A 57,671-nucleotide genomic window follows, 5' to 3' on the forward strand; every position below is an offset into this window, starting at 1 on the left:
CCCCGCACCCCGCACCCCGCACCCCGCACCCCGCACCCCGCACCAAGATCCGAGCAACTTCCCGGATGTTGCTGCCTCGGGCTCGCAGGAGACAGCAACATCTGTGATGTTGCGGGGATCTTCCTCATTGATCTCGCCACACGCCAAGATCGCGCTCGATCCTGGATGTAGTGGCATCCCCCAACGCCGAGGCCACTACATCCTGGTTCGAGCGCGATCTTGCGGTGCAAACAGCGCAGCACGGACCGCGGCGCGGGGCGGCGGCAGGGCGGCGCGGGGCGGCGGCAGGGCGGCGCGGGGCGCGGGGCGACGCGGGGTGCCTGCGGGGGTCAGCGGATGACGCGGCCGCGGAGGATCGTGCGGGACGGGGCGCGGACGACGCGCAGGTCACTACGGGGGTCTTCGGGGTAGACGGTCAGGTCGGCGAGGCCGCCTTCGACCAGGCCGGCGAAGCCGAGCCAGGCGCGGGCGCCCCAGGAGGCGGCGGCGAGTACGTCGACGGGTGCCATGCCGGCCCGTTCGTGCAGCAGCAGCATCTCCTCGGCGGCCAGCCCGTGATCGATGCCGCCACCGGCGTCGGTGCCCACGTAGATCGGCACCCCAGCCTCGTGCGCGGCACGCACCACCTCGGGGAAGCCGTCGCGCAGCGCGAGCATGTGGTCGGCGTACCCGGGGAACTTGCCCCGCGCCTGCTCGGCGATGCCCCCGAAGGTGGCAATGTTGATCATTGTGGGGACCAGGGCGGTGCCCTGGCGGGCCATCTCGTCGATCAGGTCGAGGCCGAGCCCGGTGCCGTGCTCCACCGAGTCCACCCCGGCCCGCACCATGATCTCGACGGCCGACTCGGAGAAGGTGTGCACCGCGGCGCGTACCCCGGCGTCGTGCGCCGCCCGCACGGCGGCGGTGAGGGTGTCCTCGTCCCAGGCCGGTGCCAGGTCACCGACGCCCCGGTCGATCCAGTCACCGACCAGCTTGACCCAGCCGTTGCCGGCCCGCGCCTGCGCGGCCACCGTGGCGGCCACCTCGGTCGCGTCGACCTCCACGCCGATGTCGCGCAGGTAGCGCTTCGGCGGGGCGACATGCTGGCCCGCGCGGGCCAGTCGCGGCAGGTCCGGCTCGTCGTCGAGTTCGGGGTACGGGTACGGCGACCCGGCGTCCCGGATCGCCAGCACCCCGGCGTCCCGGTCGACGTGGGCCAACGCGCGGGCCTGGTCGAGCGAGGTGATCGGGGCGCCACCTCGGGCGATACCGATGTGGCAGTGCGCGTCGACCAGCCCCGGCAGCACGAAACCACCGTCGACGACGGTCTCCGCACCGGGCACCGGGGTGAAGGTGACCCGGTCGCCGACCAGCCAGAGATCCCGTACCTCGTCGTCGGGGAGCAGCACGCCGCGCACATGAAGAGCCATGCGCACAGTCCTACCCGATCACTCCCCGTCGGGGGCGAGCAGGTCGTCCTCGACCCGCACTGAGGTCAGCGGGGGCGGTTGTCGCCACCCTTGCCGAGCTTGTTGAAGTCGATCTTCGGGAGCTTGAAGCCGGGCGGCAGGCCCTGGCCGCCAGCGAGGTCGTTCGGGTCCATCCCCGGCGGGAGCTGCGGCATGCCACCCGGGAAGCCGGCGGGCATCCCGGTGCCGGCGCCCGTACGCGGACGACCGCCGCCCTTGGTGCCCTTGCGCTTGTTCTTCGGCGACTTGGTCGCCTTGCGGCGGCCACCGCCGGGCAGGCCCATCATGCCGCCCATCTGCTTCATCATCTTCTGCGCGTCGGCGAAGCGGTTGAGCAGCTGGTTGACGTCCATCACGGTGACCCCGGAGCCGTTGGCGATGCGCGCCCGGCGGGAACCGTTGATGATCTTCGGGTTGGTCCGCTCTCCCGGGGTCATCGACCGGATGATCGCGGTGACCCGATCGAAGTGGCTGTCGTCCAGCTCGGCGAGCTGGTCCTTCATCTGCCCCATGCCGGGCATCATGGCCAGCACGTTGGCGATCGGGCCCATCCGCCGCACCGCGATGAGCTGGTCGAGGAAGTCGTCCAGGGTGAACTGCTCACCGCCCATCAGCTTGGCGGTCATCTTCTCCTTCTGATCGGAGTCGAAGGCCTGCTCGGCCTGCTCGATCAGAGTGAGGACGTCGCCCATGCCGAGGATCCGGCTGGCCATCCGGTCGGGGTGGAAGACGTCGAAGTCCTCCAGCTTCTCACCGGTGGAGGCGAACAGGATCGGCTGCCCGGTGACCTCACGGACCGACAGCGCGGCACCACCACGGGCGTCGCCGTCGAGCTTGGAGAGCACCACACCGGTGATGCCGACGCCGTCGCGGAACGCCTCGGCGGTGCGGACGGCGTCCTGACCGACCATCGCGTCGATGACGAAGATGACCTCGTCCGGCGAGACGGCGTCGCGGATGTCGGCGGCCTGCTGCATCATCTCGGCGTCGATGCCGAGCCGGCCGGCGGTGTCGACGATGACGATGTCGCGTGCGGCGCGCTTCGCGTGCTCGATCGACGCGCGGGCCACCTGCACCGGGTCACCGGTGCCGTTGCCGGGCTCCGGGGCGTACACCTCGACACCGGCCCGGCCACCGAGCACCTGGAGCTGCCCGACGGCGTTGGGGCGCTGGAGGTCGGCGGCGACGAGCAGCGGCTGGTGCCCCTGACCCTTGAGCCAGCGGGCCAGCTTGCCGGCGAGCGTCGTCTTACCGGAACCCTGGAGGCCGGCCAGCATGATCACCGTCGGCGGCTGCTTGGCGAACTGGAGCCGCCGCCCCTCGCCGCCGAGCACCTTGATCAGCTCTTCGTTGACGATCTTGACGATCTGCTGGGCCGGGTTCAGCGCCTGAGAGACCTCGGAGCTGCGGGCCCGCTCCTTGACGGCCGCGATGAAGCCCTTGACCACCGGCAGCGCGACGTCCGCCTCCAGCAGCGCGAGGCGGATCTCGCGCGCGGTGGCGTCGATGTCGGCGTCGGTGAGCCGCCCCTTGCCGCGGAGCTTGGTGAAGATCCCGGACAGGCGGTCACTCAAGGTGTCAAACACGCGAACATCCCGTTTGTCAGTGTTCCGGCGGGCACAACGCGGCCGGCACTGCGGAGTCCGGCCACCGCTAGGGTAACCGCCCCGCCGTAGGTCCGCTGTCGCCCGGCCCGGGCCTCACCCCGACACCAACCCCGACTGGTACGCGAACACGACGAGCTGGGCCCGATCCCGGGCTCCCAGCTTGCCCATCGCCCGGCTGACGTGGGTCCGCGCGGTCGCCGGGCTGACCACCAACTGCGCGGCGATCTCCTCGTTGTTCAGGCCCTCACCGACCAGGCCGACGACCTGACGCTCCCGATCGGTCAACGCCTCCAGTCGGGGGTGCGGACGAAGCACCCGGGACGGCCGGGTGGCGAACTCCCGCACCACCCGACGGGTCACCGACGGCGACAGCAGCGCCTCCCCCTCGGCGACGAGCCGGATCGCGCGCAGCAGGTCAGCCGGTCTGGTGTCCTTGGTGAGGAACCCGCTCGCACCGTGCCGCAGCGCGTCGAAGACGTACTCGTCCAGCTCGAAGGTGGTGAGCACCACCACCCGCGTGCCGGTCAGATCGGGGTCGGCGACGATACGACGGGTCGCCTCGATGCCGTCGATGCCGGGCATCCGGATGTCCATCAGCACCACGTCCGGCCGTTCCCGACGGGCCAACTCGACCGCCCGCAGCCCGTCGGACGCCTCGCCGGCCAGCGCCAGGTCGTCCTCGCTCTCCACCAGCGCGCGCAGCCCGAGCCGGACCAGGTCCTGGTCGTCGGCGATCAGCACCCGGATCACGTCGTCGGCTCCACGGGCAGCACGGCGTACACCCGGAACCCGCCCCCGGCGCGCGGCCCGGTGGTCAACCGCCCGCCCAGCGCCGCGACCCGCTCCCGCATCCCGGCCAGACCGTGGCCGCCCTCGTCGTCGGCCGGAGCCGTCCCGGCGCGGTCGGCGCCCACCCCCCGGTCGGTGACCTCGACGGTCACCTCGTCGACGCGGTAGTCCACTGTCACCTCCGCACTCCCCACCCCCGCGTGACGCAGCACGTTGGTCAACGCCTCCTGCACCACCCGGTACGCGGCCAGGTCGACAGCGGCCGGCACCTCCCGGGGGTCCCCGACCACGCGCACCTCGACGGCGAGCCCCGCCCCGGCGAGCCGGTCGCGCAGCGCGGGGAGGCGGGCCAGGCCGGGTACCGGTTCGCGCTCGGCGCCCCGTCGCACCGCGCCCAGGGTGACCCGCAGTTCGTCCAGCGCCTCACGGCTGGTCCGGCTGATCGCGGTCAGGGCCACCTCCGCCTGCTCCGGCCGCTTTGGCAGCAGGTGCAGGGCGATCTCCGCCTGCATGCTGATCGCGGCCAGCCCGTGCCCCACCACGTCGTGCACCTCCTGCGCGATGCGCAGCCGCTCCTCGTCGGCCTGCCGTCTGGCCTGCTCGGTACGGCTGCGGGCCTCTTCGGCACGGGTACGCGCGGTCGCCTCACGGCTCACCCGCACCACCACCCCCACCGCGAACGGTACGACCACCCAGGCCGCCGCGGGCAGCACTCCCGTCCAACCCGGCGCGGGCCCCCGCCCGAAGAAGACGTGCGCCAACAACAGAACGAACGCGCCGCCGGTGGCGAGCGCCGCCGGTCGCACCGGCAGCCACACGGCCACGGTGTAGACCGCGACCAGGAACGTGACCAGAATCGGTCCGTACGGGTAACCGATCAGCAGGTACGTCGAGGTGGCCACGGTGACCACGGCGAGGGTGGCGACCGGAGCACGCCGCCGGACCAGCAGGGCGAGCGCTGCGACGGCGATCAGCACCCGACTGGCGGCGTCCACCGGCCTCGACCCCGGTTGGTTGTCCGCGGCCAGACCGGTGGCGAGCAACCCGAACCCGAGCAGCACCAGGGCGAGCGCGGCATCCGCCGCCACCTCCGGCCACCGCCACTGCCCGCGTCGTCGCATGGCCGTCATTCTGCCCGCGCAGGTGCCGCTCGACGTGCGTCCACGAGCGGCACCGCCACTACGCCCCCGGACGTACCCGCCGCCGCAGCCCGCCCCGCTGCCCCGCCCCGCTGTCCCGCCCCGCACCTCTCCCTGCGGTCCGGACCGGCCGGTTACGGCCCGCGCCCGTCCCCGCACCTCTCCCTGCGGTCCGGACCGGCCGGTTACGTCCCCGCCCCGTCCCCGCACCTCTCCCTGCGGTCTGGACCGGTCGGTTACGGCCCGCGCCCCGTCCCCGCCCCGCCCTTCGCTGCCCGCCCGGCCGCTCGCGGCACCCGCTTGCCCGGCGGCACTCGCCGGCGGGGCTTGCGTCCGGCGCTTGCGTCCGGCGCTTGCCGACGGGGCGTGCGGACGGCGGCAAGCAGAGCTGACAGACGGCGGCGGACGTGATCGGCGGCGGACACCGCGGAGAGCGTTATACCTCAGAGGTATAAATATGCCTCTGAGGTATAACGCTGAAAGGGGCACGAGGGCCGGCGGGCCCGCTTCACGGCCGGCCCCAGGTGGCAGGGCCGCGAGGTCGCCGAAGGGAACCGGTAGCCGCAAAGGCAGCACGGCCCACGCCTCTGGTGGTCCCCATCAGTTTCGGTCCACTCGCCGGTGCCGCAGCCGACCGGGCCGCGCCATAGCCCAGCTGACAGGCCTTGACCCCAAACCGCAGCCTTGGCCCGAACGACAGCCCTGGCCAGGACGGCGCCCTCCGCCCGAACGGCAGCGCTGTCCAGGACGGCAACGCTGCCAGGACGGCAACCGCAGGTCAGACGGCGGCGAGGACCGCGGCCTCCAGGCGGGCCCGGGTGGCGTCGTCCGGCCAACCGCCGACCAGATAGAAGGCGTCGACCACGTCGGCGCCGAGGGTGGAGATGCGGGCCGCGCGAACTAGGGCGCCGGCCTCGTCGAGCGCGCAGGCGACCCGGTAGAGCAACCCGGCGGCGTCGGCGGCGCGCAGTTCCAGCAGTACGGCGTCGGTGGCCGCCTCGCGGTGCCAGACCACTCGCGGAGCCGCGCCACCGCCACGGCTGGCGAGCGCACGGCCGCGCAGCCGTTGGGTCACCGACACGTCGCCGGCGACCGCCCGGCGCAGGTCGGCGCGGAGGGGGACCGGGTCCGGCGGAAGGCCGTAGCGGGGCTGCACCCGGCACTCGACCAGGGCCCGGCCGTCCACGGCGGAGGCGTCCGCGGAGATGACCTCCAGCCGGTGCAGCGCCAGGCAGCCGGCCACCGTGGCGAGCAGACCCCGCCGGTCGGCCGCCGCGACCGACACCCGGTCGCCGGTCAGGTGGACGACCGGCAGTGGCCCGGCCAGCAGCTCCGGGTTCGGGGCGGGTGGCTCGGGAAGTACGCCGGTGTCCAGCGCGGTGCGAACCCGGGCGACCAGCTCGGCGACGAGTCGGCCCTTCCAGTCGGACCAGGCCGCCGGCCCGGTCGCCGCCGCGTCGGCGCGGACCAATGCGTGCAGCACGTCGAGGGTGCCGGTATCGCCGACCGCCTCGGCCACCGAGGCGATGGTGACCGGGTCGCTCAGGTCCCGGCGGGTGGCCACGTCGGGCAGCAGCAGGTGCAGCCGGACCAGCTTGCCGATCAGCTCGACCTCCGCGGCGGGCAGACCGACCCTGGTGGCCACCGCCTGGGCAACCGGCACACCGACGGTGCTGTGGTCACCGGGGAGGCCCTTGCCGATGTCGTGCAGGAGAGCGCCGAGGAGCAGCAGGTCGGGGCGCTCCACCTCGCGGGCGTGCCGGCTGGCCTCGTGCGCGGTCTGCACGAGGTGCCGGTCGAGGGTGAAGCGGTGCACCGGGTTGTGCTGGGGCAGGCTGCGCAGCCGGGTCCACTCGGGCAGCCAGCCGTCGACCAGCCCGTACCGGTCGCAGGTCTCCCAGGCGGGCACCAGGCCGGCACCAGCCCCGAGCAGGGTGATCAGCGCGGCCCGGGCCTCGGCCGGCCAGGGAGCCGGCAGGGGCGGGCAGTACGCCGCCAGCCACTCGCAGGTGGCCCGCGCGATGGGGATCCGGGTCGTGGCCGACGCGGCGGCCACCCGCAGCGAGAGGCTCGGGTCGGGGCGTGCCCCGATCGCCGTGCGGGCGAGCACCAACTCGCCGTCATGTTCGACCACGTCGCGGGCGACCGGGCGGCGGGCCGGGCGGCCGTTGCCGCCCCGGGAGCGGCCGGAGCGCAGCCGGTCGGCGGCCCGGAAGGCGTCGTCCAGGGCGTGGCTGACCGTGCGGGCGTCACCGGCGACCCGACGCAGCAGCGCGTCGCCGTCTTCCACGACGGTTCCAGGCCGCCGCGCGCCATCAGAGGCGCCGGGCTGGAGATGTCGCAGGCCGAGCAGGGTGGCCACTCCGTCGCGCTCCTGGGCGACCAGCCGGTCGACCCGTCGACCGACCTGCTGGTGCAGCGCGTCGCGGGTGTCCAACAGGCGCAGGTGGGCGGCGCGTACGGCGGGACGCAGCGCGTCGGTGATGCCGGCGGCGGAGATCGCCCGCAGCAGCCCCACGTCACGCAGACCACCGGCGGCCTCCTTGAGGTCGCCCTCCAGCAGGAACGCCAGCTCACCGTGGGCCTGCCAACGGGCTTCGGTGACCTCCCGCAGGCCGGGCAGGTGCCGGACCGCGGTGCGCCGCCAATGATCGGCGGCGGTGCGGATCAGCGCGTCGGCCAGCGCCTGGTCCCCCACGATCAACCGGGCGTCGAGCAGCCCGAGGGCGACCTTGACGTCGTCCTGGGCCACCGAGAGCGCCTCGGCGACGGTGCGTACGGAATGGTCGAGCCGCAGGCCCGCGTCCCAGATCGGGTACCAGACCGAGGCGGCCAACTCGTCCGTGCCGGGCACCCCGGCGTGCAGCAGCACCAGGTCGAGGTCGCCGTACGGGGCACACTGCCGCCGACCCAGGCCCCCGACGGCCAGCAGTGCCACCCCGTCCCGCGCCGGCAGCAACCCCCGCAAAAACGAGTCGTACGCGGCGGCCCGCCCCCGCCGGGCCGCTTCCCCGATCCCCCCGGGAACGCCGACGACCTCGTTGATCAAGAGGTTCGCGTCGCCGTCATCGGCGGGTCCTGACGCGTTCTTCTTGATCAACGAGGTCATGTCAGTCGTGGCCGCGTCAGAGTGCGTCGAGGCCGCGTTCGCCGGTACGTACCCGGACGACCTCTTCGACACCGGTGACCCAGACCTTGCCGTCACCGATCTTGCCCGTGCGGGCCGCTCCGACGATGGCGTCCACCACCTTGTCGACGTCGATCTCGTCGGTGAGCACCTCGACCCGGATCTTGGGCAGGAACTCGACCGTGTACTCGGCACCCCGGTAGACCTCGGTGTGCCCCTTCTGCCGCCCGTACCCCTGAACCTCGCTGACGGTCAGCCCGGCCACCCCGAGGGCGTGCAGGGCTTCCTTCACCGCGTCCAGTTGGTACGGCTTGATGACTGCGGTCACCAGCTTCATGTCCAACCCCTCCATCCCAGGAACGTTAACCGGCGACCTTTTCGCTGACCGGCTCGGCGGGCTCCGCCTCCGGCTTGGCACCACTCGTCGCGCCGCCACCGGGGGTGCCGATGCCGGCCATCGCGAACGCGCTGCCCGTGCCGCCGCCGGCCGGGGACAGGTCGTAGCTGCTCTCGGCGTGCTCGGCGATGTCGATGCCCTCGACCTCCGCCTCGGCCTTCACCCGGAAGCCGATCGTCTTCTCGATGACGAAGGCGAGCACCCAGGCGATGCCGAACGACCAGACGGTGACGATCAGGCCGGCGAGGGCCTGCCGCCCGAGCTGGGTCGCGCCGCCGCCGTAGAAGAGGCCGTCGGAGGCCCCCACCACGTCGGTGATCGCGGCGTTGACCGAGTTGGTGGCGAAGAGACCGAGCCAGAGCGAGCCGATCCAACCACCGACGAAGTGCACGCCGACCACGTCGAGCGAGTCGTCGTAGCCGAGCTTGTACTTGAGGCTGACGGCGAGCGCGCACACGACACCGGCGACGATGCCGAGCAGGACGGACGCCCACGGTGCGATGAAGCCGCAGGCCGGGGTGATGGCGACCAGACCGGCGACGGCGCCGGACGAGGCACCGACCATGGTCGGCTTACGGTCCTTGACCCACTCGACAGCGATCCAGCCGAGCACCGCCGCCGCCGTGGCGAGCTGGGTGTTGATGAAGGCGAGGCCGGCGACCGAGTCGACGGTCAGCTCCGAGCCGGCGTTGAACCCGAACCAGCCGAACCACAGCAGACCAGCACCGAGCGCGACAAGCGGGATGTTGTGCGGCTTCATGCCCTCCCGCGGCCAACCGAGCCGCTTACCGAGGACCAGGACCACGGCCAGGGCCGCCGCACCGGCGTTGATGTGCACCGCGGTGCCACCGGCGAAGTCCAGTGCGTGGATGTCGCCGCCGATGATGCCGCCGCCCCACACCCAGTGGGCGACCGGGAAGTAGACCAGGGTGGCCCAGCCGAAGGCGAACAGCAGCCAGCCGGCGAACTTGGCCCGGTCGGCGATGGCACCGCTGATCAGCGCGACGGTGATCACCGCGAAGACCATCTGGAAGGCCATGAACACGTAGAGCGGAACCCCGATGCCGCTGGGGTTCTCCGCCGTGGCGCCCCACAGGTCGGTTTCGGCGAGGAAGGTCTTGGTGCCGAGGTACGCGCCCGGGTCGCCCCAGAAGCCGTTCACGTCGGCCCCGAAGGCGACGCTGAATCCGTAGAACCACCACAGAATAGAGATGAGCCCGATAGCCGAGAAGCTCATCATCATCATGTTGAGTACGCCCTTGGCCCGGTTGAGGCCGCCGTAGAACAGCGCCAGTCCGGGGGTCATGAGCAGCACGAGCGCGGTCGAAACCAGCAACCACGTGGTATTGGCGCCGTCGATCGTCGGTGCTTCAGGCACGCTGGCCTCCTAAAGGTGAAGTCCTCCTTCGCGGCTTTCCGGGGCAGCGTCGCCCGTAGGCCGGTTGCGCGGAAGCTTCGCGGCCGGCTGTTTCACTTTGGGTCCCGTGCGGGTTTCCGTTTCGTGACGGGTTGTTTCGGACGTGTCACGAACTCCGCACAGTCATCAGCATGGACGACTGTGGATCGACCGGACGGCGATCGTCGATGGCTGACCGGTCAGCGGCATCGACCGGTGCGCGTGACCGGCCCGGCCGAGCATCGCCCGCCCGGCGTTCAGCGGAGGGCGTTCTCCAGAGCGTGCCGCTCGTAGTCGAGCAGCCGCAGATCGCGCATCGGCCGACGCAGGTGGCCCTTGTGCACGATCCGGACGAACGCCGGCTCACCCGCGGCGGCCATCCGCCGGATCCCCTCGACGTGGTCCACGATCCGTTTACGGATGGTCCGGATCAGCCGGTGCCGGTCCCGGGGGATCAGCCCGTACGCGTCGGCGAAGAGCCGGAGGCGGCGCGGGCGGTCCGGGTGCTTCCAGCCCAGCGTGATCGAGTCCCGGTCCGCGAAGATCGGCACCCAGGTCCAGGCCGCGTACGCCACGTCGTAGATCCGCGCTCCGGGCGAGGCGAGGTCGAAGTCGATCAGCCCGAGGGTGCCGTCCGGACGCCAGATCACGTTGTGCGGCGCGGCGTCGTGGTGGCAGATCACCTCGGTGTCCGGTGGTGGGGGCCCGAACGAGCGCCAGACCGCCGCCTGCGGAGGGGTGAAGCCGTACTGCGCGTCGTGGAACATCCGCAGCATGGTGGCGACGGTGACCAGGGCCTCGTCGGTCACCCAGTGCGGGGCGAGCGGATATTCTCCGCACTCCCCCTCCAGGTACGACAGCACCTCACGGTTGCGCTCGTCCATCCCGAGCGCCCGGGGGGCGCCGGTGAACCCCACGTACTCCAGGTGGCGCAGCAGCGCGTGTACGGACGGGGTCCACGGCCCGGCGTTGCGCCGGACCGTGTCACCCACGCGGACAACGGTGCTCACGTTGCCGCCGTGCAGCGGGATCTCCTGCGAAGTCACGTACGGTCTCCCGAGGCGCTGCGAAGGATGGCCGGGGTCACGCCAACCCGCGTACGCGCGATCGTCAGTGGTCACCCGAGACTACGCGTCCCGGCCGGTGGCCTCGGTCCCCAGCAACGCGTCGACGAACTGCGCCGGGTCGAACGGGGCCAGGTCGTCCTTGCCTTCGCCGAGGCCGACCAGCTTCACGGGGATGCCGAGCTTGCGCTGCACGGCGATCACGATGCCGCCCTTGGCGGTGCCGTCGAGCTTGGTCAGCACCACACCGGTCACGTTGACCACCTCGGTGAAGACCCGGGCCTGCTCCAGGCCGTTCTGCCCGGTGGTGGCGTCCAGGATGAGCAGCGTCTCGTCGATCGGGCCCTGCTTCTCCACCACGCGCTTGACCTTGCCCAGCTCGTCCATCAGGCCGACCTTGTTCTGCAGGCGGCCGGCGGTGTCGATGAGCACGGTGTCCACGCCGGTGTCGATGCCGCGCTTCACGGCGTCGAAGGCGACGCTGGCCGGGTCGGCGGCCTCGGGCCCCCGCACGGTCTCCGCTCCGACGCGCGAGCCCCAGGTCTCCAGTTGGTCGGCCGCGGCGGCCCGGAAGGTGTCCGCCGCACCGAGCAGCACGCTGCGGCCGTCGGCCACCAGCACCCGGGCGATCTTGCCGCAGGTAGTGGTCTTGCCGGCGCCGTTGACGCCGACGACCAGGACCACCGCCGGCACGCCGTCCTTGGGGGCGGTCCGCAACGAGCGGTCCAGGCTCGGGTCGAGCGCGTTGACCAGCTCGGCGGCGAGCAGTGCCCGCAGCTCGGAGGCCGAGCGGGTGCCGAGCACCCGGGTGCGCTCGCGGAGCCGGTCGACGATGTCGCGGGTGGAGTCGACGCCGACGTCTGCGGTGATCAGGCTGTCCTCGATCTCCTCCCAGACGTCCTCGTCGAGGTGGTCGCGGGCGAGCAGGCCGAGCAGGCCCTTGCCGAACACGTTCTGTGAGCGGGACAGCCGCGAGCGGAGCCGGACCAGCCGCCCGGCGGTCGGCTCGGGGACCTCGACCTGTGGTTCGAGCACCGGCGGCGGCTCGACCAGGACGCCGGTGGACAGATCGGACTCCGGTGCCTCGACCGGCGGGCCGGCGAGATCCTCCTCAGCCCTGGTGTCGACCTCCGTGCGTGGCAGCGGGGGCTCGGGCCGTCGCCGCAATCGCGGCACGACCAGCCCGACTGTGCCGGCGATCAGCACACCGAGCAGGACCAGAGCGAGGACGAGATATTCGGCCATGCCGGAATCCTGTCAGATGCCGGCGGCGGCGTCCCAGCCACCGCACCCCGAGCCGTGCCCGGAGCCTCAGCCCACCGCTCCCGCGCGCGGTGCTGGGGGTGTCAGCACCGCACCCGGCCGGCACCAGCGAACCGGCGGTAGGCTCGGCCGCATGCCCGCCGCACACCTCCTCATCGGCCCACTTCTGCGGCGAGTGGTGGACACCCGGGCGACGATCTGGGTGGAGACGGCGGCGCCCGCCGTGGTCACCGTCCGCACCGCTGGCGGCGCCACCGGCACCGCGCCCACCTTCTCGGCGTACGACCACCACTACGCCCTCGTGGTGGTGGAGGGCCTTGACCCGGACAGCGAGACCACCTACGAGGTGCTGGTCGACGACGAGATTGTCTGGCCGGTGCCGAGCAGCGGGTTCCCGCCGAGCGTGATCCGCACCCGGGCGGCCGACGATCGGGACCAGCCGGTCAATCTGATCTTCGGCTCGTGTCGCGAGACCACCCAGCACGCCACCACCCGCAAGCTGCCGCCGGACGCGTTGGACGCGTACGCCCGGCGGTTGATGGCCGACCCGGAGTCGAACCCGCTGCCCGACCTGCTGGTGCTGCTCGGTGACCAGGTCTACGCCGACGTCACCTCGCCCACCGTGCGCCGGCTGCTGCGTCGACGGCGGCGGCGGCCGAAGGGCGCTCCGGCCGACCAGGTGGTGAGCTTCGACGAGTACACCAAGCTCTACCTGGAGTCCTGGCGTGACCCGGAGATCCGTTGGCTGCTCTCCACCGTGCCCAGCGTGATGATCTTCGACGATCACGAGATCATCGACGACTGGAACACCTCGGCGGCGTGGCGAGCCGAGGTACGCGAGCAGCCGTGGTGGCAGGAGCGGATCGGCAGTGGGCTCGCCTCGTACTGGGTCTACCAGCACCTGGGCAACCTCTCCCCCGACGAGATCGCCGCCGATCCGGTCTTCGCGAAGGTCGCCGCCGCCGAGGACGCCACCAGCGTGCTGCGCGAGTTCGGCCACCGGGTCGACCAGGAGTCCGACCTGGCGCACGACACCGAGCGCTGGCGCGCTGTGCAGTATCAGTGGAGCTACGCACTGGACCTGGGCCGGACCCGGCTGGTCATGCTGGACAACCGGTGCAGCCGGGTGCTCGAGCCCAACAGCCGGGCGATGCTGCCGCCCGGCGAGTGGGCCTGGTTCCTCGACCAGGCGCACGGGGTCTACGACCACCTGGTGGTGGGTGCCTCGCTGCCCTGGCTGCTGCCGCAGGGCATCCACCACATCGAGGCATGGAACGAGAAACTGGCGGACTCACGCCGACCGTGGGTGGCGCGCGGGGCGGAGAAGCTGCGCCGCGCCCTGGACCTGGAGCACTGGGCGGCGTTCCGGCGGTCCTTCGAGGCCCTCGCCGAGACGTTCGCCCGCATCGGCACCGGCACGCCGCGGCAGTCCGGCGCGCGGATCGGGGCCGGCCCGGCGTACGCCCCACCGGCGTCGATCAGCGTGCTCTCCGGTGACGTGCACCATTCGTACGTGGCGCGGGCCCGCTTCGCGGACCCGGCGGTGGTGACCCCGGTGCACCAGCTCACCTGTTCGCCGATCCACAACCAGGTGCCGGCGGGCATCCGTCCGCTGATGCGGCTGGGCTGGTCGCCCGGTCCGGCCGGTGCCACCCGGGCGCTGGCCCGTTCGGCGGGGGTACGTCGACCGGGGGTGCGCTGGCGCAAGCTGGCCGGCCCGTACTTCGGTAACGCCGTCGCCACCCTGACCCATGACGGGCGCGGGGCCGACGTGGTCATCGAGGGCACCACCAAGGACGGGCACCTACGCCCGGTGATGCGGCGTCGACTCTCCGGCGCCGGCGAGCCGGCCGCGCCGTAGTCTCTACGCCGTGGACGAGCACCTGCCGGAGCCGATCCGGGCCGTCGAGCACGAGTTGACCGCTCTGCTGCGCCGTGGCCGCGCGGTCTCCTGGGAGATCGCCCGGGAGGTGCACCCGAACCTGGAGCCGAACACCTACGGGTTGCTGCTCTGGTTGCGCCGTAGCGGGTCGATCCGGTTGACCGAGTTGGCGGCGCGGCTGGGCGTGGGCAAGGGGACGCTGAGCCGGCAGATCAACGCGTTGGAGGTCCTCGGTCTGGTGCATCGCGACCCCGATCCGAGTGACCGGCGGGCCGCGCAGATCAGCATGACCGACGAGGGACAGCGCCGGTTCGACGTGGCCCGCGCGGCCCGGCTGGGCGAGTTCCTGCGCGCGCTGGACGGCTGGCCGGAGCGGGACGTCGAGGAGTTCGCCCGGCTGCTCGGCCGGTTCAACGACTCCTGGCAGTAGCGCTCCGAGGCGGGGAATAGCGCGCCGGTCCGGCAAGTTGTTGCTTCAGGCAACCAAGGCATACGGTCGCCTCAGGCAACTCACACGCGGCCCGCGCGTACCAGCCCCGCCGTTCCACCTCGACTCCGCTCGGAGGCAACAAACGATGAGCCAGGCGACAGTGCCTCCCCAGGCGTCCGCCGTGACCATGACCCACCGGCAGATCCTGGAAGCACTCTCCGGCCTGCTGCTGGGCCTGTTCGTCGCGATCCTCTCCTCCACGGTCATCTCGAACGCGCTGCCGCGGATCATCACCGAACTGCACGGCGGTCAGTCCGCGTACACCTGGGTGGTGACCTCGGCCCTGCTCGCGACCACCGCGACCACCCCCATCTGGGGCAAGCTGGCCGACCTGACCAGTAAGAAGACCCTGGTCCAGCTGGCCCTGGGGATCTACGTGCTGGGTTCGGTGCTGGCCGGCCTCGCCCAGGGCACCGGTGAGCTGATCGCCTGCCGGGTGCTCCAGGGCGTCGGCGCCGGCGGTCTCACCGCTCTGGCCCAGGTGATCATGGCTACGATGATCGCGCCCCGCGAACGCGGCCGCTACAGCGGCTACCTCGGCGCCGTGATGGCCGTCGGCACCATCGGTGGCCCGCTGATCGGCGGCGTGATCGTGGACACCTCCTGGCTCGGCTGGCGCTGGTGCTTCTACGTCGGCGTGCCGTTCGCCATCGTCGCGCTGATCGTGCTCCAGAAGACCCTGCACCTGCCGGTGGTCAAGCGGAAGGCCGAGATCGACTGGTGGGGCGCCACCCTGATCACCGCCGCCGTCTCGGTGCTGCTGATCTGGGTCTCGCTCGCCGGCGACCAATTCGCCTGGGCCTCCTGGCAGACCGCCGTCATGGTCGTCGGCGCGCTGGTCCTCGGCGCGCTGGCCATCCGGGTCGAGACCCGGGCCGCCGAGCCGATGATCCCGCCGCGGCTTTTCCGCAACCGCACCATCACCCTCGCCGTCGTCGCCAGCATCGCGGTCGGTGTGGGCATGTTCGGCGCATCGATCTTCCTGGGCCAGTACTTCCAGATCAGCCGGGGGCAGAGCCCCACCATGTCCGGCCTGATGACCCTGCCGATGATCCTCGGCCTACTGGTCGCCTCCACGGTCATCGGGCGGGTCATCACCAAGACCGGTCGCTGGAAGCGGTACCTGGTGATCGGGTCGGCGCTGCTCACCGTCGGCTTCGCGCTGATGGGCACCCTCCGCGCCGACACCAGCTTCACCCTGCTCAGTGTCTACATGTTGCTGATCGGCGTCGGCCTCGGCATGACCATGCAGAACCTGGTCCTCGCCGTGCAGAACACCGTCGGCCCGCACGAACTCGGCGCGGCCAGCTCGGTGGTGGCGTTCTTCCGCAGCCTGGGTGGCGCGATCGGCGTCTCCGCCCTCGGTGCGGTCCTCGCCCACAAGGTCAAGGACTACACCGCCGACGGGCTGGCCCAACTGGGCGTCCCCGCCTCCAGCTCGGGCAGCGGCGGTGCCCTGCCCGACGTGCACACCCTGCCCGGCCCGCTGCGGGCGGTGGTGGAGAGCGCGTACGGCCACGGCGCCGGTGACATCTTCCTGGCCGCAGCCCCGTTCGCGCTGATCGCGCTGATCGCGGTGGCCTTCATCAAGGAGGTGCCACTGCGCCAGCACAACGGAAACCCGGTTTTCGACCAGGTCGAGCGGGAATCGACAGTCGCCGCCGGCGCTGGCGCACCCGTGATCCGTACCGGCGAGCAGAGGTGAGGTAGAGCCATGGGCGTGGGAGCACCGGACCGCGAGGAGTACGGCCCCCGGACCCGACCGCTGCCCTTCGAGCGCGGCACGGACGGCCCTCGGGTGATCATGGTCGGCATCGACGGCACCCGGACCTCCGAGCGGGCCGGCTCCTACGCGGCGGGCCTGGCCCGTCGGCAGGGCGCCGCGCTGGTGGTGGTCTTCGTCAGCTCGCCGAGCGGGCTGACCGCCCTGGTGCCCGGCATGGACGCCGGCGCGGTCCAGCGCACCCACGACGAGTTGGCCGACGAACTGCGCCGGGAGTGCCGGCGTGGGGCCGAGCAGTGGGGCATTCCGGTGACCCTGCTGGTGCGGCGCGGCGACGCGTACGGCGAGCTGTGCGCGGCGGCCGACGAGTTCCGGGCCGACATGGTGGTGGTCGGCGCCTCCGAGCAGGCCGGACACCGGCTGGTCGGCTCGGTCGCCACCCGGCTGGTCCGCGCCGGCCGCTGGCCCGTCGTCGTGGTGCCCTGATAACCCGTCGCGGAGTGTCCGAGGTGCCGGGCAGGATGCGCGGCATGACCTGGATCGCGCCGGAGATCACCCGGACCCCCGAACCGTACGTCGGCGACGAGCGCACGATGCTCGACGGCTGGCTCGACTACCACCGACAGACACTGCTGCTCAAGTGCGCCGGCCTGACCGAGGAGCAGTTGCGGACGCCGAGCGTGGAACCGTCCGGGCTGACCCTGCTCGGTCTGGTCCGGCACCTGGCCGAGGTGGAGGCCTGGTGGTTCCGGGAGAACTTCGCCGGCGAGCAGGTCGACTACCCGTACTTCACCCCGGAGAACCCGGACGCCGACCACGACGTCAGCGCCGCGAACGCCGAGGCCGACTTCGCCACCTTCCACCGCGAGGTGGCGCTGGCGCGCGAGGCTGCCGCCGGCCATTCGCTCGACGAGACGTTCACCGAGGTCGGCGCGAAGAAGCGCACCTTCAACCTGCGCTGGGTGTACGTGCACATGATCGAGGAGTACGCCCGGCACAACGGCCACGCCGACCTGATCCGGGAACGCATCGACGGCGTCACCGGCGAGTGATGAGGGCTCAGTAGTCCAGGGCCGCCCGCAGGTAACGCAGGTCGGCGTGGCCGCCCCAGCGGTGCGCCGACAGCCCGGCGGCCCGGGCACCCCGCACGGCCCAGTCCTCGTCGTCGACGAAGAGGACCCGGGCCGGCGGGGTTGCCAGGGCCACGCAGGCGGCCTTGAAGTATTCCGGGGCGGGCTTGTGCACGCCGATCACCGAGGAGTTGACCACCACGTCCAGTTCGCCGACCAGGCCGAGCGCGGTCAGGTCGGCGTCGAGCAGGTCGGTGGCGTTGGTGCCCAGCCCGACCCGGACGCCCGCCGCACGGACCTCCCGCACGAACGCCAGCACCTCCTGGTCGACCTCACCCCGGTAGCTCTGCCACTGCTCCACAGCGGCGCGGGCCCGTTCCGGGCTGCCCACCGACTCGGTCAGGGCGTCCGCGACGCTGTTCATCCACTCGGCGTGGTTGACCTGGCCGGTGAGCACCGGCTGGAGCCGCCCCCACTGCATGGCGATCTCACCGAGCACCCCCTCGGAGAGGCCGTACTCCCGCTCGACAACGGCGGCCACCGCCGGGTCCCACCGGCGCAGTACGCCGTCGAAGTCCAGCAGGAGCGCCGTCGCGCGTTCCCGAGCCACTACCCGTTCTCCTCGCCGCGGCCGTGCCGCTGGTCGTCCTCGTCGGCCCGGTTGAGCCGTTGGCTGATCACCTGAGTGACCCCACTGCGCATGGTCACGCCATAGAGCGCGTCGGCGATCTCCATCGTCCGCTTCTGGTGCGTGATGACGATCAGCTGACTCTTCTCGCGCAACTGTGCCAGCAACGTGATCAGCCGGCCCAGGTTGACGTCGTCCAGGGCCGCCTCCACCTCGTCCATGATGTAGAACGGGCTGGGCCGGGCGCGGAAGATCGCCACCAACATGGCCACCGCGGTCAGCGACCGCTCGCCACCGGAGAGCAGCGACAGTCGCTTGATCTTCTTGCCCGGCGGGCGGGCCTCCACCTCGACGCCGGTGGTGAGCAGGTCGTCCGGTTCGGTGAGGATCAGCCGTCCCTCGCCGCCGGGAAAGAGCACTGTGAACACCTGCTCGAACTCCCGGGCGGTGTCCTCGAAGGCGCTGGCGAAGACCTCCAGGATCCGCTCGTCCACGTCCTTGACCACGGTGAGCAGGTCCCGACGGGTGGCCTTGAGGTCCTCCAACTGCTCGGAGAGGAACTTGAAACGCTCCTCCAGCGCGGCGAACTCCTCCAGCGCGAGTGGGTTGACCTTGCCGAGCAGGGCGAGTTCGCGTTCCGCCTTCGCGGCCCGCTTCTCCTGCACCGGCCGCTCGTAGCGCACCGGCTCGGGCACCGGCAGACCGTCACGTTCGGCCGCCGCGACGTCGACCTGGGTCGGCGGAACGGGCTGAGTCGGGCCGTACTCGGCGACCAGCGTCTCCACGTCCAGCCCGAAGTCCTCGGCGGCCTTCGTCTCCAACTGCTCGATGCGCAGCCGCTGCTCCGCCCGGGCCACCTCGTCGCGGTGCACCTGGCTGGTCAGCCGCTCCAACTCCGCGCCGAGCCGCTTGGCGGCACCGCGTACCTCCTGAAGCTCTGCCTCCCGCGCGGCGCGCTCCAGCGCGACCGCGTCGCGGTGCTCCTCGGCCGTCGCGATCGAGGTGGTCAGCCGGGTCAGCGCCTCCCGGGCGCCACCAGCGACGGACCGGGCGATGCCCGCGCCCCGGGCGCGGGCGGCCCGTCGGGCCGCCGCGCGTTCCCGGGCGGCCCGCTCCGCGGTGGCCTGCCGCGCGAGCGAGTCGGCCCGGCCGGCGATCGAGGAGACCCGCTCCTCGGCGGTACGCACGGCGAGCCGGACCTCCATCTCGTTCTGCCGGGCCTGCGGCACCATGGCCGCCAGTTGATCCCGTTCCTCGGTGGAGGGCTCGGCGTCGACCGGCGTCTCCTCGGCCAGCCGTAGCCGCTCCTCCAGCTCGGCGAGCGCGGTGAGGTCCCGTTGCCGGGCGGCCTCGGCGCGGGAGCGGGAGTCGCCGAGTCGGTCGGTCTCGGCCTTCGCGGAACGGGCCGCCGCGCCCAGCTCGGCCAGCCGGCGAGCGGCGGCGTTGCGGTGGCTCTCCGCCTCGCGCTTCTCGGCGGCGGCGTGCTGCACGGCCTCCTTGGCGGCCGACACCTCGGCGCGCGCCTCGACCAACTGATCACGCAGCTCCAGGCCAGCGCGTTCGGCGGTGACCCGGTTGGCGCGGGCCTCCTCGACGGCGGCCTGCACCTCGATGTAGCTGGGGGCCTTGGCCGAACCGCCCGCCGCCGCGTACGCCCCGACCACGTCACCGTCCGGGGTGACCGCCCGCAGCTCGGGGTTGCTGGCGACCAGCTCGGCAGCGGCGGCGAGATCGTCGACGAGCGCCACGTCCCGCAGGGCCCGGTGCACCGCCGGACGCAGCTCGGCGTTGCACTCCACCAGGTCGGGCGCCCACCGGGCGTTGTCCGGCAGCTTCGGGCGCAGCGCGTCGGCGGAGCCGGTCATGCCGGGCCCCGCCGGGCTGCCCACCAGCAGGCCGGCCCGGCCTGCGTCGGAGATCTTCAACAGCCGCATCGCCTCGACGGCCTCGTCCACCCCGCTGACGGCGACCGCGTCGGCGAGGCCGCCGAGCGCGGCGGCCAGCGCGGCCTCGTGGCCGGGCGCGACGGTGAGCAACCCGGCGAGGCTGCCGAGCAGGCCGGGCACGTCCCCGGCGCGGGCGAGCAGCGCCCCGGCACCGTCCTTGCGCCGCAGCCCCAGGGCGAGTGCCTCCTCGCGGGCCTTCCAGGTGGCGGCGTCCTTCTCCGCCGCCCGCTCGGCGTCGGACAGCGATCGGACGGTGGCCTGGGCGCGTTCCTGCACGGCGACCGCCTCGGCGTGCCGGGCGTCCAGGTCCGCGTTGTCCCGGTCGGCCTCGGTGGACTGCGCGGCGACCGCGTCCAGGTCGGCCTGCGCCTGCTCGGCGCGGCCCAGCGCGTCGGCGTGCGCGATCGCGAGGCGTTCGATCTCCTCGCCGGCGCTGGTGGTCCGGGCCCGGGCGGAGTTGACCTGGCCGGTGAGCCGGGCCATCCCCTCCCGCCGGTCGGCGATGGCCTTGGCCGCGGCGACCAGCTCGCGCTCGGCGGCGGCCAACTGCCGCTCCAACTCCTGGCGGTGCTCGACCGCCTCGGCCAGACGGATCTGGTCATCGGTGAGCGCGCCGCGCAGCTCCTCCTCCTGCTCGCGGACGCGTTCCGCCTCGGCCTCCAGCTGGTCCGGGTCGCGGCCGGGCCGCTCGTCGTCGCCGGTGGCGCTGAGGTGCCGCAGCCGTTCCCGGGCCAACTGCTCGATCGAGCGGAAGCGTTCCTGAAGGGCGGAGAGCTTGTACCAGGTGTCCTGGGCGGCGGCGAGCAGCGGCGCGTCCTCCGCGAGGGCGGCCTCCAACTCGCCGAGCCGGCCCTGCACCTCGGTGTGCTCACCCTCGATCTGCTCGCGCCGCTCGCGCAGCGCGGTCTCGTCGGCGATCTCCCGGTCGAGGGTGGTCCGCAGGGTGGCCAGGTCGTCGGCGAGCAGCCGCAACCGGGCATCGCGCAGGTTGGCCTGGATGGCGGCGGCGCGCCGGGCCACCTCGGCCTGCCGGCCCAGCGGCTTGAGCTGACGACGCAGCTCGGCCGTGAGGTCGGTGAGGCGGTTGAGGTTGGTCTGCATCGCGTCGAGCTTGCGCAGCGCCTTTTCCTTGCGCTTGCGGTGCTTGAGGACGCCGGCCGCCTCCTCGATGAACGCCCGGCGGTCCTCCGGCTTGGCGTGCAGCATGCCGTCGAGGCGACCCTGCCCGACGATGATGTGCATCTCCCGGCCGATGCCGGAGTCGGAGAGCAGCTCCTGGATGTCGAGCAACCGGCAGGAGTTGCCGTTGATCTCGTACTCGCTCTCGCCGGAGCGGAACATCCGGCGGGTGATGGAGACCTCGGTGTACTCGATCGGCAGCGCGCCGTCGGTGTTGTCGATGGTGAGGGTGACCTCGGCGCGACCCAGCGGCGCCCGGCCGGCGGTGCCGGCGAAGATGACGTCCTCCATCTTGCCGCCACGGAGGGCCTTGGCGCCCTGTTCGCCGAGGACCCAGGCGATGGCGTCGACGACGTTGGACTTGCCGGAGCCGTTCGGGCCCACCACACAGGTGATCCCGGGCTCCAGCTTCAACGTCGTCGCGGAGGCGAAGGACTTGAACCCCTTCACCGTCAGGCTCTTGAGATACACCTACTCGATCCTCGTCCGGTGGCCGCCGTACCGTCGCCGGCTGTGGGGACCTGGGTGAACTCGCAGACTAACCCGGCGGTGGGAGCGGCCCGGCACGCGACCCGCCCCGCGTCGTGTCGACGGTGGGCGCGCTGTTGTTCCGGAGATCGCGAGAAAGGCAAGCGCCTTTCATGATCGGCTTATCCGCCGACGCGCTTTTCGGTAACTGTGCGGCGCGCTTCCCGCACGATCGGCCGCAAGATCATGAATCGTCGGCATCGAAAAGGTCCCGGACAGTGTTACGCGCCGGCACAGAGGTGTCGGCGCGTATTTTTGCGGTGGTGCGATTCAGTTTTTACGACCTGAAGATCAGGTCAGCGCCGGCTCGGCCAGACGGAGCAGATCGTCCGCCTCCGCCGCAGCCGCCGCGAGCCGATCATTGTCGGCACGCAGACGCGTGATCTCGAACTCCAGTGCCTGAACCCTGGAACGCAGTCGGGTGACCTCGTCGAGCAGACGCCGGTCGGGCGCTGCACCTACGTGGCCGTAGAGGGCCTTCGCCATGCTGACTCCTTGATATGCGCTGCCGGAAAGGCCGGCCAACGCGCGCCCAATTCATACGCGGCTGTCATTCCAGGCTGTATCTGGGCATGACCGGGCGCGACTGGCGACACCTATATATTGAGCCGCAAACCCCTCCTTCGTCAAGTTCTCGCAGGCCGTAGATCATCTCCACGTCGACCTGTCCACTTGTCGGGGGGGCTGCCGCAAGGCACGGACACTCTCTGTCCGGACGCCTTTACTGTACGCCCGGATCTGCGGAAGTCCGCACCCTGGCGTCCGACTTCCCCTTAACTCTTTCTTAGCCACGTTGCCGCAGGTCGTTGGCGCGCCGTAGCGTCACCCCGGCCCGCAACCGACCCCTGGAGGCATAGGCGTGTACGGCTGGACCGATCCGATGGACCCGAACGGCGCCCCCCGGCGCGCCGAGGGACCGACCGACGAGCCGGCCTGGCTGCACGACCGCCCGGAGCCCCGCTCGGCCTACCTCTTCGGCGACGAGCCCGGTCAGTCGGGCGACGAGTGGCACCGGGAACAGCCCACCGAGGGCCGGCAACCGGACCCGGCGATCCCCGCCGAGGCGACCGACGCCCGCACCGCGGCCTGGGGTGCCTACCAGCCGGACAGCGAGACCGACGGCTGGGGCGACAGCCGCCCGGCCCAGGACACCACCGGCGGACGGCGCGCCGAGGCGCCCGGCGGCTGGCACACCGACACCGACCCGGAGAGCACCGACGGCTGGCACGGCGCAGCCGAGACCGGCCGGCCCGGCGAGGGACGACACCGCTCCCCACGCCGCTGGCGCCGGCCGCTGATGATCGGAGGCGCCGCCGCGGCTGCCACCCTCGTGGTGAGCTTCGGCGTCGGCGCGCTCACCCTGCCCGGCGGTGACGACGGGACCGCGCAGCCGACGGCCGTCGACGACTCCTTCGCCGCGTCGGCCGCGCCGACCGGAGAGCCGGCGCTGGACACCCTCGCCGCAACCTCCCCGTCGACCATCCCCAGCCCGGCGTCTCCGAGCCCATCGCCGACCAAGGTCGTCAAGCCCACGCCGGCGACGTCACGGAGCACCGCCGCGTCGCGCCGCAGCGTCGAGCGCAGCGCCGCGCCGAGCAACACCGGCAGCTCCACCGGTTCCAACGGCTCCAGCGGCTCCGTCAGTGCCCAGGCGCGCGAGGTGGTGGACCTGGTCAACGCCGAGCGGGCCAAGGCCGGCTGCAAGGCGCTGAGCATCGACGACAAGCTGATGACGGCCGCCCAGCGGCACAGCCAGGATCAGGCCGACCACCAGAACATGTCGCACACCGGCAGCGACGGCAGCAACGCCGGCACCCGGCTGGACCGGGTCGGCTACACCTGGCGCACGTACGGCGAGAACGTGGCCTGGAACCAGAAGACCCCCGCCGCGGTGATGGATGCCTGGATGAACAGCTCCGGCCACCGGGCCAACATCCTGAACTGCGCGTTCACCGAGATCGGCGTCGGCATCGCCAACAGCAACGGACCGTACTGGACGCAGGTCTTCGCGGCGCCGCGCTGACCGCGCGTCGTTCCCGCCCCCGCGCTCGTTGACCCGGTGAGGTACGTCGGGCCGGAGCGTGGGGGCCGCGTACCGGTGCGGGCGGCGACCGGCCGTCCGGGACCCGGGAGCTGCCGATGCGGATCCGGCCGCGGCGACGCGTCGCCGTACGCCCACTGCGCCGCGTCCTGTCCGCCAGCGTCGCTCTCGTGCTCCTGGTGCCGGCGTACGGGTGCCGGCCCGCACTGACCCCGCCCGGCGCGCCCACCGCGTGGCCGGCGGAACAGGCCCGGCACTGGCAGTGGCAGTGGCAGCTCAGCGGCCCGCTCGACCCGGCGGTGGACGCACATGTCTTCCTCCTCGACCCGGTGGCCACCACCGCCGCACAGACCGCCGAACTGCGCTCCCGGGACCGCCGGTTGATCTGCCAGGTGAACGTGGGATCGGTCGGCTCCGACGACCCGGACGCCAGCCGGTTCCCGGAGGTCGTCCGGGGCGCGGCCGGGCGTCGACCCGACAGCCGGTGGCTGGACGTCCGGAGTTGGGACGCGCTCCGGCCGGTGCTGGCCGACCGGTTCCGGCTCTGCCGGGGCAAGGGCTTCGGCGCGGTGGCGCTCTTCGACTCAGACGGGTACGCGGCGCGCACCGGCTTTCCGCTCGACTTCGACGACCAACTGCTGTTCAACCGCCGGCTCGCCGAGTTGGCCCGCTCGCTGAGCCTTTCCCCGGGGCTGGTCAACGACGTGCCGCAGCTCGCCGCGCTGGCCCCGGACTTCGACTTCGCGGTCAACGAGGAGTGCGTCCGGCTGGCCCAGTGCGCCAAACTGCTGCCGTTCAGCGACGCCGGCAAGCCGGTCTTCCACGTGGAGTACACCGGCTCGACCGACGACTTCTGTGTCACCACCGTCGGCTACGGCTTCGCGTCGATCCGCAAGGACCGCACGCTGGACGCCTCCCGGGAACCCTGCCCACTCCCCTGACCCACACCGCCCCGCCCCGCCCCGCCCCGCCCCGCGATCTTGCACTTTCGATCGCCGTTTTGCCGGGTTGGCCCGCTTTTGTCGCGACAGAAACTGCAAGATCGGCGGGGCGGGACGGGGACGGGGCGGGGCGGGCGGGGCGGTGGTTAGGGGACCGGGACCAACTCTGGGGCGGGGGCGGGCGGGTCGGTGGGCGCGGGTGCCGGGCGGGGGCGCAGGAAGCGCGGGGCCCACCAGTTGGCGTCACCCAGCATGGTCATCAACGCCGGCAGCACCACCCCCCGGATGATGGTGGCGTCCAGCAGGATCGCCGCCGCCAGACCGATGCCGAGCTGCTTCATGTCGATGGTGCTCAGCGTGGCGAAGATCGAGAAGACCCCGACCATCACGATGGCCGCGCTGGTCACCACCCCGGCCGACGAGGTGATCCCGTACGACACGGCGTCGCGGTTGGGCAGGCCGGACCGGACGCCCTCGCGGATCCGACTGACCACGAAGACGTGGTAGTCCATCGAGAGGCCGAACAGCACCACGAAGAGGAACAGCGGTAGCCAGGACACGATCGCGCCCATCGACGTGAAGCCGAGCAGTCCCTGCGCCCACTCGCCCTGGAAGATCAGCACCAGCAGGCCGTACGCGGCACCGGCGGAGAGCAGGTTCAGCGCGATCGAGCTTGCCGCGATCACCACCGACCGGAAGGTGAACGTCATGACCAGGAAGGTCAGCACCAGCACGAAGCCCATGACCAACGGCAACTTGTCCCGGACGTGCTGGGCGTAGTCCTCACTGTCGGCGACGCTCCCGCCCACCGCGTACTCGATGCCGGGAATGCCGCGCAGTTCGGCCGGGACCAGGTCCCCGCGCAGCTTCTCCAACGACTGCACCGACCGGTCGTCCCGACTGGCGTACGGGGTGGGGACGTCCAGCACCGAGACCCGCCGGTCGGCCGACACCTCGACCTTCGGGCCGTCCGCCTCGGCCGGGGCGAACAGCGGATCGCCGGCCGCACGGGTGGACAGGCCGGTGAGGGCGGCGCGTACCCGGTCGGCCTGGTCGGCGGGCGCCCGGACGGCCACCACGTGATTGGTGCCGGCGCTCGGGAAGGCGGCGGTGAGCCGGTCGTACGCCTGCATTGCCGGAGTCGTGCGGGGCAGGTCCTCCATGCCGGGGAACTTCAGCTTCATGCCGAGCGCCGGCGCGGCCAGCGCGAGCAGCAGCCCGACCGAGATGACAAGCGTCGCCACCGGCGCGCGCAGCGCGGGCCGGAGCACCGCCGGCCACAGCCGGGGCGCGCGGGGCTCGCCGTGCCGGCCGGTACGCGGCGCGGTCAGTCGCCAGAGCAGCGGTACCCGGGGCCGGTCCACCCAACGGCCGAGCCGGGCCAGCAGGGCGGGCAGGACGGTCAGTGAACCGGTCACCGCGACGGCCACCACGAGGATCGAGCCGATGGCGAGGGACGAGAAGACCACGTCGCCGGCGAGCAGCAGCCCGGCCATCGAGATGATCACCGCGAAGCCGGAGACCACCACCGCGTGCCCGGAGGTCTCCGCGGCGATCTCCACCGCGTCCAGACCGGACCGGCCCTTGGCGCGTTCCTCCCGCTCCCGACGGATGTAGAACAGCGAGTAGTCGACGCCGACCGCCATGCCGATCAGCAGGATCACCGGTGCCGTGGTGTCGGTGGCCGGCACCAGGTGCGAGGCGAGAGTGGACAGACCCATCGCGGCGGCCACCGAGGAGAGTGCCAGCAGCACCGGCACGCTCGCCGCGATCAGCGCGCCGAACGCGATGATCAGGATCGCCAGGGTGACCGGCAGACTGAGCAGCTCGGCGCGCTTGAAGTCCTTGCCCAGGGTGTCGTCGAGGGCCTGGCCGATCGACGGTCCGCCGACCTGCTCGACGCGCAGCCCGGGGTACGCGTCCTGCACGGAGGCGGTGGCGTCGCGCAACGGCTGCACCCGATCCGAGGCCGTCTCCGGGTCACCCGACATGGTGATCGGCAGCAGCAGCGCCGAGCCGTCCCGCGCGGTGACCGGCTGGCCCACCCCGGCCACCCCGGTGACCGTACGCAGCCGGGCCGCCGCGTCGTCGGCCGCCGACTTCGCCGCGGCCTGGTCCAACGCGCCGCCGCGGGAGGTGATGAGGACGTTGTCCACGGCCGGGTCGTCGAAGTCACCGGCGTCCACGATGAGGCTGGCCCGCCCCGCCTCGCCGATCGCCTGGTCACCGCTGGTGGCCTCGTTGAGTCCGGCGGCGCTGCCGCCCACGAAGCACACCGCCACGAACACGGCCCACAGTGCGATCGCCCGCCACGGGTGCTCGGCGCTCCACCGCGCCAGCCGCACCGTCACCGGTCTTCTGCCCATCTCGGGTCCCCCTGTCACGTCAACCCCCTGTCAACGGTGCTGACGCTAGGTGCGTGACGAGGCGGTCACATCGGGGATCGACCCGGGCCCACCCTGGAACCAGCCGACCGGGTGCGGGGGTGCGTTCGCCGGGGATCGAACCGCGATCCGGACGTACACCGGGGTCCACCCCGGAGCGACCCACCGCGACCCGCCGGCATCGCCCCGAGCCGGCTCCGGGTCATCCCCGAAGGGAACCCCGGGGCCGTGGCTGACAGTGCGGGCAGCTGTACGAGGACCGGTTCATGAACGCCTCGCGGCGGATCGGCGCGCCACACCGCCGGCACGGCTCGCCCTCGCGGCCGTAGGCGTTGAGCGCCCGGTCGAAGTAGCCACTCTCGCCGTTGACGTTCACGTAGAGGGCGTCGAAGCTGGTGCCGCCCTCGCTGATCGCCTCGGCCAGCACGTCGCGGACGTGGCCGAGCAGGCGCTGCGCGGCCGGGCCGGTCAAGGCGTCGGTGGGTCGGCCGCCGTGCAGCTTGGCGCGCCAGAGCGCCTCGTCGGCGTAGATGTTGCCCACCCCGCTGATCAGGGTCTGGTCGAGCAGTGCCCGCTTCACCTCGGTGTGCCGGCGGCGCAGGGCCGCGACGAACGCCTCGTCGGAGAACTCCGGGTCCATCGGGTCGCGGGCGATGTGCGCGATCTCGTCGGGCAGTTCGGCGCCGCCCTCGCTCACCGAGAGCCCGCCGAACGTTCGCTGGTCGACGAAGCGCAGCTCCGGGCCGTCGTCGCTGAACCGGAACCGGACCCGAAGGTGGGTCTCGTCCGTCGTCCCCGGTGGCTGGAGCAGCAGCTGACCCGACATGCCGAGGTGCCCGACGATCGCGTCACCGCTGTCCAGTGGCAGCCACAGGTACTTGCCGCGACGGCGGGCGTCCAGCACCGTCCGGCCGGCGAGCACGTCGGCGAAGTGCACGTCGCCGGGAACGTGCCGGCGGACCGCACGCGGATGACGAACCTCGACGGAGGCGATCCGACGGCCGACGACCCACTGGGCCACCCCCTGTCGGACGGTCTCCACCTCGGGCAGCTCAGGCACGCCGCCGACCCGTCTCGTGACCGTCGGCGCCCCCGGCCGGCAGTGCCTGCGCCAGGTGGTCGGCCTCCTCGGCCTGAGCCGCCCGCTCGGCACGCTCCAGCGGCCCGAACGGCTCGTCCCGGTCGGCCGAGTCGTCCCGAGCGGTCGGCTGGTCCTGGCGATCGTCGCCGGCCCGGCCAGCCTGGCCGTCGTCGCCGGTCCGACCACCCTGGCCGCCATCGCCGTTCTGGCCGCCGTCGCCGTTCTGATCGTTCTGCTCGGCAAGCGTCCGCCAGGCGGCCTCGGCGGCCCGCTGCTCGGCCTCCTTCTTGCTGCGCCCCTCGGCGCCGCCGTACCGGATGCCGGCCACCACCACCCAGGCGGTGAACGTCTTGAGGTGATCCGGGCCGGTGCCCTCGATCCGGTACTCCGGGACGCCGAGACCGAGCGCCGCCGTCAGCTCCTGGAGGCTGGTCTTCCAGTCCAGTGCGGCCCCGCGACCAGCCGACTCGGCCATCAGCGGGTCGAAGAGCCGGTGGATGACGATCCCCGTGGTGTCCAGGCCGTACTGGAGGTAGATCGCGCCGAGCAGCGCCTCCAGCGTGTCGGCGAGGATGCTCGCCTTGTCCCGGCCACCGGTCGTCTCCTCACCCTTGCCGAGCAGCAGGTACGCGCCGAGCCCGTCCGGGCCCAGACCGCGGGCGACGTCGGCGAGCGCCCGCATGTTGACCACGCTGGCCCGCAACTTGGCCAACTGCCCCTCGGGCAGATCCGGGTGGTTGTGGAACAGCGCCGTGGTGATCACCACGCCGAGCACCGAGTCGCCGAGGAACTCCAGCCGCTCGTTGGTCGGCAGCCCGCCGTTCTCGTACGCGTACGACCGGTGGGTCAACGCGCGCTGGAGCAGCTCGGGTTCCAGGCTCACTCCGAAGGCGGCTTCCAGGTGACCGACGGACGCCCGCCGCCGCTTGTCGTTGCTCATGTGCGTACCTCGGTGTCGGTGGAGCGGTCGGTGCGACCCGTCGCGGCGTCGCGGTCGAGCAACGCGGAGACCAGATCGGTGGCGCGCCGCCGCCACAGGTGGGCGGCGAGAGCTATGCCGGAGGCGACGTCGTCGGCGCGGGCGGACCCGTGACAGACGACCACCGTCCCCGCGACGCCCAGCAGGGCCGCCGCGCGGGGCGCGCCGCCCTGGGCAGGTGGGCCGCCGGCCATCGCGTACGCGCCCTCGATGGCCTTGAGCAGCACGTTACCGGTGAAGCCGTCGGTGACGACCACATCGGCGCGCGCGCCGAGGGCCACGTCGTACCCCTCGACCAGGCCGATGTAGCGCGCCCCGCCGGGCAGCGGTTCGACGGCGAGCAGGGGGTCGGTGGCGCGGCGGACCCGGTCTCCCTTGCCGGCCTCGGTGCCGACCGAGAGCAGCCCGACCCGGGGCGCGGCGATCGAGTGGGCCACCGCCGCATACGCGGCGCCGAGCACGGCGTGGCGGGCGAGTGTGGCCGGGCGGGGTTCCAGGGAGCCGCCGACATCGAGCAACACGACCGGTCCCGCCACGGCGGGCAGGGTGGCGGCCAGCGCGGGTTGGCGGATCTCCGGCGAGCGGCCGAGGCCGAGCACGGACGCGGTGACTGTGGCGCCGGTGGCGCCGGCGGAGACCAGGGCGTCGGCGGTCCCGTCCCGGACGGCGGTGACCGCGGCCCGGACGGTGCTCTCGGAGCGGGCGGCGCTGGGATGGTCGGCCATGCCGACGACGTCGCGGACGGGCCGCACCGTGATCCGGGCGCGTTGCGCCGGATCGAGGGCAGCAATCAGCTCGTCGGCGACCTCGGTCGGACCGACGAGAAGCAGATGCAGGTCAGGGTCGGCGCGCATGGCCCGCAGAGCGCCGTCAACCACGACGGCGGGAGCGTCGTCCCCGCCGAGGAGGTCAACGGCGATCCGCGCGGCGCCCGGCTCCACCGGAACGCCGGCCGGACTGGGCCGGCCGGCGTCGGAGGGAGCCGGGGCACCGGGCGAATGCCAGGATGCGCGTGCCGCCCGACCTGGGGTCGGGGGCGTCACTCGGCGTCCAGGTCAGACCTCGAGAACCTGGCGGCCGTTGTAGGTGCCGCAGACGGAGCAGGCGGCGTGCGGCAGCTTCGGGGACTTGCACTGCGGGCACGCAACGGTCGCGACCACGGTCGCCTTCCAGTTCGCCCGGCGGGACCGGGTGTTGCTGCGCGACATCTTGCGCTTCGGGACGGCCACGGTTCTTACTCCTCTGTAACGGTCAGTTGCGACAGGCCCGCCCAACGCGGGTCGATCTGCTGGTGACTGTGGTCGGCCGGCAGATCGTCCCAGTGCGCCCCGCATTCGGGGCACAGTCCTGGGCAGTCCTCCCGGCAGAGCGGGTTGGTCGGCAGCGTGAGCACCAACGCGTCCCGCAGCGCCGGCTCCAGGTCGATCAGATCGCCCTGCATCCGGCCCACCTCGTCCTCGTCGGTCGTGGCGTCCGTGGTGCTGTCCTCGTACGCGTACAGCTCCTGGATCGTCACGCCCATCGAGTCGTTGATCTCGCGCAGGCAACGGCCGCACTCGCCCCGGACGGGACCGGTGATGGTCCCGGAGACGAGCACGCCCTCGGACACAGACTGCAACCTCAGATCGAGGTCGAGGTCCGCGCCCTCCGGCACGCCGATCAACTCCACACCGAGGTCCGCCGGTGCCGGCACGACCCGCCGGACCTCACGCAACGCGCCAGGGCGACGCGGGAGGTCCCTCGTGTCGAGGACCAACGGCGACCTGGGGTTGAGTGTCGATGGCGAGTGCTTGGGCATAGTTAGACTCCGGCCGGTGAGAGGCCGACAAAAAAGGTTACCTGGACGACCGCCGGACCGTCGAACCGGGGGCGACGCCCGCCTGAGAAGTCGGCTGGTGAGGTGCCGCTCAGAAGGGTAGCGGGCGTTCCGCCTCATCCCCAGCGAAGGTGCCGATCTCTCGCAGCGCGTGCATCTTGTCCCGGCCGCGCTCTATCGAGGCCAGCGCCCGGGTGAGGAACTGCTCGAAGTTGGCCAGCGCGGTGTCGACGTAGTCGTCGACCTCCTCACGCAGGCGCTGCGCCTCGGCGCGGGCCTCGCCGATGATCCGGGCGCCCTCGTGCTCCGCCGACACGGTGATCTCGTTCACCGAGACCAGGCGGGCGTGTTCTGCCTCACCCTCGCTGATGATCCGGTCCGCCTCGCGCTTGCCGGCTTCCATGATCTTGTCGCGCTCATCCAGGAGCGCGGCGGCGCGACGCAGGTCGGCGGGGAGATCAGCACGCATCTCATCGAGGGCAGCGATCATCTCACCCCGGTCGACCATGCAGTTGTTGCGCGACATCGGGACGGAGCGGGCCTGCTCCAGGATGGCGATCAGTTCGTCGATGCGATCGAGCGGGTCCACCGGCTACCTCACTCCTGTCGTTCGTCGGCCGACCTCCATGATGCGGGCTACGGCCGTTCCCCGCGCCACCAATCATGTCGTGCCGGCCCCACCGCCGCCCCACTCACCCCAACCCGGCGAGTCGCGACATAGTCACCCGCGGCTCCCGCTGCGCCTCCCCCGCGCCGATCTTGCACTTTCGGTCGCGACAAACCACGCCGAAAGCGGCGATCCAGGAACCACAAGCGCAAGATCGCGGGGGTGAAGGGGAGCCAGGGTCCGTCAGGGGCGGGGGCCCAGGCGGGCCTGGAGGGCTTCGCGGACCGGGTCGGGGACGTGGGCGGAGATGTCGCCACCCCACTTGGCCACGTCCTTGACCAGGCTCGACGAGAGGAACGAGTAGAGCGGGTTGGTCGGCATGAAGAGCGTCTCGACGCCGGCCAGACCGATGTTCATCTGGGCCATCTGCAACTCGTAGTCGAAGTCGCTGACCGCCCGCAGGCCCTTGATCAGCACACTGGCCTGCTGGGCCCGGCAGAAGTCCACCAGCAGCCCTCGGAACGACTCGACCCGCACGTTGCCGTACGACGAGGTCACCTCGCGGAGCATCTCGATGCGCTCCTCGACGGTGAACAGGCCACTCTTCGACTGATTCACCAGCACACCGACGATCACCTCGTCGAAGAGCCGGCTGGCCCGCCCGATGATGTCGAGGTGTCCGTTGGTGACCGGGTCGAACGAACCGGGGCACACCGCACGTCTCATGATCGGCGACCGTACCAAAGGGTGGTCTCGCCGTAACGGCGACTGCGCTCGGCGGTGATCCCCTCCACCCAGTCGAACTCCCTGGTGCGGCGGGACCGCTCCACCACCACCAACGCGTCGGGTGCCAGCCAGCCGCCGTCGACCAGCGCGGCCAACAGCGCGGTGATCTCCTCGTCCGGCACCGCGTACGGCGGGTCGGCGAAGACCACGTCGTACGGCTCGCCGTCCGGTCCGGCGGCCAGCACCGTCGCCACCTTGCCGGTGACCAGACGGGCCGCCGGACCGGCACGGAGGGCCGCCACGTTCTCCCGGATCACCCGGGCCGCCCGCGGGTCGGACTCGACCAGCAACACGTGCCGGGCACCCCGGGAGAGCGCCTCCAGGCCGACCGCGCCGGAGCCGGCGTACAGGTCGGCGAAGCGGGCGCCGTCGAGATCGACCTCGGCCTGGACGGCACTGAACAGCGCCTCCCGGACCCGGTCCGAGGTGGGTCGGGTGCCGGCGCCGGGCGGCGCGGCGATCCGCCGGCCCCCGAGCGTCCCGGCCACGATCCGGGTCACCGTTTCCTCCTGCTCATGCCCGCGACGCTACGCGATGCGGCACGGACCCGGTCAGCACGGCGCGGATCCGGGGAGTTGGCCGGCCGGCGACAACGGGGCGCACCTGAGCAGCCGCGACGACGCGTAATCCTCAGTGGAGCCACGGCGGGCGGACCGTCCCCAGTGACCGGACCGACACCTTCGGTCTATCAAAGATCACGAATCGATGACATTGCCGGATGGCAATGATCTGAACTCCCCTCATTAACCACCCATCAGTACAGTCTCCCCCTGTCCCCGCTTTCGCCGCGGGAACACCACCGCGTCGCGCGACGCCCCGGTGAGCAGGTGACTCCCCGGTCACGATGTCTCCCGGCCTCCCGCCACGCGATCCGTACCCCCCTCACCAGGAGCAGGCGTGAACCCTCCCAAGTCTCCGTTCCGGCGCGTCGCGGCCATCGCCGCGGGCGCGTTGATCGGCCTCGCCGGCGTCGTGACGTTCGCCGCACCCGCCAGCGCCCACCACAGCGAGATCCAGGTCAAGGCCGCATGTGACACCGCCACCGGCGAGTGGGTGGCCACCTGGACCGTCAACAGCTACGCCCCGGGCGGCGTCAAGAACTACAAGTTCGACGAGGTCTCGGCGAAAACGTATGTCGGTGACGTCGCCAGCGACGCCACCATCGACGGGATCGCGGTGACCGAGGGCAAGGAGTACCCGCACTCCGTCAGCGAGCCGGTGATCGCCAAGCAGCGCCTGGACGCGAAGACCACCAAGGCCACCCTGTCGGTGCGGGCCATGTGGGACAACGAGTTCCTGGACAAGGAGCTGCGCTCGGCGGCGATCGAGTTCAGTGGGACCTGCGCCAAGGAACAGCCCCCGGTGCCGACGACCCCCAAGCCGACCGCCAGCGTGGCCGCCGACTGTGACGGCGACGTCCTGGTGAAGCTCGAGAACGGCAAGGACGCGACCGCTCCGGCGAAGTTCACCATCACCGGCGCCGACGGCTTCACCAAGACCGTCACCGTGAAGGTCGGCGAGAACGAGTCGGTCAAGGTGCCGGCCAAGAACGCCACCGTCATCAAGGTCGTCGCCGACGGTCTGGACAAGCCGCTCTTCGAGGGCACGCCAGCCGCCGCTGAGAACTGCGTCGAGCCGGGCGAGCCGGCCGGCAGCTACAAGTCGACCTGCACCGAGCTGATCTTCGACATCGCCAACCCGGCCGACGGCGAGACGATCACCATCACCTTCACCCCGAACAAGGGCAAGGCCCAGACGCTGACCGTCGAGCCGGGCAAGAGCGGCACCGTCACCTTCCCGGCCCAGGAGGGCCTGACCGTGACCCCGGCCGCCGAGGGTCTCGACGACACCAGCCCGATCGCCTGGGAGAAGCCGGCCGACTGCACCCCGGGTCAGGGTGGCGGCGACAAGGACGAGCCGACCCTGCCGCTGACCGGTGCTGCCACCGGCGGCATCATCGCCGGCGCCGCGGTCCTGCTGGCCGCCGGTGTGGCGCTGTTCGTGGTGGCCCGTCGTCGTCGGGTTCGCTTCACCGCCTGAACCAACAGGCTCTGACACCTGAGGGCGCGTCGACCACCCGGTCGGCGCGCCCTCAGCCATGTGATGGCCTGCTTGGTCAGCCCTTTTCCAGGTACTCCGCGCGGTCCTCGTCCACCAGTGCGGCCACCGAGGCGGCCAGTGCCGGGCTGCGGGCAAGCTCCGGGTCGTCCTCGATCAGGGTGATCGCCTCGGCGCGGGCGTCCCGGATCAGGTCGGCGTCGCGTCGCAGCGACAGCAACCGCAGATGCGAGCGGTGCCCGGACTGGGTGGCACCCAGCACGTCGCCCTCACGGCGTTGTTCCAGGTCCAGTTCGGCGAGCTTGAAACCGTCGCTCGTGGACGCCACCGCGTCCAACCGTTCCCGCGCCGACGAACCCTCGGCCGCCTCGCTGACCAGCAGGCACAGCCCGGCGGCGGAACCCCGGCCGACCCGGCCCCGCAACTGGTGCAGCTGCGAGACGCCGAACCGGTCGGCGTCCAGCACGATCATCACGGTGGCGTTCGGCACGTCCACGCCAACCTCGACCACTGTCGTCGCCACCAGCACGTCCAGGTCACCGGCCGCGAAGGAACGCATCACCGCGTCCTTCTCGTCGGCCGGCAGGCGACCGTGCAGCACCCCGATCCGCAGGCCGTGCAGCGGGCCCTCGGCCAGCAGCGGAGCCACCTCGGTGACCGCCAGCGGTGGCCGACGGCCGTTGTCGTCCTCGGGTGGCGGTTCCTCGTCGCTGGTCGGCCCGTCACCGATCCGCGGGCACACCACGTACGCCTGGTGGCCGGCGGTCACCTCCTCGCGCAGCCGACGCCAGGCCCGATCCAGGTAGGCCGGCTTCTCGGCGGCCGGCACCACGTGCGAGGCGATCGGCGACCGCCCCCGGGGCAACTGGGAGAGCGTGGAGACCTCCAGGTCGCCGTAGACGGTCATCGCCACCGTGCGCGGGATCGGGGTGGCCGTCATCACCAGCACGTGCGGCGGTTGGTCGGCCTTGGCCCGCAGGGCGTCGCGCTGCTCCACGCCGAAGCGGTGCTGCTCGTCGACCACCACCAGGCCGAGGTCGGCGAAGTCGACCCCCTCGTACAGCAGGGCGTGGGTGCCGAGCACGATGCCAGCGGCACCGCTGGCCACCTCGCCGAGCGCCCGGCGGCGGGCCGCCGCGCCCAGCGAGCCGGTGACCAGCTCGACCCGGGTGGCGTGCTCGGCGGAGCCCAGCTCACCGGCCCGCCCGAGCGGCCCGAGCAGGTCGAGCATGCCGCGGTGGTGCTGGGCGGCCAGCACCTCGGTGGGCGCCAGCAGCGCGGCCTGCCCGCCCGCGTCGACCACCTGGAGCATCGCCCGCAGCGCCACCACCGTCTTGCCCGAGCCCACCTCGCCCTGCAACAGGCGGTGCATGGGGTGCGGGGCGGCCAGGTCCGCCGCGATCTCCACACCCACCTCACGCTGACCGGCCGTCAGCTCGTACGGGAGTCGGGCGTCGAAGGCCTCCAACAGCCCGCCCGGGCGCGCCGGGCGGGGCCGGGCCGGCCAGTCGGCCGCCCGGTGCTTGCGCTGCACCAGGGTCACCTGGACGGCGAAGGCCTCGTCCCACTTGAGGCGCCGCCGCGCCTGGTGCAGTGCCTCCTTGCTGGACGGCCGGTGGATCTCGGTCAGCGCGGCGCCCAGCCCGACCAGCTTGCGGCTGGCCCGCACAGCGCTCGGCAGTGGATCGTCCGGCGGGGTGAACGTGTCCAGTACGACGCGCACGCAGCGCGCGATCACCCAGGTCGGAACGGCCGCGGCGGCCGGGTAGACGGGGATCAGCGCCCCGGCGAACTCCTCGATGTCGTCGCTGACCGCCGCCTCACCGTCGCCACCCTCGCCGAGCAGGACGTACTCCGGGCCGTTGAGCTGCCGTTTGCCCCGGAACTCGGTGACCTTGCCGGCGAACAGACCCCACCGGCCCGGACGCAGCTCGCGCTCGCGCCACGCCTGGTTGCCGAAGAAGGTCAACGTCAGCACACCGCCGGAGCCGTCGCCGACGGTCACCTCCAGCAGGTTGCCCCGCCGCTGACGCATCGGGCGCACCGCGGTGCGCTGCACCTGGGCCAGCACGGTGACCTGCTCACCGACGTCCAGTGAGCGGATGTCGGTGTGTTCACCACGCTCGTCGTAGCGACGCGGGAAGTGGTAGACCAGGTCACCCGCGGTGTGCAGGTCGAGGTGCGAGGCCAGCGCCTTGGCTGTCTTGTCCCCGACCAGCTTCTTCAGCGGAGTGTCCACCGTGGCTGGTTCGCTCATTCGATCCCTACCAGGAGCGGATAAAACGGCTGGCCGCCCGGGTACGCGTGCACCTCGACGAACGGCCAGCGTCGCGCGACGTGCGCGCGGACGGCGTCGGTGAGCCCGGCCGGAGCGTCCACCCCGGCCAGCAGTGTGACCATCTCGCCGCCACCACCGAGCATCCGGTCGACCACTGCCGCGCAGGTGTCGGTGAGGTCGGTGCCGATCAGGTGCACCTCCCCCTCCACCAGCGCCAGCACGTCACCGGGACGGCACGGGCCGGCCACGGTCAGCGCCTCCCGGCTGGCATGGCAGACCTCGGCGTAACGGCAGGCGCCAGCCGCCTCGGCCATCGCGATGACGTCGTCCTCGAAACGGCGGTCACCGTCGCGCACCGCGAGGGCTGCGAGGGCCTGCACCGGCGAGCGGGTCGGCACCACGCTCACCTTGATGCCGTACCGATGGGCCTCGCGGGCGGCCGCGCTCGCCACCGCCTCGGTGTTGGCGTCGTTGGGCAGCACCACCACCCGGGCCGCGCCGGTGCTGCGGACGGCGTCCAGCAGTTCACCCGTGGACGGGTTGCCCGGCACGACGGTGGCGCCCTCCGCGGCGAACAGGTCGGCGATGCCGCCGCCGGTGGCCACCACCACCGCGGCCCGGCCGGCCACCACCGGGCCGGAGGGCGACTCCGACTGGTCGGCGAAACGGGTGACCGAGATGCGGTACGGGCGGCCGGCGACGACACCGGCCTCGACCGCCGCGCCCACGTCGTTGACGTGCACGTGCACGTTCCAGGTGCCTTCCGGCTCACGCCCGTCGCCGACGACGACCAGCGAATCTCCCAGGGCGTCGAGCGCCCGCCGCAGCCCGGCGACCGCCTCGGGTCGGGCGTCGAGCAGGAACTGGACCTCGTACGCGTATTCATCGGAACCGGTCTCGCGGGCGACGGTGGCCGCCGGGCGGGCGGAGCGCGGCGTCGGCGCCGGCCGGGCCGTGCGCTCCCCGGTCAGCACCTCGACCAGGGCGTCGAGCAGCACGCAGAGGCCTCGGCCACCGGCGTCGACAACGCCCGCGCGGGCCAGCGCCGGCAACTGTTCCGGGGTGCGGGCGAGTGCCTCGGCCGCCGCCCGGGCCGCGACGCCGGCAACCGTCGGCAGGTCGTCGCTGTCCGCGCCCTCGGCCGCGGCGGCGGCCGCCGCGACCACGGTGAGCACTGTGCCCTCGACCGGCCGGGAGACCGCGGTGTACGCGGCGGCGGTGCCCGAGCGCAGCGCGGCGGCCAGCTCCCGGCCACGCACCGCCGGCACCCCGGCGACCTGGTCGGCGAAACCACGCAGGATCTGCGAAAGGATCACCCCGGAGTTGCCCCGCGCGCCGAGCAGCGCGCCCTGGGCCATCAGCCGCAGCGCGTGCCCGTGCGCTGTCGGCCCGCTGTCGGGGAGAGTGTCCAGATCCATGGCGAGGGCCTGCTGCGCCGAGGTGAGGGTGAGCACCAGGTTGGTGCCCGTGTCGCCGTCGGGCACCGGATAGACGTTGAGCTGGTCGATCTCGCCCTGGTGGCGCTTCAGTGCGGCCAGCCCGCTCGCGCACCAGCGGCGGACCGCGGCGGCGTCGAGGGTGTCCAGCACGGGCAGAAGCCTACTGGCGCGCACCGACACCCGTCGGACTCGTCCGGCGTGTCCTCGCCGGCCCGGGCCGGCGCTGGCCGCGGCGGGGACGACCGCCTCCGGTACCCTTGCCGCCGGGCCGGCCCACCGCAGGGCGGACGGGCCCACGACCAGGCGTGAGCCGGGGCACGGGCGAGCGCCGGACCGGGCCGGTTGGCCGGGTCGGCGAGTCATCGGGTAACCTGACCAGGTTGCCCGGGCAGCACCTGCCGGCGACCTCATGAACGTATCAATCCCAGGAGTATCCCGTGGCTAGCGTGTGCGACGTCTGTGGCAAGGGACCGGGCTTCGGCCACAACGTGTCCCACTCGCACCGGCGGACCAACCGCCGCTGGAACCCGAACATCCAGTCGGTGCGTACCCCGGCCGGTGGCGGCAACACCAAGAAGTTGAAGGTCTGCACCTCGTGCATCAAGGCCGGCAAGGTCACCCGCGCCTGACGCGGTAGCACCCACCTTTTCGTTCGGCTCAGCCGGCGGACCCCGAGGGTCCGCCGGCTCTGTCGTGTGCCTGGGCAGACGCGCCGCACACCGGCCCGCCGAGGCCTGGCACACCGGCCTGGCCGGGCTCGGTGCGCAGGTCAGAGCGTGCGGCCGAAGGAGATGCAGCCCTCCGCGTCCTTGTAGAAGCCGAAGTTCGGGATCCGCTCGTACCCGGCGGAGCCGTACATGGCGATCGCCTCGGGCTGCTTGTCGCCGCATTCCAGGACCACCCGCTTGCGGCAGTGCTCCCGCGCGGAGCGCTCGACGGCCGCCAGCACCGCGCGGGCCACCCCGCGCCCCCGTGCCGCCGGGGCCGTGTACATCCGCTTCAGCTCCGCGGTGTCCGCGCCGTGGCTGCGCCAGCCACCGCAGCCGACCGGCTCGCCGGCCAGATAGGCCACCAGGAACGCGCCGTCGGGCGGCTCGAACTCGGCCGCGTCCACCGGGGTGTCGTCGCCGGTGCCGCCGTAGCGGGCACCGAGGTCGGCCAGTGCGGCGTGGATCAGGTGCTGTGCCACCGGTGCGTCGAACCGCACCGCCCGGATCTCGATCTCACTCACGGTATCCAGGGTACGGCCGCGGGCGGGCCTCACCGGAAGTGGTCCCAGCCGACCGGGCCGTCGTAGGCGATGCCGTCGACCGTCACGCCGGCACCGTCGGTGACCAGGCCGATCGGCCTCCAGCCCGACGGCAGGACCACCGCCGGGGGGAAGGTCGCGGCCAGCGCGTGGTCGTCGCCACCGGCGAGGATCCAGGTGTACGGGTCGACGCCGAGTGCCTGCGCCGCGTCCGCCATCTGCCGGGGCACCTCGAACCCGTCGCGGCGTACGTCGATCGCCACCCCGCTGGCCGCCGAGACGTGTCCGAGGTCGGCGAGGAGCCCGTCCGACACGTCGATCATGGAGGTGGCGCCGAGCTGGGCCGCTTGCGGGCCGGCCTGGTAGGGCACCTGCGGCCGCCGGTACGCCTCGACCAACAGCCGGGGGGTACGGAAGCCCCGGGTCAGCACGGTCAGCCCGGCCGCCGCGAACCCGGTGCGCCCGGCCAGGGCGAGCACGTCCCCCGGCCGGGCGCCCGAGCGCAGCACGGGCGGACGGCCCGCCAGGTCGCCCAGCGCGGTGACCGCGACGGTCAGGGTGGGACTGGCCGACATGTCCCCGCCGACGACGCTCGCGCCGACCGTCGCCGCCTCCGCGGAGAGCCCGTCGGCCAGCTCCTCCGCCCATGCGGTGTCCAGGTCCGCCGGCATGCAGAGAGCGACCAGCAGGGCGGTCGGCGTGGCACCCATCGCCGCGATGTCCGCCAGGTTGGCGGCTGCCGCCCGGTGCCCGACGTCACGGGCCGATGACCAGTCCCGTCGGAAGTGCCGCCCGTCGACCAGCACGTCGGTGGAGGCCGCCACCCGGCCGTCCGGCGCCGCCACCACCGCCGCGTCGTCGCCCGGGCCGAGCAGGGTCGTCGGCCCGTGCGACAGTCGGGCGGTGATTCTCCCGATCAGCCCGAACTCCCCGATCCCGGACACGCCGACGCCACCGCCGGCGTTCCGCCCGTGCTGCCCGGCTCCGCCGTGCTCGCTCACCGCTGCTCCTTGACGACCGATAGGGATCAGACCTGGTCCGTAAGGTAGTTTCACCCTTCGGGCCGCTCCCGGGCGGCGACGGACGGAGGTCGAGTCGTGGTACAGGCGTACATCCTCATCCAGACCGAGGTCGGCCGCGCACGTGACGTGGCGGGTCTCATCGCGGACATCCCCGGCGTGGTACGCGTCGACGCCGTCACCGGGCCGTACGACGTGGTCGTCCTCACCGAGGCGAACACCGTTGACGAGCTCGGCAAACTCATCGTCAGCAAGGTGCAGATGGTGCCCGGCATCACCCGCACCCTCACGTGTTCGGTGGTGCGGCTGTAAGTGGACGAGATGACGACCTCCTCCTCGGCTCTGGACGACGACGGGGCGCGCGACGCGGCCGACGGGACGTCCGAGCCGGCTGACGGTAACCGCGAGTCGACCGATCCCGCCGCCGCCGCGCCGGCCGGCCGCGATCGGACCATGCGTGGCGCGGCCCTGCTGGCCACGTTGATCGCGCTGCCGATCACGCTGCTGGTGGCGGTGCTGGCCTTCAGCAAGCTCAGCCCGGACACGCCGGCCGCCGCGCCGACGCCCTCCGCGACCACCGCCCGGGTGCAGTCCACCACCCCGGTGGAGATGGCCGCCCCGGCGCTGGCCGCCCGCCCGGCCACGGTCTGCCGGGCCCTGCTCTCCCAGCTTCCGGCGAGCATCCGCGACCTGGCTCAGCGGCCGGTCACCGCCGGCCCGGAGCAGAACGCCGCCTACGGCGACCCCGCGCTCACCGTGGCCTGCGGCGGCACCGAGCCGGCTTTCCCCAGCACCGACGAGGTCTGGACGGTCAACCGGGTCTGCTGGCACCTGGCCGAGCAGGGCGACGCGGCGGTCCTCTCCACGGTCGACCGGGAGACGCTGATCACCGTGCGCGTCCCGCGCTCGTACGAGCAGCCGTTGCAGTGGTTGCCGACGATCTCCAGCACCATCGTGGCGAGCGTGCCCTCCGGCGGCGCGATCCCGTCCGGCTGCCAGCGCTGAACTCGAACCGACTCCGCCCGCGCCGGCTGACCTGCGCGGGCGGGGTCGTACGGCTCAGTGCAGGCCGACGCCGCGGCGCTGGGCGGTACGGATCAGCCGGTTGACCAGCTTCGGGTACTCCAGGCCGGAGGCCGCCCACATCCGCGGGAACATCGACGTCGGGGTGAAGCCGGGCATCGTGTTGATCTCGTTGAGGTAGACGTCCAGCTCGGGAGTGACGAAGAAGTCGGCCCGGGCCAGACCGGCGCAGTCCAGTGCGGTGAACGCGCGGACCGCGTACTCCTGCACCTGGCGGGTCACCTTCTCCGGCAGGTTGGCCGGAATGTCGTACTCGCAGGAGTCGTCGAGGTACTTCGCCTCGAAGTCGTAGAAGTCGTGGTCGGCGACGACCCGTACCTCGGCCAGCACGGACGCCTCGGGCGTGCCACCGGCCTCGCCCTCCAGCACGCCGCACTCGATCTCGCGGCCGACGATCGCGGCCTCGATGATGACCTTCGGGTCGAACTGCCGGGCGGCGGCGACCGCCGCGTCCAGCTCGGCCCAGTCGGTGACCTTGCTGACGCCGAACGACGACCCGGCCCGGGACGGCTTGACGAAGACCGGCAGGCCGAGCCGCTCCTTGTCCTGCTCGCTGAGCGTCATGCCGTTGCGCAGCACGGCGTACGTGCCGACCGGGATGCCCTCGACGGCACAGAGCTTCTTGGTGAACTCCTTGTCCATGGCGGCCGCGGAGGCGAACACGTTCGCCCCGACGTAGGGGATGCCGGCCATCTCCAGCATTCCCTGGATGGTGCCGTCCTCGCCGTAGGTGCCGTGCAGCACCGGGAAGACGACGTCCACGTCGGCCAGCGCCCGGGGGCCCTCGGTCGGGTCGAGCACCATCAGGCCGTTGCCGGTGGGGTCGGCGCGCAGCACGATGTCGTCGCCCGAGTCGGCGGTGATCTCCGGCAGCTGACGGGCGTTGATCGCGAGCTGGGCGGGGTCTCCGTTGGTCAGCACCCACTGGCCGGCCCGGGTGATGCCCACCGGCACCACCTCGAACTCGTCCGGGTCGAGTGCGCCGAACACGCTGCCGGCGCTGACGCAGGAGATGCCGTGCTCCGGGCTGCGGCCGCCGAAGACGATCGCCACGCGGGTCTTGCCTGGGGTGGTCACTCCGGTCACCTCTTCGTACGCGACTGCGGCTGGTCGTGCTCGCCGGTGGCGCTCACCCGGTTGACCTTACTGTGCGTGGCCACCGGGCGAGGCGATACCCGGCGAGCCATGGCACGACACGGCAAACGGTCAGCAGAGGATATACGGTGTGTAATCGGATGGTAGCGGTGCCACAGACCGCTGACCTGGGGCTGCTCAGTCCCGGGAGTGCCGGCGGCCGACCGCGATCACCTTCACCCGCTGCCGACCGGCCCGCACCATGCCCAGCGCCATGAACGCTCCGGCGATGCGGTCGGCGGCCTCCCGGCTGCTGGCACCGACGACCTGCCGGCGCCGTTCCGGCGCGACCCGCTCGTTGCGGTTGACGCCCTCGACGGGGCGCACGTCGGTGAGCACCACGAGGAAGCGGGTCATCGCACGCCGCCCGAGGGTACGGCGGGGGGCTCCGGGCGGGTTCGCACGTCGTCTCCTTCCGGCAGGCCGGGATGGAGGGGCGGCACGCGACGATCGGGTACGGGGGAGAAACCCGATCGCCGCGCGCCCCATCCCCTCCGGTCGCTCACCACCACCGTCGCCACGACAACCGGCGGTGAGGACGCCATCACAGATTGACACGTGTATAGGCGTGAATGCAACTCCCATCGACGTTCTCTCATGCAGACGTTCCCGCAAATGTATGCGACCATCGATGCATGGCACCGAAGACCGCCCGCGCCCGCCGGCTCGGCATCGCCCTGCGCCACCACCGGGAAGCCGCCGGGCTGACGCTGGAGACCGCGGCGGATGAGATCAACAGCACCCGCAGCACCCTCTCCCGCTACGAGAACGCCCAGACCCTGATCAGTCCGGCCACCGTGCGCGCCCTGCTCACGTCGTACGGGGTGAGTGCCGAGGAGGTGGCCGCCGCGGTGCAGCTCGCCAAGGACGCCCGCAAGCCCGGCTGGTGGGTGTCGTACTCCTACCTGCTGGATCCGCGCACCATCGACTTCATTGCGCTGGAGGCCGAGGCGACCGCCATCGCCAACTTCGAGCCCTCGGTGGTGCCCGGCCTGTTGCAGACCGCGGACTACATCCGTGGCGTGATGCGCGGCGGGCCGCACACCCTCGGCGACGACCTGGTGGAGCAGCGGGTCAAGATCCGGCTCGACCGACAACAGCGGCTCACCGCAGACCAGCCGCCCATCCTCGACGCGATCATCGACGAGGGCGCGCTGCTACGGCCGGTCGGTGACCAGTCGGTGATGAACGGGCAACTACGGCACCTGGTCAAGATGGCCGAGTTGCCGAACATCAGCGTCCAGGTGATCCCGCTCTCCGCCGGCTACCACCGGGGCACCCGGGGTTCCCTGCACATCCTCGAGTTCGCCGACCCGGAGGACCCGATCATCGCGTCGGTGGAGACCGTTGCGGGTCAGATGATCCTCGACCGCGCCGGCGAGACGCGTACCTGCACCAAGATCATGGAGCATCTCCGAAGCGTGGCGCTCAGCCCGGCGGACAGCCGCGAGATGCTCCTGTCAGTCCTGAAGGGACGGTAGGACCGATGACCCCGATGATCACAGCGGCCTTGGCCGCGGCGCCGTGGCGCAAGAGCAGCTTCAGCGGCGACGAGGGCGCCTGCGTGGAGGTGGCCGCGATCCCGCAGCTCGTGGCAGTCCGCGACTCCAAGGACCCGGCCGGCCCGGCCCTGCTGTTCCCAACGGCGGCCTGGGCCGCCTTCGCCCAGGCGCCACCGCAGCGCTGACCAGAGGTGCCGAGCCGGTGCGGGCCGAGGCCCGCGCCGGCTCAGGCAACCAGCGGGCGTGGCTCCGGAACGGCGCGTAGCGCCTCCAGCGCGGCGATCGCGACGCCTCGGGCACCGGCCATGTCCCGATCCGGTACCAGGGCGAAGGTGGCCACCGCCGCCTGCTCCTCGCGGAGCACTGTGTGCTCGCGGACCGTCGCCAGGAACCAGTCGCGGAACTCCGGTGCCGCCTCCACCACCCCGCCTCCGACGAAGTACGCGTGCGGGTCGGTGAAGTTCGCGGCGACGGTGAACAGCCGCCCCAGCGCCATCGCCTGCTGGGTGAAGAGGTCCCGCGCGAGGGCGTCCTCACGCTCGCCGTACCCCCGGACCAGCTTGGCCGCCCGGGCCACCGGCTCGGCCGCGAGCGGGTGGTCGGGGTACCGGGTCAGCCAGTACGGCAGCAGGTTGCGTTCGATGCCGGTCAGCGAGGCGACGCTCTCGACATCTCCGGTGAAGCCGCAGGCGCAGGTGGGCTCCGGCTGGCCCGGGCCGAGCAGCCCGCTGAGCGGGATGTGCACGTGGCCCAACTCCCCCGCCATCCCGGCCGCACCGGCGATCACCCGACCGCTCTCGACCACACCACCGCCCAGGCCGGTGCCGACGATCGCGGACACCGACGAGCGGTTCATCGCGTCGGCGCCGAAGTAGACGTGGTGGGCGTAGAGCGCGGCCGCGTTGCCGTCGTTGTGATAGATCACCGGCAGCCCGAGCCGTCGCTCCAGCGCCCCTCGCACGTCGAAGCCGCGCCAGGCCGGCTCGGAGAAGTTGGTGGAGCCCCGCGATGAGATGACGCCCTCGGCGCTGGCCGGGCCGGGAGTGTCCAGCCCGACCGCCTGGACCAGGTCACGCGGCACGCCGGTCTGCGCCAAGGCGCCGTCCAGCGCCTGGGCCAACGCCTCGATCGCCGCCTCCGGCCCGGCCCGCACCTCGCTGGGGATCTCCAACAGCCCGTCCACCAGGAAGCGGCCGTCCACCGTCAGCACGGTGGCGTTGTTGCTGGTGCCGCCGTTGTCCAGCCCGACGACCACCGGCACCCCTGCGCTGCCCACCGAAACCGCCTCCCGCCGTCATGAGTGTGAGCCGAGGCTAGTGCCAACCCCCCTCCCCCGCCATGCCGGACGGCCGCACCCTCCCCGCGATCTTGCACTTACTGTCCCGACACAAGGGGCATCCCACTCATCCCGACAACCGAAACTGCAAGATCGCGCGGGTGAGGGTGGGGTGGGGTGGGGTGGATCAGGGGCGGCGGGCGAAGACCGCCGTGGCGTCCAGGTCTTCGTCGTGGCGCACGGTTGGCACCAGGCCGGCCGCGCTGAACGCTTCGCAGAGTGTGTCGACCTGGGTGGTGCCGGCTTCGACCACCAGGTGGCCGCCGGGGGTCAACCACCCGGCGGCGTCGGCACCGACACGGCGCAACACGGAGAGCCCGTCCGGGCCGCCGTCGAGCGCCACCGGGGCCTCGTGCAGCCGCGCCTCCGGCGGCATCAGCGCGACCGCGTCGGTCGGCACGTACGGGGCGTTGGCGACCACCAGGTCCAGCCGACCCCGCCACTGCCGGGGCAGCGGCGCGAAGAGGTCGCCCTCGTACACCTCGGCGTCCAACCCGACGACGTTGCGGCGCGCACACGCCACGGCCGCCGGGTCGATGTCGGCGGCGGCCAGCCAGCGTGGCGCGAGTCGGTGCGCCAGCGCGACGGTGGTGGCCCCGGATCCGCAGCACAGGTCGACCACGGCCGGAGCCGTGCCGGTCAGTTCGGCCGCCACCTCGACCAGCAGAGCGGTCCGGGCCCGGGGCACGAAGACGCCCTCGTCGAGGGCTATCCGCCGGCCGCAGAACTCCGCCCAGCCGAGCAGGTACTCCAACGGTTCGCCGGCCACCCGACGGTCGGTCAGGTCGGCCAACGCCGCCGGACTGCGCGCGGCGGCCAGCAGCAGCTCGGCCTCGTCCTCGGCGTACACGCAGCCGGCGGCCCGCAGCCGGCGTACGAGGGCAGGACGGTCGGTGGGGAACGGTGGTGCCATGGGAATCCTCCGGGAAACGCTCGCCGGCGCTCCCGCTGCCGCTATCGCGGCAGGGACACGGGAGGAAGCGCCGGTCCTGTCTGTTGGCGGATCGGACTCACCTCCTCCGGTCGCGGCCACCGGTGCGGCCGCCGACACCCTAACTCAGACCGGGCCGGCGGCGGCGAGCGCGGCGGCGATGTCGGCCACCAGGTCCGCGGTGTCCTCCGCGCCGCAGGAGAGCCGGACGAAGCCGGGAGCGGTGTCGTCGCCCCACTGCGCCCGCCGGTCCGCAGTGGTGTGCAGGCCACCGAAGGAGGTCGCCGCCGCCACCAGCCGGGCAGCCTCGACGAATCGGCCCACCCGGTCGGCGTCGCCCAGGTCGAACGAGAGCACCCCCGGTATCCGGCGCATCTGCGCCGAGGCCACCGCGTACGCCGGGTCGTCCGGCCGTCCCGGCCACCGCAGGCCGGTCACGTCCGGCCGACCGGCGAGCAGGTCGACGACCGCGGCGGCGTTCGCGCTCTGCCGCGCCAGCCGCAGGTCGAGAGTGGCCAGTGACCGGTGGGCCAGCCAGGCGTCGAACGCGCCCGGAACCGCCCCGGTGGTGGTACGCCAGGTCGTCACCGCGTCGATCAGCTCGGCGGACCGGCTGGCCAGGTAGCCCAGCAGCAGGTCGGAGTGACCGGTGAGCGCCTTCGTGCCGGAGGCGACCACCAGGTCGGCACCGAGATCCAGCGGACGCTGACCGAGCGGGGTGGCGGTGGTGTTGTCCACCGCGAGCAACGCGCCGGCGGTGTGTGCCCGCTCGGCCAGCGCCGCCACGTCGACCACGTCGAGGCCCGGGTTGGCGGGCGTCTCCACCAGCACCAGCCGGACGCCCTCGAACGACGGGTACGGCCCGACGGTCGGCGCGAACAGCACCCGGACGCCGATCGCCTCCAGCACATCGGTGGCGAACGCCCGGACCGGGAAGTATCCGTCGGTGGGGAGCACCACGGTGTCCCCCGGCCGTAGCAGGGTGAGCAGCAGGCCGGTGATGGCCGCCTGACCGGTCGCGAAGACCCGGCAGTCACCGCCCTCCAGCTCGCCCACCGCCGCCTCCAGCAGCCGCCGGGTCGGGTTGTCGGGGCGGCCGTAGCCGTTCGGCGACGTGCCCTGACCCGCAAACGGATCGAGGTGGTACGGCGCGGCGAAGACCGGCCCGGGTAGGAACGGCTCCCCCGGTGCCGGCTCGGGCAGGCCAGCACGTACGCAGCGGGTGCCGTCTCCCCAGTCGCTCATCGGGTTCCTCACTCGTACGACTCGGGTTTGGCGGTGCGGCTCATCAGGGTCTCCACGGCGAGGCGCGGGTCCATCCCCTCGTGACAGATCCGTTCGACGTGCTCGGTGATCGGCATCTCCACGCCGTGCGCCCGGGCCAGGTCGCGGATCGCCAGGCAGCTCTTCACGCCCTCGGCGGTCTGCCGGGTGGCGGCCTGGGCCTGCTCCAGCGTCTCGCCCCGGCCCAGATGCTCGCCGAAGGTGCGGTTGCGGGCCAGCGGGGACGAGCAGGACGCGACCAGGTCGCCCATGCCGGCGAGGCCGGCGAAGGTGATCGGGTCCGCGCCGAGCGCCACGCCCAGTCGGGCCGTCTCGGCCAGCCCACGGGTCATCAGCATGGCCCGGGTGTTGTCGCCGAAACCCATCGCGGTGGCGATGCCGTACGACAGGGCGATCACGTTCTTGACCGCCCCGCCCAGCTCACAGCCGATCACGTCGTCGTTCGTGTAGGGGCGCAGGTACGGCGTCCGGATCGACGACTGGACGAGCGTGGCGCGGGCGCTGTTCGTCCCGGCGACCACTGTCGCGGCCGGCTGCTCGGCGGCGATCTCCGGGGCCAGGTTCGGGCCGGACACGACGACCACCCGGTCCGCGGCGACCCCGGCGGTCTCCACGATGACCTCGCTCATCCGCTTGGTGGTGCCCAGCTCGATGCCCTTCATCAGCGACACCAGGGTGGAGTCCGGGTGCAGGTGCCCGGCCCATTCGGCGAGGTTGCCGCGCAGGGTCTGCGACGGCACGGCCAACACCACCACCTCGGCGCCGGTGATCGCCTCGGCGGCGTCGGCGGTGGCGGTGACGCGGGCCGGGAGCAGCAGGTCGGGCAGGTACTCCGGATTACGGCGCTCGGTCCGGATGCTCTCGGCGACCGGCGCCCGGCGGGCCCACACCGTCACGTCCCGCCCCGCATCCGCGAGGATCTTGGCGAACGCGGTGCCCCAGGAACCGGCACCGAGCACCGCGACGTGACCGCTCATGCCACCGCTCCGCTTCGCTTCGCGGCGGCCTGGACGGCACCGCTGCCGAGCCCGACGATTCGCTCGCTCATGCCGCGTCGTCCCGCTGCTCGCGGCCGACGGAGGACCGGACCGGTCGCTCCCACAGTGGCGGCGGGGTACCGCCACGGATCTCGGCGAGCATGTCCCGCAGCCGCAACATGATGGTGTCCGTCATCTCCTCGAGGGTGGCCCGGGTCGGCTGGGCGTCCGCCCACCGGCTCAGGTCGATCGGCTCCCCGGCGGCAACGGTCACCGGGATCCGGGGGCGCAGGCTGACACGGGTCGTCCGCGGGTCGAAGATCCGTTCCGGCCCCCACATCACCACCGGTACGACAGGGGCGCCGGTGGCCAGGGCCAGCCGGGCCGCACCGGTCTTGGCCTTCATCGGCCAGAGCTCCGGCTGTCGCGTGGTGGTGCCCTCAGGGTAGATCACGACCGCGCCGCCCTCGTCGAGCGCGGCGACCAGTGCGTCCAGCGAACGGACGGCGTCGACGCTGCCCCGCTCGACCGGGATCTGCCGGCACCGGTGCAGGATCCAGCCGACCACCGGCACCCGGAACACACTGGCCTTGCCCAGGTACTGCGGCCAGCGCCCGGAGTCGTAGATGAAGTGCGCGGACACCAGCGGGTCGGCGTGGGAGATGTGGTTCGCCACGATGATCACGCCGCCGTCGCGGTGGAGATGCTCCTGACCACGCCAGGTACGCCGGGTCCAGACGGTCATCACCGGCTTCACCAGCCCCACGGCGAACCGTTGCCAGAACCCCAGCCTCCGCCGTGCCACTGTGCCTCCTCATCGCGCCCCGACCCCGCCGCGAAATCCCGCCCGCGACACCCGCAGCGGAAATCATGCCTGCTCGCCCCCGGTACGGCCAGCGAGGGGCCCGCCGTCCGGCTGGCAGGATTGCGGACGTGACTCAGCCGAGGTGGGCCGTGGTGGTGCCGGTGAAGCGGCTGGCCGTGGCCAAGAGCCGGCTGCGGGGCGCGCTGCCCGGCGTACCGCATGAGGAGTTGGCGCTGGCCCTGGCGGCCGACACGCTCCGCGCGGTGCTGGCCTGCCCGGCGGTCGCCGAGGCCCTGGTGGTGACCGACGACGACCGGGTGGCGGCGGCGGCGCGGGCCGCCGGCGCGCGGGTGCTGCCGGACGAGCCGGACGCCGGCCTCAACGCCGCGTTCCGGCACGGGGCGGCCAGGGTCCCCGCCGGGTGGGTGGCCGGGATCACCGCGGATGTGCCGGCGCTGCGCCCGGCCGAGTTGGCCGGTGCGCTGCTCGCGGCGCAGAACGGTCGACCGGGAGTACGCAGGTTCCTGCCGGACGCGCCCGGCGGGGGCACGGTGCTGCTCACCGCCGGCCCGGGTGTGCCGCTGGATCCGCGTTTCGGGGTGGGCTCGGCGGTCGCGCACGCCGCGAGCGGTGCGCTGCCGCTCGACGGCGACTGGCCCAGCCTGCGCCGGGACGTGGACACCGCCGCGGACCTGGCCGCCGCCGCCCGGCTCGGGCTGGGGCCGCGCACGGCCGCACTAATGGCCGCCGGTCGCCCCGCCCGCGCCACAGGCTGAGCCGCCCGGTCGGCTGAGCCCGCGCCACGGGGTGAACCACCGGGTGTACGGTGCCAGCATGCAGGGCACGGTGGCCAGCTACGACGCGGCGACGCGCAGCGGTGTCCTGCTGCTCGACGACGGCACCGAGATGCGTTTCCCCGCCCGGGCCTTCGACGCCTCGGGGCTGCGGCTTCTCCGGCTCGGGCAGCGGGTTCGCATCGACACCGATCCCGACGGCGAGGTCGTCCGGGTGACATTGCCGACGATGATCTGAGCCGGCGAGCCCAAGTTCATTTTGCGTTTACCGTAATCGGGTGATTATGAGCGGGTGAGCACCCCTCGCGAGCAACCGGTCCACCCGCCCGCCACCGACCTCCGCAACGGCTCCCGTACGCGCGGCACCGATGGGCGCTTCCGCCCGTCGCGCGCCGAACGTGCCGGTGCCGCCCGCGCCGACACGCTCGCCGACGATCCCGGTGCCGCCTCCTCCGGGCTGGACGAGGTCATCGACCCCGCCCCGAAGATCGCAGCGGACGGCCCGGCCGCCGGTGACGTCCACCAGGTCCTGCCCGACGACCTGCCGACCGGTGCCGCACCGGAGGACGACGACGAGCCGCCGGCGACCCCGCCGCTGCCGGAGGACCGGTTCCTCAACCGGGAGCTGTCCTGGCTCGACTTCAACGCCCGGGTGCTCACCCTCGCCGAGGACCGGCGCACCCCGCTGCTGGAGCGGGCCAAGTTCCTGGCCATCTTCGCCAGCAATCTCGACGAGTTCTACATGGTGCGCATCGCCGGGCTGAAGAGGCGGCTCTCCGCCGGCCTGCCGGTGCGCGGCGGGGACCGGTTGCCCCTGCGTACGCAGTTGGAGCTGATCGCCGAGCGGACCGCCGCGCTGGGCGCTCGGCACGCCGCCTGCTTCGTCGACGACGTGCTGCCCAAGCTGGCCGACGAGGGCATCCGCATCCTGCGCTGGGGCGAGCTGGGCGACGGCGAACGGGAGCGGCTGCGCACCTACTTCCGGGAACACATCTTTCCGGTGCTGACCCCGCTCGCGGTGGACCCGGCGCACCCGTTCCCGTACATCTCGGGACGGTCGCTGAACCTGGCGGTGGCGGTTCGTGACCCGGACGGCGGTTCGGAGCTGTTCGCCCGGGTGAAGGTGCCCAACAACGTCCCCCGCTTCGTCCGGGTGGACCGGGACCAGCCGGGCGTCCGGATGTTGCCGGTGGAGGACCTGATCTCGGTGCACCTGGGGCAGCTGTTCAGCGGCATGCAGGTGGTCGAGTGCCACCTGTTCCGGGTCACCCGCAACGCCGAGGTGGAGGTCGACGAGGACCGCGACGAGGATCTGCTCCAGGCCCTGGAGCGGGAGCTGGCTCGTCGGCGGTTCGGTCCCCCGGTCCGCCTGGAGGTCGCCGCGTCCATCTCCGACCACATGTTGGAGCTGCTCGTCCGCGAGCTGGACATGGACGACCAGGACGTGCTGCGGGTGCCCGGCCTGCTGGACCTGTCCGCGTTGTGGCAGGTCTACGGCGAGGCGGACCGGCCGGACCTGAAGGACCCGCCGTTCGTGCCGGCCACCCATCCCCGGCTCGCCGAGGGCGAGGTACCGCGCAGCGTCTTCTCCACCCTGCGCGACGGGGACATCCTTGTGCACCACCCGTACCACTCGTTCGCCACCAGCGTGCAGCGCTTCATCGAGCAGGCCGCCGCCGACCCGAACGTGCTGGCCATCAAGCAGACCCTCTACCGGACCAGCGGCGACTCCCCGATCGTCGACGCGCTCGTCGACGCGGCCGCCGCCGGCAAGCAGGTGGTGGTGCTGGTGGAGGTGAAGGCCCGCTTCGACGAGGTGGCCAACATCGGCTGGGCCCGCACGTTGGAACGCGCCGGCTGCCACGTGGTGTACGGCCTGGTCGGCTTGAAGACGCACTGCAAGACCGCGCTGGTGGTCCGGCAGGAGGGCAACCAGATCCGCCGCTACTGCCACATCGGCACCGGCAACTACCACCCGAAGACGGCTCGACTGTACGAGGACTTCGGCATGCTCACCGCCGACCCGGAGATCGGCGCCGACCTCACCGACCTGTTCAACGTGCTCACCGGGTACAGCCGGCAGACCGCGTACCGACGGTTGCTGGTCGCCCCGCAGGGCATCCGCAGCGGCCTCATCGAGCGGATCGAGCGGGAGATCTCACACGTCCGCCTGGGCATGCCCGGCCTGGTCCAGTTCAAGGTCAACTCCCTGGTCGACGAGGGGGTGACCGACGCGCTGTACCGCGCCTCCCAGGCCGGCGTCCACGTCGACCTGCTCATCCGGGGCATGTGCACGCTGCGCCCGGGGGTGCCGGGGTTGTCGGAGAACATCCGGGTCCGCTCGATCCTCGGCCGGTTCCTGGAACACTCCCGGGTCTTCCGGTTCGGCAACAACGGCGAGGCCGAGTTCTGGATGGGCTCGGCCGACCTCATGCACCGCAACCTGGACCGCCGGGTGGAGGCGCTGGTGCAGGTGAGCGACCCGATCGCCCGCGCCGAGTTGGACCATGTGCTCACCGCCGCGATGAGCCCCGAAGTGGACGCGTTCGAGCTGGCCGGCGACGGGACCTGGACCCGGCGTACCGGCGGTGACAACGCCGCCCGGGCCCATCTGCAGGAACTGCTGCTGCGCCGCGTCGGTGGCACGGCCAGCTGACCGCGCAGCGCATAGGCTGAGCTGATGGTCGAGGAGGAGCAGAAGTACGAGGTGGACGACGCCTACGTGCTGCCGGACCTGGCCGGCACGGCCCCGGCCGGCGGTCGGGTCCGGGCACTGCCACCGGTGACGCTGGTCGCCCGCTACCTCGACACGGTCGACCTGCGGCTGGCCCGGGCCGGTGCCTCGCTGCGCCACCGTCGGGGCGACGAGCTGCCCTGGACGGTGAAACTACCGACCGGGACGCCGGGCGTCCGGCACGAGATCTCCCGTGCCGGGCCGAAGGGGCAGCCGCCTCCGGAGCTGGTGGAGCTGGTCACCGTCCTGCACAGGGGGGCGCCGCTGGCCCCGGTGACAGTGGTGCGGACGGTGCGGCACGCGTACGAGGTGTGTGACCGGGCCGGCACGGTGCTCGCCGAGGTGGTGGACGACCGGGTGACAGTGCTCGACGACGCCGGCAGCACCACCGACACGTTCCGCGAGGTGGAGGTGGAGCTGAAGGCAGGTGACCGGAAGCTGCTCGACCGGGTCGGCGGGGTGCTGCGCGAGGCCGGCGCCCAGGGCGGGTCGTTCACGCCGAAGCACGTACGGGCGCTGGGCGCGACGGCGCAGGCCGATCCGGACCTGGTAGCGCCGGCCGGGCTGACCGCCGAGCCGAGCGCCGGTGACGTGGTGACCGAGGCGCTCCGCAAGGAGATCCGCCGGCTGTTGGCGCACGACCCGCTGGTCCGGCTGCGCGCCCCGGCCGCCGGTGGCGACACCGCGGTGCACCAGATGCGGGTGGCCTGCCGACGCCTGCGCAGTGATCTGCGCACCTTCAAACCGTTGCTGCGAAAGACCTGGTCCCGCCCGCTGCGCACCGAGCTGCGCTGGTTGGCCGACGTGCTCGGCGCGGCGCGCGACGCCGAGGTGCTGCGCGCGCGGCTGCGCCGTACCGCCGACGCCGATCCGCTGAGCCCGCTCGACCGGGGCGCGGTGGACCGTCTCGACGAGGTGCTCGCCGCACGGCAGCGGCAGGCACTCACCGCCATCGACGAGATGCTGCGCTCCGCGCGCTACCTGGCCCTGGTGGACTCCCTGGTGCTGGCCGCCCGCGCGCCCCGGTTCACCCGCCGGGCGGCAGCGCCCGCCGCGCAGGCGCTACCCGCGCTGGTGGCCCGCCCCTGGCGGCGGTTGACCGGGCCGGACGGCGTCGGCGGGCTCGACGCGCAGTCGCCGGACGACCGCTGGCACGCCGTCCGCAAGGAGGGCAAGCAGGCCCGGTACGCGGTCAACGCGGTGGCCCCGACGGTCGGCAAGGGCGCACGGCGGCTGTCCCGCGCACTCGGCCGGGTACAGGACGTGCTCGGCGAGCACCAGGACGCGGCGGTGGCGGCGGACACCTGGTTGGAGATCGCCGCCGAGCGACCGGACGACCACGAGCTGGCGGTCACCGCCGGGCGGCTGGCCGAGCGGGAACGCCAGTCGGTACGCCGGACGCGGGGTCTCCTCCCGGCCGCCTGGCACCGGGCCACCCGGCGACGGCGCACCAGTTGGCTGCCGTGACGGGCATCCGGGCGGCGGGCGGGGTGGCCTGGCGGCCGACCGACGACGGCGTACGCGTCTGCGTGGTGCACCGCCCCCGTTACGGCGACTGGACCCTGCCGAAGGGCAAGCTGGAGCCGGGCGAGCACGCGCTGGCCGCGGCGGTGCGTGAGGTGGCCGAGGAGGCCGACGTACGGGGCGTGCCGCAGGTGCGGCTGCCGTCGGTGCGGTACCGCAGCGAGGGGCAACCCAAGCTGGTCGACTACTGGTCGATGCTCGCGGTGGCCAGCGGCGGTTTCCAACCGGACACCGAGGTGGACGACATCCGCTGGCTCGCGGTGGACGACGCGATCCGGTTGGTCAGCTACCCGCACGACGCCGAGGTGTTGGCGGCGTTCGCCGCGCTGCCGTCGGTGACGGCGACGGTCGCGCTGGTCCGGCACGCGCACGCCGGTAAGCGGGCCACCTGGTCCGGCCCGGACGTCGGACGGCCCCTGGATGCCGAGGGGTGGGCCCAGGCGAGCACACTGGCCGAGCTGATCGCCCTGATCCGACCGGCCCGACTGGTGTCGGCGTCGCCGCGACGGTGTGTGCAGACACTCGACCCGACTGCCGCGTTGCTCGACCTGCCGATCGAGGTCTGCGGCGACCTGGACGAACCACAACCCGGCCAGCAGAGCGACGAGCAGATCCTGGCCACCGCCGCCCGACTTCTGGAGCTGGCCGGCACCGGTGGGCAGTCGGCGGTGTGCAGCCAGGGCAAGGTCCTGCCGGGCGCCCTGGAGCGGCTGACCGGCCGCACCGATGAGGACTTCACCACCCCGAAGGGCGGCGGGTGGCTGCTCGCCTTCGCCGCCGACCGGCTGCTGGCCACAGATCGCCTGTAGGGCCCGCGTTCGCACGGGCCCGACCTGGTCAGCGGGGCGGCAGGGTCAGTGTCACCGCGACCGGCAGGTGGTCGCTGGCCGTGCTGCGCGGCGCGACCGGATCGCCGGGGGTCAGGCCGGGCGAGACGAAGATGTGGTCGATCTGCTGGCGCGGGTCGTCCGCCGGGCTGGTCGCCAGTGGTCGGGCGGCGGCCAACGCGTCGACCAGGCTGGCCCTGGTGAACTCCGCGAACGCCTCGTCGCCCGGCTCGGTGTTCAGGTCACCCGCCACCACCAGCGGCCGACCGGCCGCGTACCGGGTGGCGAAGTCGGCGACCGCGCGGGCCTGGACCACCGGGCCCTTACCGGGCGGCGGTTGCAGGTGGGTGCTGACCACTGCGGTACGGACACCGTCGCCGAGGTCCAGCGTGACGGCGAGAGCCTGCGCTCCGGTGGGCGCGCCGACGGCGGCCAGCGGCAGGGTCCGCGGATCGCGTACCGGCCAACGGCTGAGCACCGCGTCACCCCAGACCGGGTCGGCGGCCGGCCCGAAGACGTACGGCATACCGAGCCGGTCTGACAACAGGTCCAGGGTGTCGTGCCCGCCGTTGAGCAGCCACGCCCGGTCCACCTCGCTGAGCAGCACCACGTCGGGCCGTTGCCGGTCGACGACCTCGGCGAGACCGGTCAGGTCGAATCGGCCGTCCAGCCCGAACCCCATCCGGATGTTGTACGCCACCACCGTCAACCGTTCCGGTGGGCCGTTCCGGTTGCTGGCCACCGGCACCTCGTCGGCGAGCACCGGTGCCAACAGGGCCAGCGCGGTGACCGCGGCGGCGGCCCGGAGCGGCGGAAACGGCCCGGGAAGCCGGTGGACGACGGGGCGGGCGGTGAAGGCCACGGCGGCGATCAGCACGGCCACCACCACTGGCACCGCCGCGTTGGGGTAGCCGAGGTCGTAGGCCGAGTAGTAGCCGACCGCCCCGAGCGCGAAGACGAGCATCCCGGCGGCGACCGCGTACCCCCGCCGGGAGGCGCTGCTGCCACCAGCGGTGTCGGCGCTCGCGGTGTCGCTGGCTGGCTGGCTGGCGTCGTCGGTCAGCGCGAGGCAGGCGCCGAGGCCGACCGCGGCGAGGAGGATGGCCGGCAGGAGCAGGTCGCCCCGGTCGAGGGCGAACAGCACAGCGCCGCCGAGCAGCGCCACCGGGCCGTACGCCCGGCCCCACCCACGGGGCGGCCGGGTCAACGCGGCGCACAGGAACCCGGCGACCGCCACCGGCACCGGCGCCAGGCCGAACAGCGGCGAACGAGCCACCCCGTCTCCGGCGACCAGGTACGACATCCCGGTCCGGGCCAGCGCCGGGGAGAGCGCCACCATTCCGGCCAGCAGCAGCGCCGGCCCGGCCAGCAGCCAGGCTCGGCCACCACCAGGGCCGGCAGGGGCGTCAGCGGGGCCGACAGGGGCATCAACGGGGCCAGCGAGGGCGTCACCTGCACCGCCGCGCTGGCCCGGTTGCGCCGTGCCGGCCAGGAACACCGCCACCGCGGCGGCGCTGAGCAGCCAGGCCACCCAGTCACCCCGCCAGACCAGGTCGACGGTGTCCAGCACCGCGTGCACTGCCGCGTTGACAGCGAACCCCAACGCCAGCCCCGGGACCGGGCGGTCGGTGTCGGCCGCGACGCCGACCAGCCAGACCAGCCCGGCGAGCAACCCGGCGGTGGCCAACCAGAGCTGCGTACGCCCGCCGGGAGCGGCGGTGAGCGCGAGCCGGGCGACGGCGAGCGCGACGGCGGCGACGACAGTCACCGGGCGGGCTCCGACCCGACGGACCACGGCGGGTGCGCCCATCGCGAGCACGAACCAGCCGAGGGCGAACGCCCCCATCAGCTCGGCCGGGGTGGACGCCGCCTGACCGAAGATGGTGATGATGCCGGGCAGCCAGACCCGCAGCACGTCGATGAGGAGGAGCACGCCCAGCGCGAGCGTGCCGGTGGTGAGCTGGCGGTAGCGCACCGGCGCCCCATTTCCCGTCGACGGGCCGGCCCAGGGGTGGCCGGCACGGCGATTCTGCGCGAGCGGGCCAACCCGGTCAACGGTCCCCGTACGCCGAAAAGCCGTCCCGGTACGCCGAAAGGGCGCCCACCCACTGGTGGACGCCCTTGCGGTACGGGTCGGTCAGCGCTTGCTGGCCGCCTTCTTGGCCGGAGCCTTCTTCGCCGGCGCCTTCTTGGCCGCCGTGCTCTTGCTCGCCGCCGCGGTGGTCTTCTTCGCCGCGGTCGACCGGGTCGCGGCGGTGGTCTTCTTCGCCGCGGTGGTCTTCTTGCTGGCGGCCGTCTTGGTCGCCGTGGTGGTCTTGCTCGCCTTGGCCGGGGCGGTCTTCTTGCTGGCGGCCGTCTTGGTCGCCGTGGCGGTCTTGCTGGCCTT

Annotated in this window: 51 protein-coding genes and 1 pseudogene (1 of these 52 running past the window's edge); 18 read left to right on the forward strand and 34 right to left on the reverse strand. The window is 72.6% G+C overall.

Features of this window, described 5'->3' with window-relative positions; all coding sequences use genetic code 11:
• Window positions 1-329: 329 nt before the first annotated feature.
• The 9 genes from GA0070561_RS00005 to ftsY form a co-directional block, all read right to left on the reverse strand.
• A complete protein-coding gene (locus GA0070561_RS00005; RefSeq protein WP_091393019.1) occupies window positions 330-1,409 on the reverse strand; it encodes an amidohydrolase family protein in 1,080 nt (359 codons plus the stop codon).
• Window positions 1,410-1,474: 65 nt separating this feature from the next.
• Window positions 1,475-3,034, reverse strand: coding sequence for a signal recognition particle protein (ffh, locus tag GA0070561_RS00010; RefSeq protein ID WP_091393022.1), 1,560 nt, complete (start codon window positions 3,032-3,034; stop codon window positions 1,475-1,477).
• A gap of 114 nt (window positions 3,035-3,148) precedes the next feature.
• Complete coding sequence (locus GA0070561_RS00015) at window positions 3,149-3,805, reverse strand: response regulator transcription factor (protein WP_091393025.1); 657 nt, start codon at window positions 3,803-3,805, stop codon at window positions 3,149-3,151.
• Window positions 3,802-4,965 carry a sensor histidine kinase gene (locus tag GA0070561_RS00020; RefSeq protein WP_244166010.1) on the reverse strand — a complete coding sequence of 388 codons (1,164 nt, stop codon included), beginning with the start codon at window positions 4,963-4,965 and terminating at the stop codon, window positions 3,802-3,804. Before GA0070561_RS00020 ends, GA0070561_RS00015 begins: the two co-directional genes overlap by 4 nt.
• Window positions 4,966-5,761: 796 nt before the next feature.
• Window positions 5,762-8,092: a [protein-PII] uridylyltransferase gene (locus GA0070561_RS00025; RefSeq protein WP_091393030.1), complete on the reverse strand. Its 2,331-nt coding sequence runs from the start codon at window positions 8,090-8,092 to the stop codon at window positions 5,762-5,764.
• A gap of 16 nt (window positions 8,093-8,108) precedes the next feature.
• Window positions 8,109-8,447 (reverse strand): P-II family nitrogen regulator, encoded by a 339-nt coding sequence (locus GA0070561_RS00030; RefSeq protein ID WP_172862163.1) that lies wholly within the window; start codon window positions 8,445-8,447, stop codon window positions 8,109-8,111.
• A gap of 25 nt (window positions 8,448-8,472) precedes the next feature.
• Complete coding sequence (locus GA0070561_RS00035) at window positions 8,473-9,885, reverse strand: ammonium transporter (protein ID WP_091393032.1); 1,413 nt, start codon at window positions 9,883-9,885, stop codon at window positions 8,473-8,475.
• Between the two features lie 275 nt (window positions 9,886-10,160).
• Window positions 10,161-11,024: a phosphotransferase gene (locus tag GA0070561_RS00040; RefSeq protein WP_181539524.1), complete on the reverse strand. Its 864-nt coding sequence runs from the start codon at window positions 11,022-11,024 to the stop codon at window positions 10,161-10,163.
• A 6-nt stretch (window positions 11,025-11,030) separates the two neighbouring features.
• Entirely contained in the window at window positions 11,031-12,212 is a 1,182-nt protein-coding gene (ftsY, locus tag GA0070561_RS00045) for a signal recognition particle-docking protein FtsY (RefSeq protein ID WP_091393035.1), read from the reverse strand.
• A gap of 151 nt (window positions 12,213-12,363) precedes the next feature.
• Here ftsY and GA0070561_RS00050 point away from each other — a divergent pair, with 151 nt between their 5' ends.
• The 5 genes from GA0070561_RS00050 (at window position 12,364) to GA0070561_RS00070 (ending at window position 17,377) form a co-directional block, all read left to right on the forward strand.
• The gene (locus GA0070561_RS00050) at window positions 12,364-14,091 is read left to right on the forward strand and encodes an alkaline phosphatase D family protein (RefSeq protein WP_091393037.1); all 1,728 of its coding nucleotides are present in this window, start codon (window positions 12,364-12,366) and stop codon (window positions 14,089-14,091) included.
• 10 nt (window positions 14,092-14,101) lie between these two features.
• The gene (locus GA0070561_RS00055; RefSeq protein ID WP_244166011.1) at window positions 14,102-14,542 is read left to right on the forward strand and encodes a MarR family winged helix-turn-helix transcriptional regulator; all 441 of its coding nucleotides are present in this window, start codon (window positions 14,102-14,104) and stop codon (window positions 14,540-14,542) included.
• A gap of 187 nt (window positions 14,543-14,729) precedes the next feature.
• Window positions 14,730-16,307 (forward strand): MDR family MFS transporter, encoded by a 1,578-nt coding sequence (locus GA0070561_RS00060; protein ID WP_482194118.1) that lies wholly within the window; start codon window positions 14,730-14,732, stop codon window positions 16,305-16,307.
• A gap of 9 nt (window positions 16,308-16,316) precedes the next feature.
• Complete coding sequence (locus GA0070561_RS00065) at window positions 16,317-16,811, forward strand: universal stress protein (protein ID WP_167362313.1); 495 nt, start codon at window positions 16,317-16,319, stop codon at window positions 16,809-16,811.
• 44 nt (window positions 16,812-16,855) lie between these two features.
• A complete protein-coding gene (locus GA0070561_RS00070) occupies window positions 16,856-17,377 on the forward strand; it encodes a DinB family protein (RefSeq protein ID WP_091393041.1) in 522 nt (173 codons plus the stop codon).
• Window positions 17,378-17,384: 7 nt separating this feature from the next.
• Here GA0070561_RS00070 and GA0070561_RS00075 read toward each other — a convergent pair whose 3' ends face one another.
• The 3 genes from GA0070561_RS00075 to GA0070561_RS00085 form a co-directional block, all read right to left on the reverse strand.
• Window positions 17,385-18,005, reverse strand: a complete 621-nt coding sequence (locus tag GA0070561_RS00075; RefSeq protein WP_091393044.1) for an HAD family hydrolase — start codon at window positions 18,003-18,005, stop codon at window positions 17,385-17,387.
• Window positions 18,005-21,619 carry a chromosome segregation protein SMC gene (gene smc / locus GA0070561_RS00080; RefSeq protein ID WP_091393047.1) on the reverse strand — a complete coding sequence of 1,205 codons (3,615 nt, stop codon included), beginning with the start codon at window positions 21,617-21,619 and terminating at the stop codon, window positions 18,005-18,007. The genes GA0070561_RS00075 and smc overlap by 1 nt, the downstream gene beginning before the upstream one ends.
• A 348-nt stretch (window positions 21,620-21,967) precedes the next feature.
• Entirely contained in the window at window positions 21,968-22,162 is a 195-nt protein-coding gene (locus GA0070561_RS00085) for a hypothetical protein (RefSeq protein ID WP_030487463.1), read from the reverse strand.
• A 373-nt stretch (window positions 22,163-22,535) separates the two neighbouring features.
• Between GA0070561_RS00085 and GA0070561_RS00090 the strand changes: the two genes are divergently transcribed.
• Entirely contained in the window at window positions 22,536-23,699 is a 1,164-nt protein-coding gene (locus GA0070561_RS00090) for a CAP domain-containing protein (RefSeq protein ID WP_244166012.1), read from the forward strand.
• Window positions 23,700-23,815: 116 nt separating this feature from the next.
• Window positions 23,816-24,658 (forward strand): endo alpha-1,4 polygalactosaminidase, encoded by an 843-nt coding sequence (locus tag GA0070561_RS00095; RefSeq protein ID WP_091393050.1) that lies wholly within the window; start codon window positions 23,816-23,818, stop codon window positions 24,656-24,658.
• 146 nt (window positions 24,659-24,804) lie between these two features.
• Here the strand turns inward: GA0070561_RS00095 and GA0070561_RS00100 are convergent, their stop codons facing one another.
• From GA0070561_RS00100 to rsmD, 9 genes and pseudogenes are all read right to left on the reverse strand, one after another.
• Window positions 24,805-27,024 carry an MMPL family transporter gene (locus GA0070561_RS00100; protein WP_091393052.1) on the reverse strand — a complete coding sequence of 740 codons (2,220 nt, stop codon included), beginning with the start codon at window positions 27,022-27,024 and terminating at the stop codon, window positions 24,805-24,807.
• A 220-nt stretch (window positions 27,025-27,244) separates the two neighbouring features.
• A complete protein-coding gene (gene mutM, locus GA0070561_RS00105; protein WP_091393055.1) occupies window positions 27,245-28,102 on the reverse strand; it encodes a bifunctional DNA-formamidopyrimidine glycosylase/DNA-(apurinic or apyrimidinic site) lyase in 858 nt (285 codons plus the stop codon).
• Between the two features lie 211 nt (window positions 28,103-28,313).
• Window positions 28,314-29,063, reverse strand: a pseudogene (gene rnc, locus GA0070561_RS00110) (ribonuclease III); the annotation flags it as partial.
• Window positions 29,060-30,043, reverse strand: coding sequence for a phosphate acyltransferase (locus GA0070561_RS00115; RefSeq protein WP_091393058.1), 984 nt, complete (start codon window positions 30,041-30,043; stop codon window positions 29,060-29,062). The gene GA0070561_RS00115 and the pseudogene rnc, both read right to left, overlap by 4 nt.
• A 114-nt stretch (window positions 30,044-30,157) precedes the next feature.
• Window positions 30,158-30,331, reverse strand: coding sequence for a 50S ribosomal protein L32 (rpmF, locus tag GA0070561_RS00120; protein WP_030335284.1), 174 nt, complete (start codon window positions 30,329-30,331; stop codon window positions 30,158-30,160).
• A gap of 5 nt (window positions 30,332-30,336) precedes the next feature.
• Window positions 30,337-30,900 (reverse strand): YceD family protein, encoded by a 564-nt coding sequence (locus GA0070561_RS00125; RefSeq protein WP_091393061.1) that lies wholly within the window; start codon window positions 30,898-30,900, stop codon window positions 30,337-30,339.
• A gap of 109 nt (window positions 30,901-31,009) precedes the next feature.
• Window positions 31,010-31,507, reverse strand: coding sequence for an SPFH domain-containing protein (locus GA0070561_RS00130; protein WP_091393065.1), 498 nt, complete (start codon window positions 31,505-31,507; stop codon window positions 31,010-31,012).
• Window positions 31,508-31,768: 261 nt separating this feature from the next.
• Window positions 31,769-32,251, reverse strand: a complete 483-nt coding sequence (coaD, locus tag GA0070561_RS00135) for a pantetheine-phosphate adenylyltransferase (protein WP_091393067.1) — start codon at window positions 32,249-32,251, stop codon at window positions 31,769-31,771.
• Window positions 32,248-32,811 carry a 16S rRNA (guanine(966)-N(2))-methyltransferase RsmD gene (rsmD, locus tag GA0070561_RS00140; protein WP_091393070.1) on the reverse strand — a complete coding sequence of 188 codons (564 nt, stop codon included), beginning with the start codon at window positions 32,809-32,811 and terminating at the stop codon, window positions 32,248-32,250. The genes coaD and rsmD overlap by 4 nt, the downstream gene beginning before the upstream one ends.
• 397 nt (window positions 32,812-33,208) lie before the next feature.
• On the opposite strand from rsmD, the gene GA0070561_RS00145 reads away from it, so the two are divergent.
• Window positions 33,209-34,351: an LPXTG cell wall anchor domain-containing protein gene (locus GA0070561_RS00145; protein WP_091393073.1), complete on the forward strand. Its 1,143-nt coding sequence runs from the start codon at window positions 33,209-33,211 to the stop codon at window positions 34,349-34,351.
• Between the two features lie 76 nt (window positions 34,352-34,427).
• Here the strand turns inward: GA0070561_RS00145 and recG are convergent, their stop codons facing one another.
• Window positions 34,428-36,626: an ATP-dependent DNA helicase RecG gene (gene recG, locus GA0070561_RS00150; RefSeq protein WP_091393075.1), complete on the reverse strand. Its 2,199-nt coding sequence runs from the start codon at window positions 36,624-36,626 to the stop codon at window positions 34,428-34,430.
• Window positions 36,623-38,236 carry a DAK2 domain-containing protein gene (locus GA0070561_RS00155; protein WP_091397057.1) on the reverse strand — a complete coding sequence of 538 codons (1,614 nt, stop codon included), beginning with the start codon at window positions 38,234-38,236 and terminating at the stop codon, window positions 36,623-36,625. The genes recG and GA0070561_RS00155 overlap by 4 nt, the downstream gene beginning before the upstream one ends.
• A 287-nt stretch (window positions 38,237-38,523) precedes the next feature.
• On the opposite strand from GA0070561_RS00155, the gene rpmB reads away from it, so the two are divergent.
• Complete coding sequence (gene rpmB, locus GA0070561_RS00160; protein WP_011905179.1) at window positions 38,524-38,715, forward strand: 50S ribosomal protein L28; 192 nt, start codon at window positions 38,524-38,526, stop codon at window positions 38,713-38,715.
• 140 nt (window positions 38,716-38,855) lie between these two features.
• On the opposite strand, the gene GA0070561_RS00165 is transcribed toward rpmB, so the two are convergent.
• Together GA0070561_RS00165 and GA0070561_RS00170 are read right to left on the reverse strand one after the other, a co-directional pair.
• A complete protein-coding gene (locus GA0070561_RS00165) occupies window positions 38,856-39,317 on the reverse strand; it encodes a GNAT family N-acetyltransferase (protein WP_091393078.1) in 462 nt (153 codons plus the stop codon).
• A gap of 29 nt (window positions 39,318-39,346) precedes the next feature.
• The gene (locus GA0070561_RS00170; protein ID WP_091393081.1) at window positions 39,347-40,336 is read right to left on the reverse strand and encodes a thiamine-phosphate kinase; all 990 of its coding nucleotides are present in this window, start codon (window positions 40,334-40,336) and stop codon (window positions 39,347-39,349) included.
• A gap of 96 nt (window positions 40,337-40,432) precedes the next feature.
• On the opposite strand from GA0070561_RS00170, the gene GA0070561_RS00175 reads away from it, so the two are divergent.
• Window positions 40,433-40,666: an Lrp/AsnC ligand binding domain-containing protein gene (locus GA0070561_RS00175; RefSeq protein WP_030487446.1), complete on the forward strand. Its 234-nt coding sequence runs from the start codon at window positions 40,433-40,435 to the stop codon at window positions 40,664-40,666.
• A 9-nt stretch (window positions 40,667-40,675) separates the two neighbouring features.
• A complete protein-coding gene (locus GA0070561_RS00180; protein ID WP_091397062.1) occupies window positions 40,676-41,359 on the forward strand; it encodes a DUF3515 family protein in 684 nt (227 codons plus the stop codon).
• 54 nt (window positions 41,360-41,413) lie between these two features.
• Here GA0070561_RS00180 and GA0070561_RS00185 read toward each other — a convergent pair whose 3' ends face one another.
• Both GA0070561_RS00185 and GA0070561_RS00190 read right to left on the reverse strand, forming a co-directional pair.
• On the reverse strand, window positions 41,414-42,514 hold the full coding sequence (locus tag GA0070561_RS00185; RefSeq protein ID WP_091393084.1) for a D-alanine--D-alanine ligase family protein: 1,101 nt from the start codon (window positions 42,512-42,514) through the stop codon (window positions 41,414-41,416).
• Window positions 42,515-42,709: 195 nt separating this feature from the next.
• Window positions 42,710-42,928 carry a hypothetical protein gene (locus GA0070561_RS00190; RefSeq protein ID WP_030335309.1) on the reverse strand — a complete coding sequence of 73 codons (219 nt, stop codon included), beginning with the start codon at window positions 42,926-42,928 and terminating at the stop codon, window positions 42,710-42,712.
• Window positions 42,929-43,206: 278 nt separating this feature from the next.
• Between GA0070561_RS00190 and GA0070561_RS00195 the strand changes: the two genes are divergently transcribed.
• Complete coding sequence (locus GA0070561_RS00195) at window positions 43,207-44,052, forward strand: helix-turn-helix domain-containing protein (protein ID WP_091393087.1); 846 nt, start codon at window positions 43,207-43,209, stop codon at window positions 44,050-44,052.
• A 5-nt stretch (window positions 44,053-44,057) separates the two neighbouring features.
• Window positions 44,058-44,258 carry a DUF397 domain-containing protein gene (locus tag GA0070561_RS00200; RefSeq protein WP_091393091.1) on the forward strand — a complete coding sequence of 67 codons (201 nt, stop codon included), beginning with the start codon at window positions 44,058-44,060 and terminating at the stop codon, window positions 44,256-44,258.
• A 41-nt stretch (window positions 44,259-44,299) separates the two neighbouring features.
• Here the strand turns inward: GA0070561_RS00200 and GA0070561_RS00205 are convergent, their stop codons facing one another.
• The 5 genes from GA0070561_RS00205 to GA0070561_RS00225 form a co-directional block, all read right to left on the reverse strand.
• On the reverse strand, window positions 44,300-45,349 hold the full coding sequence (locus tag GA0070561_RS00205; protein WP_091393093.1) for an ROK family protein: 1,050 nt from the start codon (window positions 45,347-45,349) through the stop codon (window positions 44,300-44,302).
• Between the two features lie 187 nt (window positions 45,350-45,536).
• Window positions 45,537-46,322, reverse strand: a complete 786-nt coding sequence (locus tag GA0070561_RS00210) for a putative protein N(5)-glutamine methyltransferase (protein WP_091393095.1) — start codon at window positions 46,320-46,322, stop codon at window positions 45,537-45,539.
• Window positions 46,323-46,466: 144 nt separating this feature from the next.
• A complete protein-coding gene (locus GA0070561_RS00215; protein WP_091393098.1) occupies window positions 46,467-47,585 on the reverse strand; it encodes a cystathionine gamma-lyase in 1,119 nt (372 codons plus the stop codon).
• A gap of 8 nt (window positions 47,586-47,593) precedes the next feature.
• The gene (locus GA0070561_RS00220) at window positions 47,594-48,601 is read right to left on the reverse strand and encodes an NAD(P)H-dependent glycerol-3-phosphate dehydrogenase (RefSeq protein ID WP_091393100.1); all 1,008 of its coding nucleotides are present in this window, start codon (window positions 48,599-48,601) and stop codon (window positions 47,594-47,596) included.
• 67 nt (window positions 48,602-48,668) lie between these two features.
• Window positions 48,669-49,406: a lysophospholipid acyltransferase family protein gene (locus GA0070561_RS00225; protein WP_091393103.1), complete on the reverse strand. Its 738-nt coding sequence runs from the start codon at window positions 49,404-49,406 to the stop codon at window positions 48,669-48,671.
• Between the two features lie 128 nt (window positions 49,407-49,534).
• On the opposite strand from GA0070561_RS00225, the gene cofC reads away from it, so the two are divergent.
• From cofC to GA0070561_RS00250, 5 genes are read left to right on the forward strand one after another with little or no spacing between them, the layout of a single operon-like run.
• Window positions 49,535-50,182, forward strand: coding sequence for a 2-phospho-L-lactate guanylyltransferase (gene cofC / locus GA0070561_RS00230; protein WP_091393106.1), 648 nt, complete (start codon window positions 49,535-49,537; stop codon window positions 50,180-50,182).
• 58 nt (window positions 50,183-50,240) lie between these two features.
• Entirely contained in the window at window positions 50,241-50,438 is a 198-nt protein-coding gene (locus GA0070561_RS00235) for a cold-shock protein (protein ID WP_030335323.1), read from the forward strand.
• A gap of 54 nt (window positions 50,439-50,492) precedes the next feature.
• Window positions 50,493-52,856: an RNA degradosome polyphosphate kinase gene (locus GA0070561_RS00240; protein ID WP_091393109.1), complete on the forward strand. Its 2,364-nt coding sequence runs from the start codon at window positions 50,493-50,495 to the stop codon at window positions 52,854-52,856.
• A gap of 24 nt (window positions 52,857-52,880) precedes the next feature.
• Window positions 52,881-54,401, forward strand: a complete 1,521-nt coding sequence (locus tag GA0070561_RS00245; protein ID WP_091393114.1) for a CYTH and CHAD domain-containing protein — start codon at window positions 52,881-52,883, stop codon at window positions 54,399-54,401.
• Complete coding sequence (locus tag GA0070561_RS00250; RefSeq protein ID WP_091393118.1) at window positions 54,389-55,267, forward strand: NUDIX hydrolase; 879 nt, start codon at window positions 54,389-54,391, stop codon at window positions 55,265-55,267. Before GA0070561_RS00245 ends, GA0070561_RS00250 begins: the two co-directional genes overlap by 13 nt.
• A gap of 28 nt (window positions 55,268-55,295) precedes the next feature.
• Here GA0070561_RS00250 and GA0070561_RS00255 read toward each other — a convergent pair whose 3' ends face one another.
• Complete coding sequence (locus GA0070561_RS00255; protein ID WP_091393121.1) at window positions 55,296-57,260, reverse strand: endonuclease/exonuclease/phosphatase family protein; 1,965 nt, start codon at window positions 57,258-57,260, stop codon at window positions 55,296-55,298.
• Between the two features lie 162 nt (window positions 57,261-57,422).
• Window positions 57,423-57,671, reverse strand: partial view of an HU family DNA-binding protein gene (locus tag GA0070561_RS00260; protein ID WP_208603662.1) — the 3' end only. It continues 420 nt past the right edge of the window; the window shows 249 of its 669 coding nt (coding positions 421-669); the start codon falls outside the window, past its right edge — the gene reads right to left on this strand; the stop codon is at window positions 57,423-57,425.

It is taken from the genome of Micromonospora saelicesensis, from assembly GCF_900091575.1.
GTDB lineage: Bacteria > Actinomycetota > Actinomycetes > Mycobacteriales > Micromonosporaceae > Micromonospora > Micromonospora saelicesensis.

Coding starts and splice junctions, on each gene's coding strand:
- GA0070561_RS00180 (WP_091397062.1), top strand. CDS start 40,676: ATGACGACCTCCTCCTCGGCTCTGGACGACGACGGGGCGCGCGACGCG.
- GA0070561_RS00050 (WP_091393037.1), top strand. CDS start 12,364: ATGCCCGCCGCACACCTCCTCATCGGCCCACTTCTGCGGCGAGTGGTG.
- coaD (WP_091393067.1), bottom strand. CDS start 32,251: ATGAGACGTGCGGTGTGCCCCGGTTCGTTCGACCCGGTCACCAACGGA.
- GA0070561_RS00210 (WP_091393095.1), bottom strand. CDS start 46,322: ATGGCACCACCGTTCCCCACCGACCGTCCTGCCCTCGTACGCCGGCTG.
- GA0070561_RS00020 (WP_244166010.1), bottom strand. CDS start 4,965: ATGCGACGACGCGGGCAGTGGCGGTGGCCGGAGGTGGCGGCGGATGCC.
- GA0070561_RS00220 (WP_091393100.1), bottom strand. CDS start 48,601: ATGAGCGGTCACGTCGCGGTGCTCGGTGCCGGTTCCTGGGGCACCGCG.
- GA0070561_RS00065 (WP_167362313.1), top strand. CDS start 16,317: ATGGGCGTGGGAGCACCGGACCGCGAGGAGTACGGCCCCCGGACCCGA.
- GA0070561_RS00125 (WP_091393061.1), bottom strand. CDS start 30,900: ATGCCCAAGCACTCGCCATCGACACTCAACCCCAGGTCGCCGTTGGTC.
- GA0070561_RS00030 (WP_172862163.1), bottom strand. CDS start 8,447: ATGAAGCTGGTGACCGCAGTCATCAAGCCGTACCAACTGGACGCGGTG.
- GA0070561_RS00215 (WP_091393098.1), bottom strand. CDS start 47,585: ATGAGCGACTGGGGAGACGGCACCCGCTGCGTACGTGCTGGCCTGCCC.
- GA0070561_RS00095 (WP_091393050.1), top strand. CDS start 23,816: ATGCGGATCCGGCCGCGGCGACGCGTCGCCGTACGCCCACTGCGCCGC.
- GA0070561_RS00100 (WP_091393052.1), bottom strand. CDS start 27,024: ATGGGCAGAAGACCGGTGACGGTGCGGCTGGCGCGGTGGAGCGCCGAG.
- GA0070561_RS00195 (WP_091393087.1), top strand. CDS start 43,207: ATGGCACCGAAGACCGCCCGCGCCCGCCGGCTCGGCATCGCCCTGCGC.
- GA0070561_RS00005 (WP_091393019.1), bottom strand. CDS start 1,409: ATGGCTCTTCATGTGCGCGGCGTGCTGCTCCCCGACGACGAGGTACGG.
- GA0070561_RS00190 (WP_030335309.1), bottom strand. CDS start 42,928: ATGACCCGCTTCCTCGTGGTGCTCACCGACGTGCGCCCCGTCGAGGGC.
- GA0070561_RS00235 (WP_030335323.1), top strand. CDS start 50,241: ATGCAGGGCACGGTGGCCAGCTACGACGCGGCGACGCGCAGCGGTGTC.
- ftsY (WP_091393035.1), bottom strand. CDS start 12,212: ATGGCCGAATATCTCGTCCTCGCTCTGGTCCTGCTCGGTGTGCTGATC.
- GA0070561_RS00245 (WP_091393114.1), top strand. CDS start 52,881: ATGGTCGAGGAGGAGCAGAAGTACGAGGTGGACGACGCCTACGTGCTG.
- GA0070561_RS00085 (WP_030487463.1), bottom strand. CDS start 22,162: ATGGCGAAGGCCCTCTACGGCCACGTAGGTGCAGCGCCCGACCGGCGT.
- GA0070561_RS00060 (WP_482194118.1), top strand. CDS start 14,730: ATGACCCACCGGCAGATCCTGGAAGCACTCTCCGGCCTGCTGCTGGGC.
- GA0070561_RS00025 (WP_091393030.1), bottom strand. CDS start 8,092: ATGACCTCGTTGATCAAGAAGAACGCGTCAGGACCCGCCGATGACGGC.
- GA0070561_RS00200 (WP_091393091.1), top strand. CDS start 44,058: ATGACCCCGATGATCACAGCGGCCTTGGCCGCGGCGCCGTGGCGCAAG.
- recG (WP_091393075.1), bottom strand. CDS start 36,626: ATGAGCGAACCAGCCACGGTGGACACTCCGCTGAAGAAGCTGGTCGGG.
- GA0070561_RS00070 (WP_091393041.1), top strand. CDS start 16,856: ATGACCTGGATCGCGCCGGAGATCACCCGGACCCCCGAACCGTACGTC.